Genomic DNA, 55231 nt, shown 5'->3' on the forward strand with positions numbered 1-55231 from the left:
CCCTGTGTGTGGGATGGTGACTGGTTTTGATATCTCCATAGAGTTTCGGCGACCATGGCGAGAGGGAAACACCCGGTAACATTCCGAACCCGGAAGTTAAGCCTCTCAGCGCCGATGGTACTGCCCCCGGGAGGGGGTGGGAGAGTAGGACGTCGCCGGACAACCTTTAGAGCGCGAGGCCGCCCCCACACCAGGGGGACGGCCTCGCAGCCATTTCTGGACCTCTCGAGGTCCAGGCCTCGAGGAGGGGCCCATCCTGAGCGATCAGGACGGGCCCCTCCTCGTCGTTCGGCCAGACGTACGTCCCACGACATCCACAGATCGCAGCCGAGGGGTTGCCTCTCGACTGGCGTTCCGGTGACCATCTGAGGACAGGTGCCGTTCGGGGGAAGGCATGACATGGCTGAGCGGGCGTCCGCGGCGTTGGTCGACAAGGTGCGCCTCGCCGTGCGCGCACAGCGCATCGATCCGGTCGCCGAGTCCCACGAGGTGCAGCGCATCGCTCGCGAGGTGGTGCGTGAGCACGAGCAGCGCAGCCTGACCGGCTCGGTCTCGGCGCTCGCGGAGCCCGAGCTCGAGGTCGAGCGGCTCGTGGCGGACGTCAGTGGTCTGGGCCCGTTGCAGCCGCTGCTGGACGACCCGTCGGTCGAGGAGATCTGGATCAACGACCCGGCTCGCGTGTTCGTCGCGCGAGGCGGCAAGCACGAGCTGACGAGCATCATGCTGACGACCGAGCAGGTCCGTGAGCTGGTCGAGCGGATGCTGTCGACGTCCGGGCGGCGCCTTGACCTGTCCACGCCGTTCGTCGACGCGATGCTCCCGGGCGGACACCGGCTCCACGTCGTCCTCGAGGGCATCAGTCGCGGGTTCGCCGCCGTGAACATCCGCAAGTTCGTGGCGGCCGCTCACACGCTCGACGACCTCGTCTCTCTCGGCACCCTCGACCAGCACGCAGCGGACTTCCTCGGGGCGAGCGTGCGGGCCGGCCTCAACATCGTGGTGTCCGGCGGCACGCAGGCCGGCAAGACCACCCTGCTGAACTGCCTGGCGTCGTCCATCCCCGGCAGTCAGCGACTCATCTCGGTCGAGGAGGTCTACGAGCTGCAGTGCCGGGTGCCCGACTGGGTCAGCCTGCAGACCCGCCAGGCCGGGCTCGAGGGCACGGGCGAGGTGACGCTGCGCGACCTGGTGAAGGAGGCCCTGCGCATGCGCCCGAGCCGACTGATCATCGGCGAGGTGCGTTCCGCCGAGTGCCTGGACCTGCTGCTCGCTCTCAACGCCGGCCTCCCCGGCATGGCCTCGATCCACGCGAGCTCGGCCCGCCAGGCGCTGGTCAAGCTGTGCACGCTGCCGCTGCTGGCCGGCGAGAACATCGGCAGCCGGTTCGTCGTGCCCACGGTCGCCAGCTCGGTCGACCTGGTGGTGCACACCGGCCTGGACCACGACGGGCGCCGTGGGGTCCGCGAGATCGTGGCCGTCACCGGGCGGGTCGAGAACGACACCATCGAGACCGAGCCGGTGTTCGTTCGTCGCGGTGCCCACCTCGAGCGAGCCGGTGGGGTGCCGGCCCGGCGCGACGCCTTCGCCCAGGTCGGCATCGACCTCGACGAGCTGCTGGGGACGGACGCATGGGCAGCCTCGTAGGACTCGCGCTGGGTACCGGTCTCGCCCTTGTCTGGTGGACGTGGGTCGACCCGTCCTGGCGACCGGCCGCGCGCACGGAACGACCGCGCACCTCTCTCCTGGTGCGCGCCGGCATCCCGGACGTCCGTCTGCGGAGCCTGGTCGGGCTGTGCGGAGGCACGTTCGTGCTGGTCTTCCTGGTGGTGGCCGGCATCTCCGGTGTCGCGGTCGTCGGGCTCGCCCTGGCGGTCATGGCCGCGGTGCTCCCCGTCGGCGTGCTGCGAGCCCGGGCGGCGCGACGCACCCGCGAGCTGGCCGCCCTGTGGCCCGACGCTGTCGACAATCTCGCGTCCGCCGTGCGGGCGGGACTATCCCTCCCCGAGGCGCTGCAGCAGCTGGGGGAGCGAGGGCCCGAGGGTCTGCGCGAGCCGTTCGTCGCCTTCGGGCGCGACTACCAGGCGACCGGACGTTTCCACGACAGCCTCGACCGGCTCAAGGACCGCCTGGCGGACCCGGTCGGCGACCGCGTCGTGGAGGCGCTCCGGATCGCGCGGGACGTCGGCGGCGGCGACCTCGGACGGATGCTCCGCTCGCTCTCGGGCTTCCTGCGCGAGGATCTGCGCACCCGCCGTGAGCTGGAGTCGCGACAGTCCTGGACCGTGACCGGCGCAAAGCTCGCCGTCGCAGCACCGTGGATCGTCCTGCTGCTGATGAGCTTCCAGCGCGACGTCGTCGCTCGTTTCGCTGACGGTGCGGGTCCCTTGGTCCTGGGCGTCGGTGCGATCGCGTGCCTGGTGGCCTACCGGCTCATGCTGCTCATCGGACGGCTCCCGGTCGAGCGGAGGATCCTGGCATGACCCCGCTGCTCGGTGGCGCGCTGGGCGCGGCCCTCGCCTGCGGCGTGCTGCTTCTCGCCACGACGTGGGCCGGCGGACGCCGTCCGGCTCTCTACGACCGCGTCGCGCCGTACGTGCGCGACGTCCGGCCGGACGCGTACACCGTCGGCCGACGCGGGACCTGGGGCGGGCTGCTCGCGCCGGCGCTCGCCTGGGCCGGCGATCGGCTCGGCCGGCTGCTCGGCGGGACGTCGAGCGTCGAGCAGCGGCTGGCCCGCCTGGGCAGTGGCCAGACGGTTGCCGGCTTCCGGGTGCAGCAGGTGCTGTGGGGCGTGGCCGGCTTCGCGCTCTGCGCGAGCGTCTCGTTGTGGTGGCTCGTCGGCGCCGGGGCACCGTCACCGGCCCTCCTGGTGCTGTGTCTGGTGGGTGCCACCGTCGGCGTGCTCGCGCGCGACAACGCCCTGACCGCCCAGGTGAACCGACGCGAGCAGCGCATGCGCGAGGAGCTCCCGACAGTCGCCGACCTGCTCGCCCTCGCGGTGGCCGCGGGCGAGGGGCCCACCGCGGGGCTCGAGCGCGTCGTCAAGGTCAGCCACGGCGAGCTCTCGCGGGAGCTGGCCCGCGTGCTGGCCGACATCCGCACCGGGACGACCATGACGCGGGCGCTCGACGAGCTGGCGGCTCGCACCGGGCTGGCGTCGTTGGCTCGCTTCGCCGAGGGCCTGGCCGTCGCGGTCGATCGCGGCACGCCGCTCGTGGACGTGCTGCACGCTCAGGCGGCCGACGTCCGCGAGTCGGGCCGGCGCGAGCTCATGGAGCTCGGTGGGCGGCGCGAGGTGGCCATGATGCTGCCGGTCGTCTTCCTGATCCTGCCGGTCACCGTCGTCTTCGCCTTCTACCCGGGCCTCATCGGGCTGAGCCTCACGTCCGGGACCTGACCAACCGCAAGGGGGAACTGATGAACCGACTGCTGAGCCGGCCGTGGCGCCGGCGTGACGAACGAGGCGACGTGCCGGGCTGGGTGATGGTCACCGTGATGACCGCCGGTCTGGTCGCCGCGCTGACCGCCATCGCGGGCCCGCAGCTGCGCAACATGCTCACCACGGCGCTGTCGTCCGTCGGCGGGTGACGTGCGCCGGGCCCGGGACGAGCGCGGTTCGGCCGTGGTCGACTTCGTGCTCGTCATGCTCGTCCTGGTGCCGCTGGTCCTGGGCGTCATGCAGGTCGCGCTCGTGCTGCACGTGCGCAACACCCTGGAGGCCGCCGCGACGGAGGGCGCCCGGGTCTCCGCCGGCCTGGGGGCGACGCCCGGTGACGGCAGCGAGCGCGCACGTCAGATGATCCGCACCTCGATCGCCGACCGTTTCGCCCGGGACGTCACCGCGTCCCGCACCAGCATCGGTGGCCTGCCGGGCACGGTCGTGCGTGCCCGGGCGTCGGTGCCGCCGCTCGGGCTGTGGGGGCCGGGCGTCGCCGTGGAGGTCGAGGGACGCGCGCTCGCGGAGGTCGAGCCGTGAGCCGTGGCGAGCGGGGCAGCGCGACCATCGAGATGGTCTGGCTGGTGCTGCTGCTCGTCGTGCCGCTGGTCTACCTGCTGCTCTCGGTGCTGGAGGTGCAGCGCGCCGCCTACGCGACGTCCGCCGCGAGCGCCGCGGCGGCGAAGGCGTACGTCCGCGCGCCCGACGTCGCCACGGCGCAGGCCCGGGCACGCCTCGCCGCGGTGGCCACCCTGGAGGGGCGCGGCGTGATGGGGGCGCGGGTGGACGTCGTGTGCCGTCCGAGCCCGGCCGACTGTCTCAAGCCCGGCTCCTCGGTGCGGGTCACGGTGTCCGGCTCGCAACGGCTCCCGTTCGTGCCGGACGTGCTCGGCGGGCCGATCGCGTCGGTCGCCGTCGACAGCGCGCACACCGAGCCCTACGGCTCGTACCGCGCGGAGGCGCCGCGATGAGGCGCGACGACGGGTACGCGAGCGTCATGATCGTCGGGTTCTTCCTCGTGGTCGCGCTCCTGAGCGTCGTCGTGGTCAACGCCACCGACGCCTACCTGGCCCGCCAGGACCTCGGCCACCTCGCCGACGGTGCCGCTCTCGCCGCGGCCGACGGGTTGCGCGAGCAGACGGTCTACACCCAGGGACTCGGGCAGGACGCGCCGCTCGACCCGGTGCAGGCGCGTCGGCTGGTCGCCGAGCACGTGTCGGGCCAGGGGGTGACGGGTATGGAGGTGGTGACCACCGAGGACGGCGTCCAGGTGCGGCTCACCCGGCCCGAGCCGCTCGCGTTCACCGTCCCGGGGATGCCGCGGGTCGCGACCGTCCGTGCCGACGCGCACGCGTCGTTGCGTCTCGACTGAGACCGGGGCCGACCCGGCGCCGTAGTCCGACAGTTGTAGCGTAAATCGTGTACGACCCAGTCCGGGCCGTGGAAGAGAGGTCACCATGAAAGCCGTCGTGTTCGACGCGTACAAGACGTTCCCGCGCCTGCGCGAGATCGACAAGCCCACTCCCGGTCCCGGTGAGGTGCTGCTCAAGGTCGCTGGTGCCGGGGCCTGCCACTCCGACGTCGCGGTGTTCCGCGACTTCGACGCCGACTTCGGCCCCGCCCAGCTGAAGCCGTCGTTCGTCCTCGGCCACGAGAGCTCCGGCTGGGTGGAAGAGGTCGGCGAGGGCGTCACCGGCATCGAGGTCGGCGACGCCTACCTCGTCTACGGCCCCACCGGCTGCGGCCACTGCCGCGCCTGCTCGCGCGGGCAGGACACCTACTGCGAGAACGCCGCCACCATGCCGTACCTGGCCACCGGCCTCGGCCGCGACGGTGGCATGGCCGAGTACGTCGCCGTGCCGGCTCGCAACCTCGTCCCGCTCGGTGACGCCGACCCGGTCGCCGCCGCGCCGCTCTCGGACGCCGGCCTCACGCCCTACCACGCGATCAAGCTCGCCCTGCCCACGCTGGCCGGAGGCGGCAAGCACGCCCTCGTCATCGGCCTGGGCGGGCTCGGCCAGATCGCCGTGCAGATCCTCACTGCGCTCACCGGCGCCACGGTCATCGCCACCGACACCCGCGAGGACGCCATGCAGCGCGCCGCCGCCAACGGCGCCGTCACCGTCGCCGGTGGGGAGGGCCAGGCCGACCGCATCCGCGAGGCCACCGGCGGCAAGGGGGTCGACGCCGTCTTCGACTTCGTCGGCGTCGACCCCACCATCGCGCTCGCCATGTCGGTCGTCGCGCTGCGCGGCCGCGTGACGGTCGTCGGCATCGGCAACGGCACCTTCGCGTGGAACTTCTACGGCGCCCCCTACGAGGTCGAGCTCACCAGCACCTACTGGGGCACGATCGAGGAGCTCCACGAGGTCGTCGACCTGTACCGGGCCGGCCAGATCACGCCCGAGGTCGAGATCTTCTCGATCGACGACGCGCTCGAGGCGTACCGCAAGCTCGAGGCCGGCGAGCTCGCCGGCCGTGCCGTGGTCGCGCCGCACGGCGCCTGACGAGCGACGCTCGGCGGCTAGGGCGTCACGCCCATGCCGGCGAGCAGGCGTCCGGCGAGCTCCTCGTCGCCCTCCACCGTGCGGGCGGCGTCGAGCCCGACCGGACGCCGTCCGCCGGCCGCGAGGATGAACGCCTCGCGGTCGAGCACGAGCGCCGCGCCCGCGTGGTCGGACGCGCCGGGCGTCACCGCGCCGCGTCCGTCGTCACGCACCGCGACGGTCACCGGCTCGTGCCCCTCGACCTGCAGCGCGACCGACGTGCCGGGCGCCTCCTTGAGCCGCTTCGCGAGCACGTAGCCGAGGCTCTCGGTCAGGTAGTCGACGACGTGGGCAGCGGCGGGGGAGTCCAGGCCGCCGGGACGCCCGACAGCCCGACGGACGTCCTGCTCGTGCATCCACACGTCCAGCGGCCGGTTGCGCAGCAGCGTGCGGGTCGACCAGCCGATCGCGCCGAACAGCCCGATCGCCGGGGCGTCCGGATCCATCGGCGGCTCGGCGGCCAGGTGCTCGCGACGCTTCGCCGCGCTCGTGCGGATCTCGTCGACCAGCTCGGCGCCGGTGCGGTCGGTACGCGCCAGCACGCCGGCCTCGGTGAACATGCCCATGTCGCTGCGCACGTGGCCGGGACGCTCGAAGGTCACGTCCTCGTGCCGGCCGCCCGCGGTGAGGTGCTCCAGGTGCGCGGTGTGTGCGGCCACGGCGTGCACGTCCCAGCCGGGCAGGTCGGTGGCGAGGTGCCACTCGTCGTCCGACAGGCCGTCGAGCACGTCGGCGAAGGCGTTCACCGCCTGCCACCAGACGTCGATCTCGTGCTGCAGGGGAGAGGTGTCCGTCATGGGCGTCACCGTAGGGGAGGCGAGGTCCGCGTCCGGGATGAGAGCCGCGTCCGACCTGGCTAGGGTCATCAGCATGCTGGGGGTTCGCGCCACAGGCGCCGTGTTGATGTCCGTGCTGCTGCTCACCGCCTGCTCGGGTGGTGACGACGAGCCGAAGGCCACGCCGACCACGTCTAGCCCGTCCGCCTCGCCGTCGGCGACGCCGTCCTCGAGCGCCACCCCGTCCACGTCGTCCGACGTCCCGGCCAGCTGCGCCGAGCTCGGGCTCGACGCGGGCGCGCGCGTCCCGGGTCGGGGCCTCGGCACGTGCCTGGACGACGCGCTGAAGCAGGCCGGCTCGGGCGTCGAGCAGGTCGTCGGCGAGGACGTCAGCGCCACCATCCGCTTCACCTGGGCCGACGAGGTCTCCTACGCCGGCGAGGTGCAGAGCTCCGACGGCCCGGTCGGCCTCGTCGTCGTGCCGCCGACCACGTGGGTCGACCTCGGCGACGCCTGGGCGAAGTCGGACCCGTCCGGGGACGAGAACGAGGTGCTCGCGGCCGACATCGGCGGCCTCGTCGCCCCGGTCGCCGACCCGAGCACCGTCGTCGACCTGGTCGGCGGCTCGAAGCAGTGGACGGTCGGACGCCGCACCGACAAGCTCGACCAGCCGGACGGCACCACGGTCACGGTCTGGGCCCTGGAGTCCGCCCCGTTCACCGCGGACGGCTCGCAGGTGCGGGACGCCGTGCTGTGGCTGGACGACGACACGCTCGCCCCGGCCGGCATGAAGGCCACCATCACCGCGGACGGCACCACGACGACGGTCACCCGCTACTTCAGCCAGCTCGGCGAGGCGCAGAAGATCACCCCGCCGCAGTGACCGGCAGCGCCCGCGGTCGGCGCGGCTAGGGTGCGAGCATGCGCCGTACCGCCGCCGTCCTGGCTCTCGCCCTGCTGACCCTCGCCGGGTGCACGGGCGGCGAGGACGACGAGCCGGTCACGCTCACCGCCCAGCGTGACGGTGCCTACGCGCAGCCCGCGTCGTGCACCGGTCTCGGCGTCGAGGCGGGCGCCCGGGTGAAGGGCGCCGACCTGGCCACCTGCGTCGACGAGTCGCTCGAGGCCCACGTGACCGGGCGGCAGACGCTGTCGGCCGGGCAGGACGGTGGCGTCGTGAACGTGACCTACAGCCTCGGTGACCCGAAGGGCTACGAGTCCGGCGGATCGCAGGACTTCGTGGTCATCGGTGACCAGGCCTGGCTGCGCGTCGAGGGCGGCTGGGTCGAGAGCGACCCCGACGGCGAGAAGGACCAGCAGCTCGCCGCGCAGCTCGCCGCCGGGCTCACCGGCGACTTCGTGGTGCGGACCGACTCGATGGCCGACTCGGGCACCTGGCGGGTCGGGCGCCCGCGGACGATCGAGCTGCGCCAGGGCGGCACGGTCGAGGACGCCTGGCCGGTCAGCGTCTCCGCGCCCTACGCGGCCGGCGAGACCACGCGCGTGACGCGGCACGTGGTCTGGCTCGACCGCACGCTCAGTCCGGTCAAGGTCGAGCTCGACGCCACCGTGGACGGCTCGGCGGCCCAGAGCGTCGCCGAGATGTACGACCTCGGCGAGAAGATCACCATCACCTCCCCGCAGTGACGGACCTGCGTCCGGGCGACGCGGGCGGGTGCGGGACCATGGGAGTCATGGACGAGCCCCGCGAGGACCGCGCCGAGCGGCCCGGCAGCCGCTCCGGCGGCCTGCTGCGCAACGTGCTGCTGCTCGTGCTGTTCACCTCGTCCGGCCGCGTGCTCTCGCTGCTGCCGCTGGACGCCTTCGCCGACACGCCCACGGCGCGTCTGCTGACCGCCGGTGACACGATCGCCGCCGCGACGTGGCTGGGTCTCGGCCTGCTCGCCGCTGCCCTGGCCGTGTGGGCCGTGCAGCGGGCACGCGACGACGCCTAGCCGGGCAGCCCCAGCTGCTCGCGCAGGCGGGCGCACCAGCGCGGCTCCTCGCCGTAGCGCTGGAACGGGACCAGCCGGCCGTGCCGGCTGTCGTCGAGCAGCGTCTCGAACCGGCTCTCGCGCGTCGCCTCGCGCTTGGCCGAGACCACCCAGTGCGCGCACACCTTGCGGTACGTCGCCGTGGCCCCGTGCCACCAGGCCGAGGCGACCGGGTCGGCCTGGAGCCGGGCCAGCATCTCGGCGGGAAGCTCGTCGTCGTTCTCGTGCGAGTAGACGCCGGTGCGATCGGCCGAGCGCCGCTCGAACGCGGCGAGCCCGGCCGGCGTCATGCGTCCCTCGGCCACGAGCCGCTCGACGTGGGCCACGTTGACCGCGCTCCAGGTACTGGCGCTCTTGCGCGGGGTCCAGCGCTGGCGGCGGACGTCGTCGTCGATGCGCTGGGCGACGCTGTCGATCCAGCCGAAGCACAGTGCCTCGGGCACGGCGTCCTCCCAGGTGAGCCCGCGGTCGGGGACGTGCTTCTTGCGCAGGCCCATCCACAGCTCGGTGGCGGTGCCGTGGTTCGCCTCGAGCCAGGCGCGGAACTCGGCGGCGTCGCGGAAGAACACGCACGGACGCTCGTCGGTGCCGCCTGGGGTGCCGATGCTCATGGCGCCAGCCTGCCACCGACGGGGGACAGGCGGCGCGACCGTGAGCGCCGACGCCCCAGGCTGTAGCCTCGGACCGTGGCGACAGTGGATTTCGGTGAGCAGCTCAAGGCCCTCGACCAGACGATGACGTCGATCGAGAAGGTGCTGGACCTTCCCAAGATCCAGGCCGAGATCGACGAGCTCCAGGAGCAGGTCGGCGCGCCCGACCTGTGGGACGACCAGGCCAACGCCCAGCGCGTGACCGGACGCCTCTCGGTGCTGCAGGCCGAGGTCGAGCGTGTCTCGGGCCTGCGCCAGCGCATCGACGACGTCGGGGTGCTCGTCGAGCTGGCCCAGGACGAGGGCGACCCCGACTCGCTCGCCGAGGCCGAGGCGGAGATCACCCGCCTGCACAAGGCGGTCGAGGCCCTCGAGGTCCGCACGCTGCTGTCGGGCGAGTACGACGAGCGCGAGGCCATCGTCACGATCCGCTCGGGCGCCGGCGGTGACGACGCCACCGACTTCACCGAGATGCTGCAGCGCATGTACCAGCGCTGGGCCGAGCGTCACAAGTACCCGCTGGAGGTCTACGACACCTCCTACGCCGAGGGCGCCGGCATCAAGTCGGTCACCTTCGCGGTCAAGGCGCCCTACGCGTACGGCACCCTGTCGGTCGAGTCCGGCACCCACCGCCTCGTGCGCATCTCGCCGTTCGACAACCAGGGCCGGCGCCAGACGTCCTTCGCGGCGGTCGAGGTCGTGCCGGTGCTCGAGCAGACCGACGAGGTCGACATCCCCGAGGACGAGATCCGCGTGGACGTCTACCGCTCGTCCGGCCCGGGTGGCCAGAGCGTCAACACGACCGACTCGGCCGTGCGCCTGACCCACATCCCGACCGGCACGGTCGTCAGCTGCCAGAACGAGAAGAGCCAGCTGCAGAACAAGGCCTCGGCCATGGTCATCCTCAAGGCCAAGCTGCTCGCTCTGAAGAAGGCCGAGGAGCGGGCCCAGCTCGACGAGCTGCGCGGCGACGTGCAGGCGTCCTGGGGCGACCAGATGCGCAACTACGTGCTCAACCCGTACCAGCTGGTCAAGGACCTGCGCACCGAGCATGAGACCGGCAACACGCAGGCCGTGCTCGACGGCGAGATCGACGACTTCATCGAGGCCGGCATCCGCTGGCGTCGCAGCTCGTCGGCCGCCGCCTGAGCCCGGCCGCCGCCTGAGTCCGCCCGGGTCCGGCGAGCCTGCCTTGAAGCCCTCGGCCGGGTCCATACACTCGACCGAGTGATTCGCTTCGACAAGGTCTCCTTGACCTACCCCGGGCAGAAGCGGCCGGCCCTCGACTCCGTCGACCTCGAGGTCGCGAAGGACGAGTTCGTCTTCCTCGTCGGTGCTTCCGGCTCGGGCAAGTCCAGCTTCCTGCGTCTGGTCCTGCGTGAGGCTCGCCCCTCGCGCGGACGCGTCTTCGTCGCGGGCAAGGAGATCAACAAGCTGTCGAGCTGGAAGGTGCCCAAGCTGCGCCGCCAGGTGGGCACGGTGTTCCAGGACTTCCGCCTGCTGCCGAACAAGACGGTGCACGACAACGTGGCGTTCGCGCTGCGCGTGATCGGCAAGCCGCGCTCGGAGATCAACGCGGTCGTGCCCGAGACGCTCGAGCTGGTCGGCCTGGAGAACAAGGGCCACCGGTTCCCCGACGAGCTGTCCGGCGGCGAGCAGCAGCGCGTCGCGATCGCCCGCGCGTTCGTCAACCGGCCGATGATCCTCATCGCCGACGAGCCGACCGGCAACCTCGACCCCGCGACGTCCGTCGGCATCATGAAGCTGCTGGACCGGATCAACCGCGCCGGCACCACGGTCGTCATGGCCACCCACGACTCCTCGATCGTCGACCAGATGCGCAAGCGGGTCATCCAGCTCGAGAACGGGCAGGTCGTCCGCGACGAGTCCCGCGGCAACTACGGCTACCAGGGGTGATCCGATGAGTGTCCGCACCGCCCTGTCCGACCTGGGTGTCAGCCTCTCGCGCAACAAGTCCATGACGATCTCGCTCGTCGTCACCATGACCGTCTCGCTGCTGCTGGCCGCCCTCGGCCTGCTCATGCAGTCCCAGGCCGACCGCACCGAGCGCTACTACGGCGACCGCCTGCAGGTGCAGGTCAACCTGTGCACCGAGCTCTCGCCGAGCGCGAACTGCGTCGACGGCGCCGCCTCCGACGCCGACCGCGAGGCCGTCGAGGCCGTGCTCGACCAGAACCCCGAGGTCAAGACCTTCGAGATCCGCACGCCTGAGCAGAACTTCGAGAAGGCGAAGGCCGTCTACAACCAGAACGCGACGGGCCGCAAGACGCTCGACTCGCTGACGGTCGAGGCGTTCCCGCAGTCCTACAACGTCACGCTCGTCGACCGCGACGACTCCGACGGCCTGCAGAGCGAGCTCTCGGGCATGAAGGGCGTCGACAGCGTCAGCTCGCTCAAGCAGCTGCTCGGCCCGCTGTTCGAGCTGCTCGACAAGATGCGCTGGGCCGCCCTCGGCACGTCGCTCGTGCTGATCGTCGCCGCCGTGCTGCAGGTCTCGAACACCATCCGGATGACCGCCTACGCCCGGCGCCGCGAGATCGGCATCATGCGCCTGGTGGGTGCGTCCAGCTGGCACATCCAGCTGCCGTTCCTGCTGGAGTCGCTGGTCGCCGCGCTCGCGTCGGCGGCGCTGGCCTGCGCCGGCCTGGCCGCGTTCATGAAGTTCGTGGTCTACGGCTACCTGCGCGACAACCTCGGCACGATCACCACGTGGGTGAGCTGGTCGGAGTCGGCGGTCGTGATGGGCTGGACGGTCGTCCTCGCGCTCGTGCTGGCGCTCGTCCCGACGCTCGTGATGACGCGCAAGTACCTCGACGTCTGACGTCCGCCCGATCTGCGTCGCAGGCTCAGGTTCGGCGACGCGCGGCCGATGCATGAAGCAGTAGTTGAGACTTTTGCGTTATGGTCGGTTCGGTCACAGCAGTCACGTGCGCCCCAGACGGCCGTTCGCGGTCCCTTCCCCCTGAGGTGGGTACATGGTCAAGCTCGCAGTCGGGCGTCGGCGTGCCGCCGTCTCGGCACTCCTGGCGCTCGCGCTGGGCATCGGTGCGATGGCACCGTCCGTCGCCGACGACAAGTCCGACCTCAAGGAGCGCAAGCGCGAGGTCAACGGCAAGATCGAGGACGCCCAGCAGAGCTACGACGAGTCGTCGAAGGCCTACGCCGCTGCGGCCAAGAAGCTGAAGGCCGCGCAGGCCGTGCTCGACAAGGCGCAGGCCCGGCTGAGCGAGACCCGGGCCCAGCTCGCCGAGGCGCAGCGCCGTGACGCCGAGATGCAGCGCAAGCTCGAGCAGACCCAGGCCCGTCTCGAGGCCGCCGAGCGCAGCCTGGAGAAGTCCGAGAAGGAGCTGGCCAAGGCCGAGGTCGGCATCCAGCAGTTCGCGATCGAGACGCTGCAGCAGGGTGACCCGAGCCTGCGCGCGGTGAGCGGTCTGCTGCAGGGCAAGAGCACCTCGGAGTTCTCCGAGCAGATGAGCATCAACAGCTCCATCGCCGACGCCCAGGCAGCCGAGCTGCAGCGCCTGGACGCCCGCAAGGTGATGCTGCAGATCGAGCGCGACGCGGTCGAGAAGCTGCGCGACCAGGTCAAGAAGCAGCGTGAGCAGGCCGCGGCCAACCTCGTCCGCATGCGCGAGCTCGAGGCCGACGCCGAGGTGCAGGCGACCAAGGTGGCCAGCCTGGTCAGCGAGCGCGAGGTGGCCCGCAAGGCCGCCGCCAAGATCCAGGCCGCCGACGCCGCCAAGGTCGCGGCGCTCGAGGCCGAGCGCTCGCGCGTCCAGGCCCGGCTCCAGGCCATCGTCCGGCGCGAGCTGGCCGAGGCGCGCCGTCGCGCCGCCGCCAACAAGGGCGGCAACGGCGACAGCGGCGACTCCAGCGACAGCGGCTCGACCAGCCTCATGCACCCGGTCAGCGGTCCGATCACCAGCCGCTACGGCATGCGCCTGCACCCCGTCACCGGCATCTACAAGCTGCACGACGGCACCGACTTCGGCGTCGGCTGCGGCACGCCGATCCGCGCCGCGGCGTCCGGGCGCATCATCGAGCAGTACTACAACGCCGGCTACGGCAACCGCGTGATCATCAACCACGGGGTCATGCGCGGCAAGAGCGTCATCACGACCTACAACCACCTGTCGGCGTACCGCCGCTCGTCCGGACAGCGCGTGAGCCGCGGCGACGTCATCGGCTACGTCGGCTCCACCGGGTACTCGACCGGCTGCCACCTGCACTTCATGGTGCTCGTGAACGGCTCGACGACCAACCCGATGAACTGGCTGTAGCGGCGGCCGTCGCGCCGGGGTGACTAGACTGGTCCCGTGCCCAAGGAGATCGGTCAGAAGATGATCGCCCAGAACAAGAAGGCGCGTCACGACTACCTCATCGAGGACACGGTCGAGGCGGGCCTCGTCCTCATGGGCACCGAGGTGAAGTCCTTGCGCGAGGGACGGGCCTCGCTCGTCGACGGCTTCGCCGAGATCGACAACCACGGCGAGGCGTGGCTGCTGCAGGTGCACATCCCGCAGTACCTGAACGGCACGTGGACCAACCACGAGACCCGTCGCCGGCGCAAGCTGCTGCTGCACAAGCGCGAGATCGCCAAGCTCGAGCAGCGCGTCGAGACCAAGGGCATGTCGCTCATCCCGCTCGCGCTGTACTTCAAGGACGGCCGCGCCAAGGTCGAGCTGGCCCTGGCCCGCGGCAAGAAGTCCTACGACAAGCGGCACGCGATCGCCGAGCGTCAGGCCACCCGCGACGCCGAGCGCGAGGTCGGACGCCGGCTCAAGGGCCTGTGACCCTGCGCGACGAGGACGTCCCCGGACTCGTCCACGACCTCGGCCTGCCGGGACTGTTCGACGTCCACGTGCACTTCATGCCGCCGAGGATCCTGCAGGCGGTCTGGGCCTACTTCGACGCCGCCGGTCCCAAGCTGGGCCGGCCGTGGCCGATCACCTACCGCGGTACCGACGACGAGCGCGTCGCGCAGCTGCGGGCGCTGGGCGTCTCGCGGTTCTCGGCGCTGTCGTACGCGCACAAGCCGGGCGTCGCGGAGTTCATGAACGACTGGGGCCGCGACTTCGCCGCCGACAAGCCCGACTGCCTGTGGTCGGGCACGTTCTTCCCCGAGCCGTCGGCCGCCGAGTACGTGCCGCGGCTGGTCGAGGACGGTGTCGAGGTGTTCAAGGCCCATGTGCAGGTGGGCGAGTTCGACCCGCGCGACCCGCTGCTCGACCCGGTGTGGGAGACCCTGCAGGCGTCCGGCACCCCGGTCGTGCTCCACGCCGGGTCCGGCCCGATGCCCGGCGAGCACACCGGCCCGCAGCAGGTCGCGGACGTGCTGCGCCGCTACCCGGACCTGACGCTGGTGATCGCGCACCTTGGCATGCCCGAGTCGCACGAGTTCCTGGCGATGGCCGCGGACCACCCGAACGTCCACCTCGACACCACGATGGTGTGGGTCGACTTCTTCGGCACCCCGCACGACCCGACGCTGCTGCCCAAGGTGGTCGAGCTGCAGGACCGGATCCTGCTCGGCACGGACTTCCCGAACATCCCCTACCCGTACGCCCACCAGGTGGAGTCGCTCGTCGGGCTCGACCTCGGACGCGACTGGCTGCGCGACGTGCTGTGGCACAACGGGGCCCGGTTGTTCGGGCTCGAGGGCCCGGCCGGGGAATGAGTGGGAGCCGGACGCTGTTGGAACCGGTACAGTAGGACAGCCGGGCGACCGGCATTGACAACACCACAAGGGGCTGAACGGTTTCGACTTTGGTCGTACGGTTCAGGAGAAGCGGGTAGAGGACCCATGGTCATCTCTTTAACGATCCATGGAAACTCACAAGTGCCGAGAACAAGCGCACTGACTTCGCCCTCGCTGCCTGACAGCGACTGGTGAAGGGCGGACCTGGAGTGTTCCCGATCCAGATCATCCGTCTCATCTAGGGGACTTGCTGGTCACGCCGTGCCACGGGGCGTGACCGGGACTTCTTCGTGGCTGAGCCTGTCGGTGACGCGTTCGTCCGAGCGCCGGGGCTGAGAAAAGCGACAGACGGACTGCACCCGGAGAAGTCCTGATCCTGCGTCAGAGGACCCGGGTTCGATTCCCGGCAGCTCCACGCGCCAGAAGGGCCACCTCGTCCGCGAGGTGGCCCTTCGTCGTTTCCGGACGTCCTACTCGGCCGCGGACGCCTGGAGGCGCAGGCCGGCGAGCAGGAGGTCGAGGCCCGCGGCGAACAGCTCCTCGTCGCGGTGCTGCTCGAACTCCTCGGTGACCTCGGCCAGGAACGGATGGGTCTGGGGGTCGACCGCCCGCCACGTGTCACGGAGCCGGGCCAGGAACGCCTCGCGCTCGTCCTCGGGCATCTCCTCGAGGGTCGCGGGCCCGTTGTCGAGCTCGGCCGAGACGCCGACGACGTAGCCGATCACCGCGGACACCGCGTGGAACCGCTGCCGGGTGCTGAGCGGGAGGCGCTGCAGCTGACGCCCGATGCGGTCGTACAGCGCCATGCCGTGCGGCTGGAACCCGAAGTCCTGCATGAGGTGCGTGCCGAGCCAGCGTCGCTGCGCGATGGCGGTGTAGACGGCCATGGCCAGGGTGCGGATGTTGTCGATGGGGTCGGCGTCGTCGCGCAGCGTGGTGGCCGCCGAGACCTCGCCGAGGACGTGGTCGGCCGCCCGGCCCACCAGCTCGTCCTTGCTGCTGACGTACCAGTAGATGCTGCCGACCCCGCCGCCGAGCCGAGCAGCCAGGGCGCGGAAGGTCAGCGCGTCGGGTCCGGCCTCGTCCAGCAGGGCGATGGCACCATGCACGACGCCGTCGAGCGAGTGCTGCGCCCGCCGGCGCGAGCCGGCGGCGCGGCTGGTGGGGGACGAGTCGGGCGTCGGCATGGGGTCATTCAAGCACGGTCTTGCCGACGACCGAACATCGTTCTATCATCGAACTGCGTTCGATAACCGAACGCTGTTCGAGATTGGAGGACGTCATGTCCGCTCCCACCCTCCAGGCCCGCACCGGGCCGACCACCCTGCGTCAGGCCTGGCTGCCGCTCACGGCCCTGGCCCTCGCCTTCTTCGTCGAGATGGTCGACAACACCGTCCTGACCATCGCCCTGCCGACCATCGCCCGGGACCTCGACGCGGGCCCGCTGGCCCTGCAGTGGGTGACCGGCGTGTACGCCCTGACCTTCGGCGGGCTGCTGCTCACGGCCGGGACGATCGCCGACCGCTTCGGGCGGCGGCGCGTCCTGCTCACCGGCATCGCGGCGTTCGGCGTCGTCAGCGCGTTCGCCATCGTCGTGGAGAGCGCCGGCCAGCTCATCGCGCTGCGGGCCGCCCTCGGCGTCGCCGCGGCCGCGATGGCTCCGGTGACGATGTCCCTGGTCTTCCGCCTGTTCGACTCCGAGGCCCTGCGCATGCGCGCGATCTCGGTCATGGTCGTCGTCGGCATGACCGGGTTCGCGCTGGGACCGATCCTGGCCGGCACCGCCCTGACCCACCTGAGCTGGCACTGGCTGCTGCTGGTCAACGTGCCCATCGCGCTCGTGGCCTGGATCGGGGTGCGGGTCGGCATCGCCGCCGACCGCTCCGAGGACCTGCACGGCGCGCCGCTGGACGTCCCCGCCGCGGTGCTGACGATGGCCGCGCTGGGGCTCGGCGCGTACGTCCTGACGTCGGGCGTCGAGCGGGGCTGGACCTCGCCGGTCACGCTGGCGACGGGCCTGGGCGCGGTCGCCGCGGCCGGTCTCTTCGTCGTCCGGGAACGGCGCGCGGTGTTCCCGATGCTCGACCTGGCGCTCCTGCGCACTCCCGCGCTGCGCGGCGCCGTGCTGGCCCAGCTCGGCAGCAGCGTGGCGATGATGGTCTCGATGTTCGCCCTGACGCTGCACTTCCAGGACGCGTACGGGTGGAGCCCGGTCCGGGCCGGCTTCGCGATCCTGCCGGTCGTGGCCACCATGCTCGCCGCCACCCCTCTGGCCGAGCTCGCCGCCGGACGGCTCGGGCACCGGGTCGGCTGCCTGCTCGCGTCCGGGGTCATGACGGTGGCGATGCTGGGCCTGGCCCTCGCCATCCCGCACGGGTACGTGCCGATCATGGCCGCGATGGTCGTCCTCATCGCCGGGATGCGGGTCATCATGACGGTCTGCGCGATCGCGCTCGTCGACGCGATGCCGGAGAACCGGACGAGCGTGGGCACGGCACTGAACGACACCGCGCAGGAGGTCGGCACCAGCGTCGGCGCCGCGCTGGTCGGCACGGCGCTGGCGGCTGCGGTCGGCTCGACGCCCGCGGGGTCGTGGACCGCGGCGACGGTCGATGCGTTCGTCCGAGGCGAGCAGGTCGCGTTCGTGCTCGCCGCCGTCCTGGTGGGTCTCGTGGCCGGGTACGGCTCGAGCCGGTTGACCGACTCGCGCCGCACCGAGGAGCACTGACCGGGTCGTCCGGCGCTCGGGTCGCGGCCGGGCCCGGAACGGCTAGCGTCGAGCAGGCCGGGTGGTCTCCCGGCCGAGCACCGACGAGGGAGGAGCCTCCATGCAGCAGCGACGCATCGGCGACAGGCAGGTCAGCGCGATCGGACTGGGTGGCATGCCCATGTCGGTCGAGGGGCGCCCCGACCGCGAGCGGTCGATCGCGACCATCCACGCCGCGCTGGACGCCGGGGTGACGCTCATCGACACCGCCGACGCGTACCACCAGGGTGCCGAGGCGGTCGGGCACGACGAGACCGGGCACAACGAGACGTTGATCGCCGAGGCGCTGCGCTCGTGGGGCGGCGACACGAGCGACGTCCTCGTGGCCACGAAGGGCGGTCACCTGCGCCAGCCGGACGGCACGTGGACGCTTGACGGACGTCCCGAGCACATCAAGGCGGCCGCGAAGGCGTCCGCCGAGCGGCTCGGGGTGGACGCCATCGACCTGTACCAGTACCACCGGCCCGATCCGGAGGTCCCGTACGAGGAGACGCTGGGCGCGTTCGCCGAGCTGCTGGAGGAGGGCGTCATCCGGGCGGCGGGCATCTCGAACGCCGACCCCGAGCAGATCCAGCTGGCCCACCGGGTGCTGGGTGACGGGCTCGTGGCGGTGCAGAACCAGTTCTCGCCGGCCTTCCGGTCGAGCCTGCCCGAGCTCGAGCTGTGCGCCGAGCTGGGCCTGGCCTTCCTGCCCTGGAGCCCGCTCGGCGGCATGAAGCAGGCGGCCGAGCTCTCCGAGCGCCACGCCGCGTTCGGCCGCGTCGCCGAGGAGCACGGCGTGAGCCCCTACCAGGTGACGCTGGCCTGGGAGCTCGCGCTGTCGCCCACGGTCGTCCCGATCCCCGGCGCGTCCCGGCCTCAGAGCATCGTCGACTCGGCCAAGGCCGTGCACCTGGAGCTGACGCCCGAGCAGGTCGCCGAGCTCACCGCTTCCGGCGACTGAGGCTCAGCGTGCGTCGTCGGTCGGCGGACGCTGGACCAGGACGCCGAACCAGCCCAGCCCCTCGTAGGTCTCGTACCCGGGGGTGCGGGCATACCCCACGACGTCGCCGTTCGGCCGGGTGAACGAGCCGGCCGCCTCGCCGCCGGTGACGGCCAGGTCGATGCGTTCGGCCAGGACCCCCGCGCCGTCGGACGCGGCCAGGACCCGGTGCCCGGCGTCGACCAGCAGGACGCGGGTGCGGGAGCGGTCCTCCGGGGACAGCCGCACCCCGGTGACGATGGCGTGGGCCTGCGGAGCGAAGTCGAAGAAGACGCCCAGCACACCGATCGGCTCGCCGTGCTCGGCCCCGCCGGCGCGCACAGCGGTCGCGTAGGTGGCCACCGTCGCCCCGCCGAGCTCCGGGTTGGTGCTGACGTCGTCGACGGCGTACTCCGACCCGGTCGCGGTGGTCAGGGCCTTGCGGAACCAGGACGCGCTCGAGACGTCCGAGCCCAGCACGGTGCCGAACCGCTCGGGACGTCCCTGGGCCACGACGCGTCCGTGGACGTCGGCGACCCAGAGGTCGAGGTAGACGGTGTACGACGACAGGATCACCGACAGGCGGCCGGACGCGGTCGCGGCGGCGCGGGCCCGGACGTCCGCCGCGGCATGGAGGTCGTCCGTCACGGCGCACGCGTCCACGACGGCGGGGTCGGTGGCCCACCAGCGGACGTCGCACGACCGCTCGTAGAGGTTGCGATCGATCAGCTCGACGGCGTTGAGCGCCAGGTCGGTCAGCCGGGCGCCGCGCACCTGCTCCACGAGCGAGGTGCCGAGCGTGGACAGCTGGTCGAGCAGCGGCGCGAGCTGCTCGTCGAGCTCGGCGGAGAGGGCGCCCACCGTGTCGGCCACGCCCGCGACCTCCTTGGCCACCACGCCGAAGCCGGCCCCGGACGGCCCCGCGTTGGCCGCCTCGATCGCCGCGTTGACCGCCAGGATCTTCGTGGCGCGGGCGACGCCGGCGATGCGCTGGACGCGCTCACGGGTCAGCGTGGACACCTCGTCGGCGATCCGGACGACGCGCTCGGGCATGGCTCTCCTCTCGGCCGCGCGCCACGTCCGGCGTGCTGGTCGCCGACGGCATCGGCCGACGGCGACTGCGCGTGAGGACCGCCGTGAAAACGTTGTGTTACGTCTGCGCTAGACCCGCTCGTACAGGGCAAGGAAGGCCGCCGCCACGCCGGCGGCCGTGACCAGGCCGGTGGCGAACGTCGTGGCCGAGCGGTGCCACCACGTGACCGTCAGCCACACGAGCACCCCCGCACCGACCTGGCCCCACCAGTACTCGGGGGCGGTGGTGTCGCCGATGACCGTGAGGCCGTAGACGCCCTCGCCGACCAGCACGCCGGCGAGCGCTCCGGCGCCCAGTCCGCCCTGCGTGGCGGTGCCGTACCGCGACCACCATGCGGCGAGGCCGAGCAACGGCCCGGCCACCAGCCCGGCGGCGCCCCAGAACGTCACCAGCCAGGACGACGCAGGGAAGCCGCGGAGCTCGGAGGCGACGACGTAGCCGGCGAGCAGGGCCCACAGCGAGAAGGCACCGCCGACGAGCGCGACCCCGAGGCGCGGGGCGCGCAGGGCGAGGAGGAAGGCGACCAGCGACCAGGAGCCGCTGGAGTTCGCGAACGAGCGGACCTCGTCGGGCAGCAGCTCCTGACCGAACGACGTCAGGACGCCCAGGGCGAACCCCGTGACGAGGACGACGGACAGGGACCGGACAGCGAGACGCACGCCGCGACGGTAGTGCACCCCGTCGTCGGCGCGGCACCCGGTTGACCGGGCCCGGCACGGGGCACTGTGTGCAGCAGGCAACGAGAGGACGAGGATGCCGGTCTGGCTGGAGGCGGGACTGTGGGGCCTGCTCGCGGGTGGGGCACTGGTGATCGGCGCGGCCGTCGCCTGGTTCGTGCCCGTGCCGCAGCGGGTCGTCGCGTCGGTGATGGCGTTCGGCTCGGGCGTGCTGATCTCGGCGCTGTCGTTCGACCTGGTGGACGAGGCCGAGGCGACCGGCGGGCTGGTGCCGACGCTCCTCGGGTTCGGGGCGGGCGCGATCGTCTACGTGGTTGCGAACGTCGCCCTCGCCCGTCGCGGCGCCGCGCACCGCAAGCGCTCGCAGGCGCAGCAGCCGTCCGAGGACGAGCAGGAGGGCAGCGGCGCGGCCATCGCCATCGGCGCGCTCCTGGACGGGGTGCCGGAGTCGGTCGTGCTGGGCGTGTCCCTGCTTGGCGGCGGGGGAGTGGGCGTGTCCGTGCTCGCCGCGGTCTTCATCTCCAACCTGCCGGAGGGCCTGTCCAGCGCGTCCGGCATGAAGGCGAACGGACGCAGTGCGCGGTACGTCTTCGGCGTGTGGGGCGCCATCGCGCTGGCCGGCGGGGTGGCGGGCCTCCTCGGCGCGTTGCTGCTGGACGGGGCGCCGGGGGAGACGATCGCGGTCATCACCGCCGTGGCGGCCGGCGCCATCCTGGCGATGGTGGCCGACACGATGATCCCCGAGGCGTTCGAGCGGGCCCACCTGTACGCCGGCCTGATCACCGCCGCCGGGTTCATGACCGCGTTCGCCATCGGGCGCGCCTAGACGCGACGACGCCCCGGCACCGTCGGGGTGCCGGGGCGTCGTGAGCAGGACTAGCTGAACAGTCGCGTGATCGGGTTGATCGCGAAGTACACGACGAACAGCGCCGCGACGACCCACATGAGCGGGTGCACCTCGCGCAGCTTGCCGAGCGCGACCTTGATGATCACGTAGGCCAGGAAGCCCGCGCCGATGCCCACCGAGATGGAGTAGGTGAAGGGCATGAGCGCGATCGTCAGGAACGCCGGGATCGCGATCTCGACGTCCTTCCAGTCGATGCCGCCGACCTGCTGCATCATCAGGAAGCCGACCAGCACGAGCGCCGGGACCGCCGCCTCGCTGGGGATGATGTTGACGAGCGGGGCCAGGAACATCGACGCCAGGAACAGCAGGCCGGTGACGACGGTGGCGAGGCCGGTGCGCGCGCCCTCGCCCACCCCGGACGCGGACTCGATGTAGGACGTGTTGGACGAGACGCCCGCGGCACCGCCGGCGGCGGCGGCGACCGAGTCGACCACGAGGATGCGGCGGGTGTTCGGCGGCGTGCCGTCGGCCTGCAGCAGGTTGGCCTCGGCGCCGATCGCGGTCATCGTGCCCATGGTGTCGAAGAAGTCGGCGAGCATGAGCGTGAAGATCAGCAGCAGGGCCGTGACGACGCCGGCCGACTCGAACGAGCCGAGCAGGTTGAACTCGCCGAGGGTGCCGAAGTCGGGCAGGTCGACGACCTTGTCCGGCCAGGACGGCACGTTGAGCGCCCAGCCCTTGGCCGAGTCGGCCGACGAGCCGGCGTCAGCGAGCGTCTCCACGACGATGGCCAGGACGGTCGTGCCGATGATCGAGATGAGGATCGCGCCGCGAACCTTGCGGACCCACAGGACGATGACCGCGATGAGGCCGATCGCGAAGACGAGCACGGGCCAGCCGGACAGCTGGCCGGTGGCGCCGAGCTGCACCGGCACGGTGGTCTGCGCGGCGTCCGGGATGCGGCGCACCCAGCCGGCGTCCACGAAGCCGATGAGCGCGATGAACAGGCCGATGCCCACGCTGATCGCGACCTTCAGCTGCGCGGGCACGGCGTGGAAAACCGCCTCGCGGAACCCGGTGAGCACGAGGACGAGGATGACCAGGCCCTCGATCACGACCAGGCCCATCGCGTCGGCCCAGGTCATCTGCGACGCCACGGCCACGGCCAGGAAGGCGTTGAGACCCAGGCCGGTGGCGATGGCCATCGGGTAGTTGGCCACGACGCCCATGAGGATGCTCATGACGCCGGCCACCAGGGACGTGCCGGCGGCGATGGCCGCCAGGTTGGGCTCGGCGCCGCCGCCGAGGAACTGGCCGTCGGTGTCGGTCGCGTAGCCGAGGATCAGCGGGTTCAGCACGATGATGTAGGCCATCGTGAAGAAGGTGACGAATCCGCCGCGCACCTCGGTGCCGATGGTGGACCCGCGCTGGGAGATCTTGAAGAAGCGATCGAGCGGCCCGGCCGTCGCGCTGTCAGGTGTGCTCACGGGGCACAAGTCTGTCAGAGCCCGGCCGGGGCGCGGACGTGATCTTCGTCAGAACGGCAGGCGGCGCAGCGCGACGGCGGTGCGGTCGTCGCCCTGGGTGGGGTCGGTGCCGCGCACGAGCCGGCCGACCCACGCCTCGAGGTCGTCGTCCGGGCCGGTGCCCGCGAGCCCGGCGAGCTGGGCGATGGACGCGTCGATGTCCGCGTCGCGGTTCTCCACCACGCCGTCGCTGTAGAGCAGCAGCGTGTCGCCCGGCTCGAGCGTCAGCGGCGCGCTCAGGCCGCCGACGACGCCGACGCCGAGCAGCGGGCGCTTGGCCACGTCGAGCACCTGCGTGCGTCCGCCGCTGACGAGCAGGGCCGGCGGGTGGCCGGCGCTCGCGACCTCCGTGCGTCCGGACTGGGGGTCGATGGCCACCACGAGCACCGTCGCGGTGTGGCCGTCGAGCAGCCGGACGACGAGGTTGTCGAGCCGGTCCAGGCAGTGGCCGAGCGGGTGGCCCTCCAGCAGGTAGGCGCGCAGCGCGGTGCGGGCCTGCACCATCGCCGCAGCCGCCTTGACGCCGTGGCCCGCGACGTCGCCGGCCACGACGGCGACCCGGCCGTCGGGCAGCTCGAGCGCGTCCCACCAGTCGCCGCCGATCTGGCTGCCTGGCGCCGAGAGGTACAGGGCGCTGAGCTCGATGCCGTCGAAGCGGGGCACCTCGTAGGGCACGACGCTGCGCTGCAGCGACTCCGCGACGCTCACCTGCTCCTGGGTGCGCTGCACCAGCACGTTGGTGATGTGCGCGCGCATCTCGCCGGCGGTCTGTGCGTGCCAGGACTCCCACGGCCGGCTGCGTCCGCTGACGACCTGCTGCCACTTCTCGAACGACTTGCGCGGGCTGAGCCGGACGTCCGGGCCCTCGGCGGCGGCGATCGCCTTGTTCGTGGGGTCGCCGCCCCAGTCGACGACCTGGCGGCGCTCGGGACGCACGAGCAGCATCCAGCGGCCCGTGCCGTTGCCGATGCGCAGCGCGCCGGAGACGAGCGCGCTGTGCTCGGCCAGGGTCGGGTCGAGCTCGGCGACCTGCTGCGTCGTGACGACGCCGTCCTCGTGGCCCGCGGCCAGGGCGTCGGCGATGCGGGTGACGACCGAGTCCGGCGGCAGGTCGCCGACGCGGATGAGCTCGCCGTCGACCCACATCGCGGCGCCCGTCGCCTCGAACAGGGTGAGCAGCGAGGGGTGCGCCATGAGCGCCTGGTGCGGCGTGCGCGGGTCGGAGGCGACCGACGACACGATCTCGGACAGGACCGAGCGGGCGGCCAGGGCCGCGGCGCGCTGGTCGGAGCGCTCGCGGTCGGCGATGAGCGACGACGCGGTCTGGCCCAGGAACTCGGCGGCCGAGCGGGCGTCCAGCGACGGCTGGTGCGGGCCGCTGTAGTGGTGGCAGGCGATGAGGCCCCACAGGACGCCCTCGATGACGATCGAGACCGACATCGACGCGGTGACGCCCATGTTGGTCAGGTACTCGATGTGGATCGGCGAGACGCTGCGCAGCACCGAGTGCGACAGGTCGAGCGGACGTCCGGTGCCCGGGTCGCGCACCGGGTGCAGCGGCACCGGGCGGTAGCCGATGTCGGCGATGAGGCGCGTCCAGTTGGCCGTGTAGAGCCGCCGGGCCTGGGCCGGGATGTCGGAGGCCGGGTAGTGCAGGCCCTTGAACGAGTTGAGCCGGTCGAGCTTCTCCTCGGCGACGACCTCGCCGTTCCACTGCTCGTCGAAGCGGTAGACCATGACCCGGTCGAAGCCGGTGAGCGACCGGATCTCGACGGCGAGGCGGCCGGTGAGGTCCTCGACCGACGCGGCGGCGGTCAGGCGGGTGACGGCCGAGCGCGTCGAGCGGTAGGAGACGTGCTGGCTGCTGGACGAGGCGACGGGCTCGACCTCGACGACGAGGTGGTCGCCGGACCGGTGGGTCAGGACGTCGGCGAGGCGCTGGTGGAGGTCGCCCCGCCCGGTGTCGAGGACGACGCGGGCCGGCTCGCCGGGCTCGGCGCGCTCGACCAGGTCGGCCACGGCCTGGGCGGCGCTCGGGCCCAGGGCCTCGGCGACCGGGCGGCCGATCAGCTCGGGGGCCGGCACGCCGAGGTGGCGGTCGGTGTTGGCGGACGCCGCGGCGACGCGCATCTCGTCGTCCAGCGCGAGCAGCACGCCGTGCGGCTGGATCGCGCCCGGGATGTGGATGGGCTCGCGGTCGCAGGTGGTGAGGTCGGGCGTCTGGTACGCCGGCGTGTGCGCCTCGCGGTCCGGGACGAGTGCCGGATCGGTGTCGGTCATGCGGGGAGGGCCTCGGTCAGGGGCATCGCGGTGCCACGGGACGAGGGGCGCATGGGGCTCCTTGCGACAGACCGGCACGACACGTTCCCCGACAACCTATCCCACGGGGGACAAACCGGCCCCGATCTCGATCCGTGGCTATGTGACATCGGGAGTGTTACATTGCTGCCATGACTGAGCACCTGGACGTCGTCGTGATCGGGGCGGGCCTCTCCGGCATCGACGGGGCGTACCGCATCCTCGAGGCCAACCCGGGCGTCACGTACGCCGTGCTGGAGGGACGTGACTCCCTCGGCGGCACCTGGGACCTGTTCCGGTACCCGGGCGTCCGCTCGGACTCGGACATGTTCACCCTCGCGTACCCGTTCCGGCCGTGGACGGGGGAGAAGTCGCTGTCCGACGGGGCCTCGATCCGCGAGTACATCCGGCAGACGGCCGAGGAGAACGGCATCGCCGACCACATCCGCTACGGGCACCGGGTCACCGGCCTGAGCTGGTCGTCGGCCGACGCGCGCTGGACGGTCACCGCGACCACCGCTGACGGCCCGGTCACGCTGACCGCGTCGATGATCTTCGCCGGCACCGGCTACTACCGCTACGGCGAGGCGTTCGTCCCGGACTTCCCGGGCATGCAGGACTACCGGGGCGAGGTCGTGGTGCCGCAGTTCTGGCCCGAGGACCTCGACTACGCGGGCAAGAAGGTGCTCGTCATCGGCAGCGGCGCCACGGCCGTGACCCTCGTGCCCTCGATGGCCGGCACCGCCGAGCACGTCACCATGCTGCAGCGCTCGCCGTCGTACGTCATGGCGCTGCCGGGGCGCGACAAGGTGGCGGACGCGCTGCGCGGGCGGCTCCCGGCCGGGCTCGCCCACCGGGCGGCCCGCGTCTACAAGGCGGTGACGACGCTGGGCTTCTACCTGTTCTGCCGCGCCTTCCCCAAGGCGTCCCGCCGCATCCTGCAGAAGCTCGCGGCCCGCCAGCTGCCCGAGGGCTACCCGGTCGACGTGCACTTCGCCCCGCGGTACGACCCCTGGGACCAGCGCCTGTGCCTGGTGCCCGACGGCGACTTCTTCGGCGCGCTGCGCCGCGGCGAGGCGTCGATCGTCACCGACCAGGTCGAGCGATTCACCGAGAAGGGCGTCCGGCTCTGCTCCGGCGACGAGATCGAGGCGGACGTCGTCGTGAGCGCCACCGGTCTCCAGGTCGCGGCGTTCGACGGCGTCGAGATCGACGTCGACGGTGAGCCCGTCGCGCTGGGCGACAAGGTGCTGTACCGCGGCGCCATGCTCGAGGGCGTGCCGAACCTGGTCTACGCGCTCGGCTACTCCAACGCGTCGTGGACGCTGCGCGCCGACCTCACTGCCGTCTTCGCCGGACGCTTCCTGCGCCACCTGCGCGAGAGGGGCTACGAGTACGGCACGCCGCGACCCAGCACGGACGTCGGCGAGCTGCGTCCGCCGATGGAGCTGAAGTCGAACTACCTCGCCCGCGCCAACGACCGCCTGCCCAAGCAGGGCAGCCGCGCGCCGTGGCTGGTGCGGCAGAACTGGGTGCTCGACTCACGCGACGCGAAGCGGCTCAGCCTGGACGAGGAGATCGAGTACAGCGTCCGCAAGCCGGTCGGCGTGGCCTGAGCCGACCCGCCGCCGCGAGCCCGTGACCGACCCGGTCGCGGGCTCGCGGCGTCTCAGGTCTGGCAGCGCGGGCACCAGTAGGTGTCGCGCTCGGTGAGCGGGGTGTCGCCCAGCGAGCCCTTGCGGATACGGGTGCCGCAGCGCCGGCACGGCTTGCCCTCGCGGCCGTAGACCCAGCGCTCCTCACCGGGGCGGGTGCTGCCGGTGAAGGCCCGCTCGATGCGCGCCTTGTTGAGGTCGAGCAGCCGGTGCCCGCGCGAGACGACGCGGCGCAGGTCGCCCACCTCGCCGACGGGACGGGTGGGCAGCTGGCCGTGCAGGAAGCAGATCTCGTTGACGTACTCGTTGCCGAAGCCGGCCAGGTTGCGCTGGTCGAGCAGGGCCAGGAAGACCGGGCGCTCCGGGTCGGAGCCGACGCGGCGGACCGCCTCGTCGAGGTCCCAGTCGGGACCGAGCAGGTCGGGACCGAGGTAGGCGAGGGCGTCGGCCTCGGCGTCGCGCTCGAGCACCTCCAGCACGCCGAGCGAGAACCCGACCGCCTGCCACTCGGCGTTGGCCAGCACGGCCCGCGCCGAGTGCGCCGGCCGGCGCCAGCGGGTGTCGAGCCGGTAGACGTGCCAGGCGCCCTCCATCTTCAGGTGCGAGTGGATCGATACCTCCGGCGTGCGCACCACCAGGTGCTTGCCGCGGCTGACCGCGCTCTCGACCACCTGGCCGGTGAGGTCGAGGGTGGCGAACGCCGGGACGCGGAAGTCGCTGACCGTCAGGGGCCGGCCCGCCAGCGCCTCGTGCAGGCGGTGCGCGGTGCGCCAGACGGTGTCGCCCTCAGGCACGCAGCCGCACCCCCTTCGGGGCTCGCTCGAACCCGGCCTCGACCAGCGCCTCGCCGAACGGCGTGGACGTGGTGGGCCCGCCGTCGACCGTCTCGACCGACAGCCGCTCGACCCGGCGTCCGCGCACGGCCGACGCGAGCGCCGCCGCCGCGGAAGCGAGCCGCGTGGCGTCGTCGGTGAACGTCAGCACGGTGCGTCCGCCCCGTTCCAGGTAGGCCACGAGGTGCCCGTCGTGCAGCGCGACGAGCGCACCGGACTTGCGGCCCGGACGGTGCTTGGACTCGGCGTCGGGCCGCTCGGGCCAGCCCAGCGCGGCGCCGTACGGGTTGGCCGGGTCGGTGGCGGCGAGCACCACGGCCGCGTCGGCGGTGGGGGCGTCGTCGTCGCGGTCGTGCGAGCGCAGCCGGTCGATCGTCGCCGAGGCGGCGAACTGCGCCGCGCCGAGCGACTCGACGAAGTAGCCGCGCAGCGCGCGTCCGCCCTGCTCGAGCTCGCGCAGCACGCGGTAGACGCCGGCGAACCCGCCGGGCACCTGCTCGGCCTGCACCGAGCCGCGGGTGACGACGCCGTAGCGGTCGAGCAGCACCTCGGCGCGGGCGAGGGCGGCCTGGGTGGGGTCGAGCCCGGCGTCGGGCAGCACGTACCAACGGCCGCTCACCGTGGGCAGGCCGGCGCGCGCGACCCGGGCCGGGCGGGCGGGGCGTCCGCGGTGGAGCCGCGAGCGCGGCGGCTGGCGGGTGGTGCGGTGGGCGCCGCGGCCGCCGACGTAGGTGCGCAGCGGCGCCAGGGTGTCGTTGCTGACCCGGCCGGCCCACACGAGCTCCCACAGCGCGTCCTCGACCTGCGCGTCGGTGACGGGGTCGTCGCTCAGCACCGTGACGGCGTCGGCCAGCCTGCGGAAGAAGTGGCCGCCGCCGTCGCCGAGCGCCTCGAGGACGTGCTGCTGCAGCGCGTCGGGCTCGTGCGCCGACTCGTGCGGGAGGACGAGGTCGGCCGGGTGGAGGCGGACCCACCCGTCGCGACCGGGCAGGGTGCCGGCCCCGCTCCAGACGACCTCGCCACCGGCGGTGAGCTCGTCGAGCATCGCGGGGGAGTAGTCGGCCACCCGGCTGGGCAGCACGAGTGACTCCCAGGCCGACGCCGGCAGGGGCAGTCCGGCGAGCTGGTCGACGACCGTCATGACGCCGTCGACCCCGCGCAGCGACCGGTCGGCCGACTGCCACGAGACCAGGAACCGGGCGTACGTGGCGGTGTCGACCGGCTCGACCTGCTGGCGGGCGGCGGCCAGGGAGCGCGAGCGCAGCCGGCGCAGCACGTCGGGCGAGACCCACTCGGTGCCGGTGGACGCGGGCCGGAACTCGCCCTCGACCAGGCGTCCGTCGCGGGCCAGCCGGCGCAGCTGGTCGCGGGCCACGGCCTCGCCGAGCCCGAGCCGCGCGGCGACGTCGCGCGCGGTGAACGGGCCGTGGGTACGGGCGTACTGGCCGAGCAGGTCGCCGAGCGGGTCGTCGGCCGGGTCGAGGAACGCCTCGGGCACGCCGACCGGCACGGCGACGCCGAGGCCGTCACGCAGGCGCCCGACCTCCTCGACGGTCGCCCAGCGCTGCTCGCCGGCCACGGACAGCTCGACGACCCGCCGGGCGGTGGCCAGCTCGCCGAGCCACGCGCGGGCTGCGTTGGGGTCGCGCTCGACGGTGCGCTCGGTGACCTCGTCGGCGGTCAGCGGCCCGAGCAGGCGCAGCAGGTCGGCGACGCCCTCGGCGTCCTTGGCCCGGCGCTCGTCGGTGAGCCGCTGCAGCTCGGCCTCGGTCTGGCGCAGCGCCTCGGGGTCGAGCAGCTCGCGCAGGTCGGCCCGGCCCAGCAGCTCCGACAGCAGCGCCGGGTCGAGCGACAGCGCGGACGCCCGTCGCTCGGCCAACGGGGTGTCGCCCTCGTAGAGGAAGGACGCCACGTAGCCGAACAGCAGCGTGTGCGCGAACGGGGACGCCTTCTCCGTGGTGACCTCGGCGATCTCGACCTGGCGCGACGCGATGCGGCGGGCCAGCGCGTCGAGGGCGGGCAGGTCGTAGACGTCCTGCAGGCACTCGCGCGCGGTCTCGAGCAGGATCGGGAAGGTCGGGAACTTGCGGGCCACGTCGAGCAGCTGGGCCGAGCGCTGGCGCTGCTGCCACAGGGGTGACCGCTTGCCCGGGTTGCGCCGCGGCAGCAGCAGGGCGCGGGCCGCGCACTCGCGGAAGCGGGCTGCGAACAGGGCCGACCCGCCCACCTCGTCGGTGACCAGACGGTCGAGCTCGTCAGCATCGAACACGAACAGGTCGGCGCCGGGCGGCTCGGACTCGGTGTCGGGGATGCGCGCCACGATGCCGTCGTCGGAGGCCACCACGGAGCCGTCGATGCCGTGCCGCTCGAGGATGCGGGCGGCCACGGCCAGCGCCCACGGCGCGTGCACCCGGCGTCCGTACGGCGAGTGCAGGACGACGCGCCAGTCGCCCAGCTCGTCGCGGAAGCGCTCGACGACGAGCCGGCGGTCGGTGGGCAGGACGCCGGTGGCGCCGCGCTGCTCCTCCAGGAAGGCCAGCAGGTTGTCGACCGAGAACCGGTCGAGCCCGGCGGCCTCGCCGCGGGCGCGGGCCTGCTTGGTGGTGCCCGACGTGATCTCGCGGACGAACGAGCCCATCGCCTCGCCGAGCTCGGCCGGACGTCCCTCGTTGTCGCCGTGCCAGAAGGGCGGCTTGCCCGGCTGGCCGGGCGCGGGGGTGACGACGACCCGGTCGTGGGTGATCTCCTGGATGCGCCAGCTCGTGGCGCCGAGCGCGAAGACGTCGTTGACGCGTGACTCGTAGACCATCTCCTCGTCGAGCTCGCCGACCTTGCGCGGTCCGCGGGACTGCTCCTCGCCCTCGGGCAGCGTGACGGTGAACAGCCCGCGGTCGGGGATCGTGCCGCCGCTGGTGACCGCGAGCCGCTGCGCACCGGGGCGGCCGGTGAGCGTCGCGCCGTCGCGGTCCCAGACCACGCGCGGGCGCAGCTCGGCGAACTCGTCGGACGGGTAGCGGCCGCTGAGCAGGTCGAGGGTGGCCTCGTACGCGGAGCGGGGGAGCGTGGCGAACGGCGCGCTGCGCCGGACGGTCGCGAACCACTCCTCGGCGTCCAGCGGCTCCAGCGCGCAGGCGGCGACGGTCTGCTGGGCCAGGATGTCGAGCGGGTTGGCCGGCACCGAGATGGCCTCGAGCAGCCCGGCCTGCATGCGCTCGGCGGTGACGGCCGCGCCGAGCAGCTCGTGCCGGGTGCGCGGGTAGACCAGGCCGCGCGAGACCTCGCCGACTTGGTGCCCGGCGCGACCGACGCGCTGCAGCCCGCTCGCCACCGACGGCGGCGAGGCGACCTGCACGACGAGGTCGACCGCGCCCATGTCGATGCCGAGCTCCAGGCTGGACGTGGCCACCACACAGCGCAGCCGCCCGGTCTTGAGGTCGTCCTCGATGATCGCCCGCTGCTCCTTGCTGACCGAGCCGTGGTGCGCGCGGGCGACCAGCGTCTCGTCGGCCCCCTCGCCCTGCCGCTCGGCGTAGAGCTCGTTGAGCCGCGCGGTGAGCCGCTCGGCCAGGCCGCGGGAGTTGACGAACACGATGGTCGAGCGCTGGCCGAGCACCTGGTCGAGCACGTGCTCCTCGACGTGCGGCCAGATGCTGCCGGCCGGCTGGTCGTCGTCGAGCGCCCGGGCGCCGCTGCCCTCCTCGCGCTTCGGGGCGGGGATCGAGGTCATGTCCTCGACCGGCACGACGACGCCCAGCTCGAGCCGCGACGGCGACTCGGGCGCGACGACGCGTACCGGCGCGCGTCCGCCCAGGAACCGCGCCACCTCGTCGTGCGGTCGGACGGTGGCGCTCAGGCCAATGCGCTGGGCCGGACGGCCGAGCAGGTCGTCGAGCCGCTCCAGCGACAGGGCCAGGTGGGCGCCGCGCTTGGTGCCGGCGACGGCGTGGATCTCGTCGACGATGACGGTGTCGACGTCGCGCAGCGTCTCGCGGGCCGCGGACGTCAGCATGAGGTACAGCGACTCCGGCGTGGTGATGAGCACGTCCGGCGGGCTGGTGACGAGCTTGCGTCGCTCGGCCTGCGGGGTGTCGCCGGAGCGGATGCCCACCGTCACCGGGTGCAGCTCCTCGCCGCGGCGCAGCGCGGTCTGGGTGATGCCGACCAGCGGCGAGCGCAGGTTGCGCTCGACGTCGACGGCGAGCGCCTTGAGCGGGGAGACGTAGAGGACGCGGGTGCCGGTGCGCTCGGCGTCGAGCGGCCGGCGCATCAGCCGGTCGATGGACGACAGGAACGCGGCGAGCGTCTTGCCCGACCCGGTGGGCGCCACCACGAGCAGGTGGTCGCCGCGCGCGGCACCGTCCCACGCGCCGAGCTGGGCGGGCGTGGGCGCGGTGAAGGTGCGCTCGAACCACTCGCGGGTGGCCGGCGCGAAGCCCGCCATCGGCCCGGGCGTCGCGTGTCCGTCCGGCCCGGCCTCGGTGCTCGTTCCTCGCTCGCTCATGTGGCCTTCATGGTGGCAGGACGCACCGACACCGCACGACGAGCCGGGTGCCGTGCCCGGGATCCGTGGCTTGTTCGTGCATGCTTGGGCACCATGACGTCACGCACCACCCTGCTCTCCGCCCTGCTCGTCGCCGGCCTCGCGCTCCCGGCCTGCTCGACCGACGAGAAGCCCGGCTCGAAGCCCAGCCCGGACGCCGACGAGCGCGGTGGCGCCACCCTCGTCGCCCGGTCCCCGCTGACGGGCCTGGAGCTGAAGGGCGGCCTGCCCAAGAACCCGCCGTTCGTCGTGAAGATCGAGAACTCCAGCAGCGGCGAGCCGCAGTACGGCGTCCACCACGCCGACCTCGTCGTCGAGGAGATGGTCGAGGGCGGCATCACCCGCCTGGCCGCGATCTACCACGGCAAGGTGCCGTCCAAGATCGGTCACGTCCGTTCCCTGCGCGGCACCGACGCCGGCATCGCCGCGCCGGTCGAGGGCCAGGTCGTGGCCTCCGGCGGCGCGCAGAAGGCGTACGCCGTGCTCGACCGCGCCGACGTGAAGGTCTGGTCCGAGGACAACGGCGCCCCCGGCTTCACCCGTGACCCCGCCAAGCGGGCGCCGTACGACCGGCTGATGGACCTGCGCCAGGTCGCCGCGAAGGCCGGCGAGGACGAGGTCGCGCGCGACTACCTGCCGTGGACGGCGAAGGGCGCGAAGCCCGTCCCCGCGGCCAAGACCGCCTCGCGGGCGAGCGTCCGCTTCTCCAGCAGCCACACCACCGAGTGGGCCCGCAAGGGCGGCACGTGGACCCGGCAGAACGGTCACGCCGCGTCGGGCCAGGAGTTCCGGGCCACGTCGATCCTCGTGCTGTCGGCGGACGTGAAGGACGCCGGCTACCGCGACCCGGGCGGCAACCCGGTGCCGGAGACGGTGTTCAAGGGCCAGGGCCGCGCGACGCTGCTGCGCGCCGACGGCGGCGTCGTCGAGGGCACGTGGAGCAAGCGGACGCTGGGCTCGACGATCTCGCTGAAGACCGCGGACGGCAAGGGCTTCACGGTCGACCCGGGCCGCACCTGGATCGAGCTGGTGCCGAAGTCGACCGGGTCGGTCACGACCCGCTGACCGGCTCCTCCGGCGTCCCGTAGCCGAGCTCGGCGAGCTTCTCGCCGAGCTCGTGCTCGATCGCCTGGCCGAGCTGGCGGCGGAAGATGCCGAGCGTCACCTGGCTGGCCACGGGGATGAGCCGCTCGACGACGGCCACGACGTCGGGCCACTGACCCTCGGGCATGCCGGCGTCGAGGAACGGCTGGACGATCTCGTCGACCGTGCTGGCCACGAACGCGTCGGCGATGCGGCTCAGCGACTCGCGCATGAGCGGGAACAGCGCCATGACGGTGGTCGTCGACAGGCCCAGCGCGACGGCCGCGGCCCCGGCCCGGACGACGGTGGGCGACACCAGACGGACCGTGTTCTCGTCGACGTGCTCCGCCAGCCCGTACTCGACCAGCGCGTCGATGAGGGCGTCGTCGCGGCCGACGCCGGCGAGCGCCGCCAGGGCGTCGCGCGACATCTCCTCGGGCTCCTCCTCGCGTCCGGGGGAGTCGAGCACCTGGAGCAGGTCGAGCGCGTGCGAGCTGGCCGTCGACGGGTTCGAGAGCATCGCCTTCTCCACCGCCGCGAGCGTGTAGCCGCGGTCGAGGAGCTCGCGCACGAGGCGCAGCTTCTGCAGGTGGACCTGGTTGTAGTAGCCGGTGCGGCCCTCCAGGCGGGGCGGCGGGATCAGCCCACGACCCGAGTACGCCCGGACGTTACGCACGGTCATCTCGGCGCGCTGGGCCAGCTCGTCGATCGTGAACTCCTCGGACGCGGGCGCTCCGTGCGACATGTGGGCATCATAGGGGCATGGACTCGATGCGCGGACGCCTCCTGGTGGCGACCCCCTCGGTGGAGAGCGGGCCGTTCCGCCGCAGCGTCGTCTTCCTGCTCGACCACGACGAGGACGGCGCCCTGGGCGTCATCGTCAACCATCCGACGCACGCCGACGTCGACGACGTCCTGCCCTCGTGGTCGGCGCTCGTGGGGGCTCCGGACTGCCTGTTCGAGGGCGGTCCGGTGTCGATGGACTCCGCGCTCGCCGTCGCCGTCGTGCCCGCCGGCTCCAGCCCGGCCGGCTTCCGGCCGATGACCGGACGGTTCGGCCTGGTCGACCTCGACGGCCCGGTGCCGGACGCGACCGAGCTGCTCGGCATGCGGGTCTTCGCCGGGTACGCCGGCTGGAGCGCCGGCCAGCTCGAGGACGAGATCGCCGAGGGCTCGTGGCTGGTCACCGAGGCCCGCGACGAGGACGTCCTCACGCCCCAGCCGGAGAACCTGTGGCGCAGCGTGCTGCGCCGCCAGGAGGGCGACGCGCGCTTCCTGGCCACGTTCCCCGACGACCCCACCGAGAACTGACCCGGCTCGCTCGCGCGCTTCGGTCGGGCGGGGTCGGCGGGTTAGACTCCCGGACGTGACGATCTTCGGCGGCGGCGGCGGCGGCACCCAGACGGTCCATGACGAGCGCACCGACCTGCGTCCCGGCGACGGTGACCACGAGCGGTTCTCGCACTACGTGCCCAAGGGTGAGCTCACCGAGGCCATGGTCATGGGCACGCCGGTGGTGGCGCTGTGCGGCAAGGTGTGGGTCCCCAGCCGCGCTCCCGAGAAGTTCCCGGTGTGCCCCGAGTGCAAGGAAATCTGGCAGTCCCTGAACGACGACGCTCCCCAGGGTGAGTAGCGCCGGGCTCCGCGCCTGGCAGGCCGCCGCCTTCGAGAAGTACCAGCGCACGCAGCCGCGCGACTTCCTCGCGGTGGCGACGCCCGGCGCCGGCAAGACGACCTTCGCGCTGACCCTCGCGGCCGACCTGCTCGCCCGCGGCGTCGTGGAGCGCGTCGTGGTCGTCGCGCCGACCGACCACCTGAAGACGCAGTGGGCCAACGCCGCCCACCGCTTCGGCATCCGGCTCGACCCCTCGCTGGGCGGACGCGGCGTGCTCGGCAAGGAGTTCAACGGCTTCGCCGTCACCTACGCCGGGCTGGCCGCGAACCCCAACGGCTTCCGCGTGCGCATGGAGCGGGCACGGACCGTGGTCATCCTGGACGAGGTGCACCACGCCGGTGACGCGCTGGCCTGGGGCGACGCGGTCGGCGAGGCGTGCGACCCGGCGGTGCGGCGCATCTGCCTGACCGGCACCCCGTTCCGCTCCGACGAGAACCCGATCCCGTTCGTCACCTACGCGCCGCAGGACGACGGCTCGGTCGCGAGCGTCGCCGACTACTCCTACGGCTACGGCGACGCGCTGCGCGACGGCGTCGTCCGTCCCGTGCTGTTCATGGCGTACGCCGGCGAGATGCACTGGCGCACGCGCGCCGGCGACGAGATCTCGGCCAACCTCGGCGAGCCGATGACCCGCGACCTCGCGGCCCAGGCGCTGCGCACCGCGCTCGACCCCAAGGGCGCCTGGATGCCGGCCGTCCTGGACGGCGCGAACCGCCGCCTGGACGAGGTGCGCCGGCACGTGCCGGACGCCGGCGGGCTCGTCATCGCCTCGGACCAGGAGTCCGCGCGCGCCTACGCCAAGCTGCTCAAGGAGATCACCGGCGAGCTGCCCACGATCGTCCTGTCCGACGAGGCCGGCGCGAGCGAGCGCATCGCCGAGTTCGCCGACAGCGACAAGCGCTGGATGGTCGCGGTGCGCATGGTCTCCGAGGGCGTCGACATCCCGCGGCTGGCCGTCGGCGTCTACGCCACGGCCACCTCGACCCCGCTGTTCTTCGCCCAGGCCGTCGGCCGCTTCGTGCGCGCCCGCCGGCGCGGCGAGACCGCGTCCATCTTCGTGCCGAGCGTGCCGCTGCTGCTGTCGTACGCCGGCGGCATGGAGCAGGAGCGCGACCACGTCATCGGACGTCCGGTCAAGGACGAGGACGACCTGTTCGCCGCCGAGGCCGAGATGCTGGCCAAGGCCGAGCAGGACACCAAGGCGTCCGGCGAGCTCGAGCTCGGCACGTTCGCCGCGCTGGGCAGCGACGCCTCGTTCGACCGCGTGCTGTTCGACGGCGGCGAGTACGGCCACGACACGTTCGTCCAGCCCGGCAGCGAGGAGGAGCTGGACTTCATCGGGATCCCCGGCCTGCTCGAGCCCGACCAGGTCGCCGAGCTGCTCAAGTCCGCGCGGTCCAAGCGTGCCCAGCAGAAGAAGGCCGCCGGCGTGGCCGCGCCCGACCCCGAGGCCGACCGCATGGCCGCCCACGAGGAGACCAGCGCGCTGCGCCGCGAGCTGCACGCCCTGGTCGGGGCGTGGCACCACCGCACCGGCGAGCCGCACGGCGTCACCCACAACCGGCTGCGCTCGGCCTGTGGCGGCCCGCCCGCCGCGCAGGCGTCGGTCAAGCAGCTCAAGGAGCGCATCGACACGCTGCGCACCTGGGCGCTCAAGGCGTCGGGCTAGTCCCGTGGACGACGTGGAGCTGGCCATGTTCCCGCTGGGCTCGGTGCTGCTGCCCGGCGCGAACCTGCCGCTGCGCGTCTTCGAGCCGCGCTACCGCCAGATGATGGACGACCTCATGGCGTCCGACCGGCCCGAGCTCGGCGTCGTGCTGATCGAGCGGGGCCACGAGGTCGGCGGCGGCGACATCCGCTTCGGCACGGGGACGCTGGCGCGCATCGACCACGTCGAGGCGATCGACGACGGCGTTGCGATGCTGGTCACCGGCACGCGGCGGCTGGACGTCGTGGAGTGGCTCCCCGACGACCCGTACCCGCGGGCGCGCGTCCGGCTGCGGCCCGAGCTGGTGTGGGACGAGCGCTGGCGCCGGTCCCTGCAGGACGCCGAGCTGGCGGTGCGCGGGTGCGTCGCCCGGCTCGCCACCCTCGTCGAGCTGCCGTGGTCGCCGGACGTCGAGCTGTCGCCGGACCCGGTCACCGCGCTGTGGCAGCTGGCCGCCATCCTGCCGATCGGCGACCTGGACCGGCTGGCGCTGCTGGAGGTCGCGACGCCCGACGCGCTGGCCGCCGAGCTGGTCGCCCGGGCCGCCGACGCCGAGGAGCTCATGCGGGCGCGCTTCGGGCGCTGACACCCGGGTCGGGCACCCTGGGGTCCCATGAGCATGCCCTGGCAGACCCGTCTGTTCGCCGCCGTCCTCGGACGGCTCTCGTCGCCGCAGGAGGCGGTCGACGACGACGCCATGATCCGCACGCGCGCCCGGCGCACCCGCCAGCTGACGATGCGCGGCGCCCAGGTGATCTTCGGCCGGCCGGCCACGGACGTGGACGTGCGCGAGCTCGAGGTCGAGCTGGCCGGTGGCTTCGTCTCCACGGTGCTCGTCCACACGCCGCGCGGCAGCGCCGGCGCGCCCCGCCCGGTGGTGCTGAACCTGCACGGCGGCGGCTGGTGCCAGGGCGAGCCGCGCCAGTCCGCCTGGGTGGCCAGCCACGTCGCGTCGCGCACCGGAGCGGTCGTCGTCTCGCCGAGCTACCGGCTCGCGCCCGAGCACCGCTACCCGGCGGCGTCCGACGACGCGGTCGCCGCGCTGGAGTGGCTGCTGGCCCACGCGTCCGAGCTGGGGGGCGACCCCGCACGCGTCGCGGTCATGGGCGACAGCGCGGGCGGCAACCTCGCCGCGGTCTGCGCGCTGCACGCCCGCGACACCGGCGTCGAGCTGCGCGGGCAGGTGCTCATCTACCCCGCCGTCGAGATCTACGAGCGCTACCCGTCCGAGGACGCCAACGCCCACGCGCCCGTGCTCACCAGCCGCAGCATGCGCACGTTCAGCCGCACGTACCTGGGCGACGCCTACGGGATCGAGGACTGGCAGGCCTCGCCGATCCGTGCCGCGTCCCACACCGGCCTGTGCCCGGCGCTCATCCTCACCGCCGGGCACGACCCGCTGCGCGACCACGGCGAGAAGTACCGCGAGGTGCTGGAGGCCGCGGGCGTGAAGGTGCAGGTGGTCGACTACCCCGAGGCCATCCACGGCTTCATCAGCCTGCCCGGCGTCGTCCCGGCCTCGAAGGACGCTCTGGACGAGATCGTCGCGTTCCTGGGCGTGGTGCTGTGAGACCGCCGGGCCTGCCCGGCAAGCGCCGCTGGCAGCGCCGGCTCGCGTCGCTCGACCCCGAGACCGACTTCGAGGAGATGGCGCGCATCCAGGCGACGCTGGAGTTCCCCTGGGACGTCACCCAGGCGCTCAGCTTCGCGCTCTTCCGGACGTACGCGGTGCCGTCGATCGGACGCCTGCTTCACGAGACCGGACAGTTCACCACCGCGACCCAGAAGCGTCACGACGACACCGTGCTCATCCTCGAGGCGATCAACGTCGACGGCATGGAGTCGGCCTCCGGACGCTCGGCGATCCGCCGGATGAACCAGATGCACGGCCGGTACGGCATCTCGAACGACGACATGCGGTACGTGCTGGCGACGTTCGTCGTCACGCCGGTGCGCTGGATCGAGCGCTACGGCTGGCGCCGCGGCACGGAGGCCGAGCGCACCGCGACCGTCCGCTACTACCAGCGGCTCGGGCGGCTCATGGGCATCCAGGACGTGCCGGCCGACTACGACGCGTTCGCCACGTTCATGGACGACTACGAGGCGGCCCACTTCGCGTACGACTGGCGCTCGCGGGAGGTCGCCGACGCCACGCTGGAGCTGCTGACTACCTTCTACCCGCGTCCGGCGAAGCGGCTCGTGCGGGCGTTCTCGATCGCGCTGCTCGACCCGCCGCTGCGCGACGCGTTCGGCTACCCGCACCCGCCGGCCTGGTTCGAGCACGCCTCGCACGGGGCGGTGCGGCTGCGCGGACGCGTGGTGGCGCTGCTCCCGGCCCGCCGCACGCCGCAGCTCAACCGCGACCTCGAGCGGGTGCGCTCGTACCCGGGCGGCTTCCTGGTCGAGCGGCTGGGCACCTTCGCCCCCGCGGACGAGAAGGTCACCGCCTAGACCCCGTCCCGTTCCCGCTGAGTGTGACGTTCCGGGGGTGGATCCGGCCGATCCACCCCCGGAACGTCACACTCAGCGGGAAAGCGACCCCTGCACTCGGTGAGGTGGGTCAGGCGTCGACGAAGCCGCCGAAGCGCACGCCGCGGAAGTCGGCGAGCCGCTCGGCCTGGTGGGCGAGCAGGGCGGCGTCGACCCGGGTCCACAGCTCGGTCTGCAGCTTCAGCACGCCGCCGGACGTGCGCGGGCGCCAGGTGCCCACGAGCTCGCCGCCGGCCAGCACCGCGCCCGGACGTCCGAGCCGCGGCCACAGCGCATCGCGGTGGCGCTTGTCGGGCACCAGCAGCTCGCGGTCGCGCGACTGCAGGAACAGGTCGAACGGGCCGAGCAGCCGCACGGCCTCGGCCCGCGGCGCCTCGCGCAGCGCGTCGGCGTCGGACGCCAGCACCGAGCGGGACTCGCCGTCGACCTCGACCGTGACGGCGTCGGCCGGCCAGTGGGTGGCGACGTCCTGGATGCGCGAGTCGAGGAAGCCGGCGACCTCGGCCGGCGTGGCCGGGCCCACGAGGTGCAGGTAGGCGCGGATGGGGTCGAGGTGCGGCTTCGCCGGCTGCGGGCCGGACCAGCCGCGGATGCGCTCGAGCACCGGGGGAGAGGTGCGGGGGCGCAGCTCGAGCCCGGCTTGGAGCGCGGAGAGCCGGAACGGCTGCTCGTACAGGTGCGTCGTGGCGCAGGGGCCGCACTCGCGCAGGTAGGGCTCGTCGACCCGCGCGGTCATGGCGGTGGAGACGTCGCCCTTCGGCATGGGGTGGTCGACGACCTCCCGCATGAGCGAGGCCACCTTCGCCAGGGCGTCGGTGACCGGGACGTGCGCGGCCTTGAGCGGCTTGGCCGCGTCGAAGACGCGCTTGGCCGCGTCGCGCTCGCTGAGCGGCGCGGTGGCGCTCGCGACCTGCGCGACCTCGTCGCGCCGGTAGACGGCGGGGGCTCCGCGCAGCGTCCAGACCAGCACGGTGGAGCCGGGCGCGGGCTCGCAGCCGCGGAGGGCGAGGGCCCACGGGGCGCCGTCGGGACCGGTGTCCTGGACGCCGAGGTCGAGCACGGCCGCGTCGTCGTGCACGCCGGTGCGCTCGAGCTGCTGGGCGTGCACGCGGTAGCGCAGCGCCTGGGCCCGGGTGACCTGCATGGAGAAGGTGTACCAGCCCGCGGTGACAGCCGTCACCCGATCACGGTGACCGTGACACGGAAGCAACCGGGCACCGCGTGCGTTGCCCCAGGTATGCGCCTGTCCGTGCTCGACCTCGTGCCCGTCCGCTCCGACCAGACCTCCGCCGACGCCGTCGCGGCGACCGTCCGCCTCGCGCAGACCGCCGACGCCGCCGGTTTCGAGCGGTACTGGGTCGCCGAGCACCACAACATGGCCGCCGTCGCCGCGACGTCCCCGCCGGTGATGATCGGCATCCTCGGCGCCCAGACCGACCGCATCCGGCTCGGCTCCGGCGGCGTCATGCTGCCGAACCACGCGCCGCTCGCCGTCGCCGAGCAGTTCGCGCTGCTCGAGGCCGCCTACCCCGGACGCATCGACCTGGGCATCGGCCGCGCGCCCGGCTCGGACCCGGTGACGTCCATGGCGCTGCGCGGTGCCGCCGGCCGCGACGACACCGACGTCCACCAGTTCCCGCAGTACCTCGACGACGTCGTGGCGCTCATGGGCACCGAGGGGGTCCGCGTGCCGGTGCCGCGCCAGCAGTACGTCCTCAAGGCCACCCCGGCCGCGGCCAGCGAGCCGCGCATGTGGCTGCTCGGGTCGTCGATGTACTCCGCCGAGCTGGCCGCCGAGAAGGGCCTGCCGTACGTCTTCGCGCACCACTTCTCCGGCCAGGGGACGGCCGAGGCCCTCGCCTACTACCGCGAGAACTTCCGGCCCAGCGACCTGTGCGCCGCGCCCACCACGTTCCTGACCGTCAACGCGGTCGTCGCCCCCACCCACGACGAGGCTGAGCTGCTCGCCCTGCCGCAGATGCGCCAGATGGCGCGCCTGCGCACCGGTCAGCCGTTCGGGCCGCTGGAGCTGGTCGAGGACGCCCAGGCCGAGCCGCTGCACCCGCAGCTCATGGAGATGGTGACGTCCGGCATCGGCCGCGCCGTCGTCGGCGAGCCGGGCGAGGCGGCCGACGAGATCCGCGCGCTGGCCGACGGCTTCGGCGTCGACGAGGTCATGCTGCACCCGGTGGCGTCCGCGCACCGCGGCGGCGACGCGCGCGCGTCCGAGGCCCGCGAGCAGACGCTGACGCTGCTGGCCAAGGAGCTGCTGGGCTAGTCGGTCGGGCTCTCGAGCCGAGCGCGCTCGGCCCGCAGGGCGATGGTCGTGCCGGCGATGACCGCCCCGACGACGAGAAGCAGGAAGCCGCAGACCGCGGCGACGGCGCCGAGGGCGAGCAGCGCGACCAGCGCGCCGCCCTCGGCGTTCGTCCATCCCGTCCCGGCGAGCAGGACCGCCACCAGCAGGACGAAGCCGCCGATCGCGAACCACTCGTTGGCCTCGGTGCGGTCGCGGCTCGGGGCGGGGGACGCGGTCGGCTCGCTGGTCATGCGGCGACCCTAGAGCGCGGCGGACGCCGGCGGGGCGGGTTCGCCGCGAAAGGCCCCGGGGGACTGTTCGCCGGACGTTCACCGGTCGGCTCTCGTGCCGGTCGCCGGCGGACCGCCAGCCTGGTCGGGCTCGTCCCCCGACCTAGGAGCAGCATGTCCCGACCCACCCGTCGTGGGCTCGCCGGTCTCGCGACCCTCGCGCTGACCGCGACCCTCGTCCCCGCCCTGGCGTCCGGCGCCCAGGCGACGCCGACCGCGACCCCCTCGCCGTCCGCGTTCCACCGCACCGCGACCTACCCGGTGTTCCAGAACCTGCCCGCCGACGTGCCGGCCAGCAGCGAGACCGTCGCCGAGATCTCCACGGTCTCCGAGGACGGCCGGACGCTGATCTACACCGACGCCCCGGGCAAGCGCATCGGGTTCCTGGACATCACCGACCCCCAGCGTCCCCGCGGCGAGGGCAGCCTGTCGCTGGCCCAGCTCGGCGACGCCGACGACCAGCCGACGTCCGTGGCCGTCCACGGCCAGTACGTGCTCGTGGTGGTCGACACCAGCGGGGGCGACTTCGCGAACCCGTCCGGCCGCCTGGACGTGGTGCGCCTGTCCGACACCAGGCGCGTCGCCAGCATCGACCTGCAGGGCCAGCCCGACTCGATCGCCATCAGCAAGGACGGCGCCTACGCCGCCATCGCGATCGAGAACCAGCGCGACGAGGACGCCACCCCGGCCGGCGGCGCGAAGGGCGACCTGCCCCAGCTTCCCGCCGGCTTCGTCCAGGTCGTGAAGCTGGACGGCGCGCCGTCCGCCTGGACCGCCCAGCGCATCGACCTGACGAACGCGGACGGCTCGCCGCTGCCCGCGCTCGTCGCCGCCGGTCTCGACACCCCGCAGGACCCCGAGCCGGAGTACGTCTCGATCAACGGCGAGAACAAGCTGGCCGTGACGCTGCAGGAGAACAACGGCGTCGTGGTCATCGACCTGAAGACGCGCGCGATCGAGCGCGTGTTCAGCGCCGGCACGGTCACCGCGTCCGGCTTCGACACCAAGAAGGACGGCAGGATCTCGCCGACCGACACCATCACCGGCGTCGTGCGCGAGCCCGACGCGATCGGCTGGGTCGACGACCGCTACCTGGCCACGGCCAACGAGGGTGACTGGAAGGGCGGATCGCGCGGCTGGAGCGTCTTCGACTCCACCACCGGCGACGTCGTCTGGGACGCCGGCAGCTCGTTCGCCGACATCGTCATCAGCCTCGGCCTGCACAACGAGGACCGCGCGGCCAAGAAGGGCCCCGAGCCCGAGGGCCTGACCATCGGCACCTTCGGCGGGAAGCGCTACGCCTTCGTCGGCTCCGAGCGCAGCAACGTCGTCGTCGCGTACGACATGACCGACCCGCGCAACCCGCGGTACGTCCACGCGCTCCCGACCACGAACGGACCCGAGGGACTGCTCGCGATCGAGTCGCGCGACCTGCTCGCCGTCTCCAGCGAGACCGACGACGCCGCCACGGGCGTCCGTGCCTCGGTGCAGCTGTTCGAGCACGGCAAGGGCACGGCCACGTTCCCGTCCATCCGCTCGGCGGACGTCGACGGCAAGCCGGTCGGCTGGACGGCGCTCGGCGCCCTGGCCGCGCACCCGACGGACCCCGGCACGATCTACGCCGCCTCCGACGCGGCGCTGGACGTCGCCCAGCTCTACACCGTCGACGTGCGTCGCACCCCGGCCGTCATCACCGCCGCCCGTCCGGTCACCGTCGGCGGCGTGCCGGCCAAGCTGGACGTCGAGGGCATCGCCGCCCGCGCCGACGGCGGGTTCTGGCTCGCCGTCGAGGGCGCGACCGGCCCGGGCAACAAGGTGCTGCGCACCGATGCGAAGGGCGAGGTGGTCGAGACCGTCGAGCTCCCGGCCGACGTCACGTCGAAGATCGGCAAGTGGGGCCTCGAGGGCGTCACCACCACGAACGACGCGCGCGGCGAGCACGTGTGGGTCGCCGTGCAGCGTCCGCTGTGGACCGACGGCGCCGCGCCGAACGACGCGTTCGAGGGCGAGAGCACGACGCGCCTGGGCCGCTACGACGTCGCCACGAAGCAGTGGCACTGGTACGGCTACGAGCTGCAGACGCCGCGTCGTGACGGGGCCGACTGGATGGGTCTGTCCGAGATCGTCGCCGTCGACGCCGACACCCTCGCGGTCGTCGAGCGCGACAAGCTCAACGGCCCCAAGGCGCGCGTGAAGCGCATCTACACCGTCGACGTCCCGGCCGGCGACCCGAAGGGCGTCCCCGTGCTGCCCAAGAAGCTGGCCCACGACGTCCTGCCCGACCTGCAGGCGACGAACGGCTGGACGCAGGAGAAGCTCGAGGGCCTGACGATCGCGGCCGACGGCCGGGTCTACGCCGTGACCGACAACGACGGGCTCAAGGACGCCACCGGCGAGACGGTGTTCCTGCGCCTCGGTGGGGCCGCGAAGGTCTTCGCCGACAGCCTGCGCACCTCGACGACGGTCAAGGCCCCGGCCAAGGCGGTCCACGGACAGAAGGTGGCCGTGACGGTCGCGGTGAAGGGCGCCTCGGGCGTCACCGCGAACGGCACCGTGACGCTCAAGGACGGCACGCGCACGGTCGGCACCGCGGCGGTCCGCAATGGCGTGGCGACGTTCTCCGTCTCCGGCCTGAAGGTCGGCAGCCGGACGCTCACGGCGTCCTACGCGGGCACCGCCCGCAGCACGTCCAGCGTCGGCACGGCCCGCGTCGTCGTCCAGAAGGCGTCCGCCAGCGTGGCCGTCAAGCGTTCCGCGTCGTCGGTGAAGCAGGGCCGCTCGGTGCGGCTCACGGTCGCGGTGCGCGGCGTAGGCCACGTCCCGACCGGCGCGGTTCGGGTCACGGACGGACGCCGGGTGCTCGGCACGGCCGCGCTGCGCGACGGTCGCCTGGTGCTCAAGGTCAAGCCGTCCGGACGCCGCCTGCACACGCTGAAGGTCACGTACCTCGGCAGCACGCAGACGGCGGGCCGCACCGTGACCGTGAAGGTCCGCGTGCGCTGAGGCTTGCTCGCCTGGCGCCCCCTCCCGCTCCGGCGGGAGGGGGCGTCGTCGTGCTGAGGGCATGGCGCGCTCATTGAGCTTGTCGAAGGGGCCCGGGTGCTCGGTCGCCCGAGGGGCTGATTACGGAGCTGGGTGCTCAGATCGGTCGGCTCGTCGGCGTGCCCGGGCCCCGCTCGCTGAGCTTGTCGAAGCGAGAAAATGCCTGCAATTCTGGGATTTAGCCGTCGTCCCTGTCACCCCGTCGAGGTAGACTAGAACAAACGTTCGACACGGGGGTTCGGGATGATCGGCACGACAGTGACGGCACTGCTGGAGGAGTCCAGCACGCTCGAGCCGTGGCGCCTGACGGGCGACCAGATCCGTTCCGAGCTGCGAGCCGCGGCCGAGGCAGTCGCCGGGCTCCAGGCCCTCACCGTGAAGCTGACGACTGCCGCTGAAGACCTCGGCCTCCCGCGCGAGGACGGCTGCACCTCGCCCACCGTCTGGCTGGCCAGCACCACCAACGTCTCGAAGCGCGAGGCCTCGAAGCTGGTCTCGCTCACGCGGCTCGACCCGACGCGCGGTGCCGTCACCCGCGAGCGGTGGGCGTCCGGCCGGCTCACGACCGAGCAGGCGCACATCATCCTGAAGGCCCTCGACGCCCTGCCCGACTGGTTCGTGGACGAGCAGCACGACGACGCCGAGGCCACCCTCCTGCATCATGCGCGCGAGTTCGGCGCGGACGACCTGCGCCGCCTGGCCAACCGCATCGTCGAGGTCGTCGACCCGGACAGTGCGGACGAGATCATCGGTGCTCAGCTCGAGCGGCAGGAGAAACAGGCGTGGGACGAGACCCACCTGTCGATCACCCGCATGGGCCAGGGACGGTCGAGCATCCGAGGCGTTCTCCCGGACGTGCAGGCCGACATGCTCAAGACCGTGCTGGAGGGTCTGGCCTCACCGCGCCGTGACGGCGCGATCTTCCGGGACGTCGACGGCGACCACTCCGATGCCGAGATCGGGCGCCTCGACCACTCCCGTCGCATGGGCTTGGCCCTGTGCGAGCTGGTCGAGCACCTCCCGCAGGAGGCGTTCCCGCAGGCCGGCGGTGTCGCCGCGACCGTCACGGTGAACATCGACCTCGACGACCTCCGCGACCGCGTCTCGCGGGCGACCCTGTCGAGCGGCTGTGACCTCAGTGCTTCCCAGGCGCGACGGCTCGCCTGCAACGCCAACCTGCTGCCCCTCGTGCTCGACGGAGAGTCCCGCGTCCTCGACGCTGGCACCGAGAAGCGCCTCCACGACCGCTACCAGCGCGCCGTCCTCGCGAAACGGGACAAGGGGTGCTCCTGGAAAGGATGCGACCGGCCACCCGGTTGGTGCGAGGCCCACCACCTCCGACCCTGGAGCCAGGGTGGTGAGACCTCGATCGACAACGGCGCCCTGTTCTGCTTCTTCCACCACCACCTGCTCCACGACTCCGACTGGTCAGCCCGCCTTAGTCAGGACGGCGTCGTCGAAGTCATCCCACCACCACGGATCGACCCACAGCAGCGACCACTGAGACACGCCCGCCACGTCAAGCACCGACCACGAGTCCTCGAACCCGTGTGACCGCCGCCGCCGAGCCGAGCCGATCACCGCGGCCTGAGCCTGTCGAAGGCTCCTTTCGACAAGCTCAAGGAGCGCGCACGCTGCCGACCAGGCCCGCGGCCTGAGCCTGTCGAAGGGAGGATGGCCCCGTGGACGACGCCGCCCTGCTGAGGGCCTATGACGAGCAGCTGCGCACCGACGCCGAGACGCCGAGCGCCGTGTCCGTCGAGCGGCTCGGGCCGCTGCGGCTCGTGACGTTCCGCGGCGGTCGCGGCTTCGTCACCTACCGCGACCTGGGCGGGGCCGACGCCGACGGCGTCCGCCGCCTCGTCGCCGACTCGCTCGGCAGCTTCATGAGCGACCCCACCATCACCCGGCTCGAGTGGAAGACCCGCGGCCACGACCACGCGCCGGGGCTGCACGAGGCGCTGACCGCGCACGGCCTCATCGCGGGGGAGCCGGAGTCGATCATGGTCGGGGCGCTCAGCGGCCTCGTCGTCGACGTCCCGCTGCCCGACGGGGTGACGCTGCGCCGGGTCACCGCCGAGGCGGACGTCCGCGCGATGAGCGCCATGCAGGACGAGGCGTTCGGCGAGCCCGTCTCCGAACGGGAGGCCGACGCGCTGCTCCACCGGCTCTCGCTCGACGACGGCATGGAGCTCTGGGTCGCCGAGGCCGACGGGACGATCGTCAGCGCCGGACGCCTCGAGCCGGTCGCCGGCAGCGACTTCGTCGGCATCTGGGGCGGGGCGACGCTGCCCGCGTGGCGCGGCCGTGGCATCTACCGGGCGCTCACCGCCGCCCGCGCCCGCTCGGCCCTCGCCGGTGGCTGGACGCTCGCGCACAGCGACTCGACCGAGTACTCGCGTCCGATCCTCGAGCGAGCCGGACTGCGCAAGGTGTCGACCACGACGCCCTACGAGTGGCGCCGCTGAGTCACGCCTAGGGAGCGGTGGTGAGCCTGGAGGGAGCGGGGGTGGGCTGGCCGACGACGCTCGACTGCTCGTGCTCGACCAGCGCGAGGCGCGTGCCCAGCGTCGCCGCCGCGACGACGAGGCTCAGCACGCCGGCCGTGAGCAGGATGGCGGCGCCGAGCAGGTAGCCGCCATCCACCACCTCGAGGGCCTCCACGGCGTCGCCGAGCACGAAGCCGCCAATGACGAGCAGGAACGCCGCGAGGACCGTGAAGCCCCAGACGGTGGGGGAGCGGTACGGATTCGGCGACGGCGAGCTCATGCCGCGAACGCTAGCGGCTGAGCCACGAACCCGGAGCTAGAACCAGTGGTCGAGGTACGGCGCGCGGGCCGTCGCCAGGAGCGGGTCCAGCACGCTCACGTCTCCGTCGACCCGGCCGGACGCCTGCAGCATCCGCGCCCGGACACCGCCGAGGTGCAGCGCCGCGAGGGCGTCGATCCCCAGCCGGACGTCGGCCGGCTCGTCGGTGGCCGTGACTTGACCGGCCCCGGACGCGTCCGCCTCGAGCGCGAAACGGCCGCCGGCGATGCCCATCGGGTCGTCGACCTCCAGCACCACGCGGCCGGACGCCTCGTACGTGCGGGCCTCCAGCGCGGAAGGCACGTCGAGGATGCGCGTCCAGAGGTGGTCGAACGTGGTCGTGCGGATCGCGCGCCGGTCGTCGACCATCCAACCCAGCGGCTCGTCCACCGGACGCAGGTGCGCCGTGACCCGGGAGACGAGGTCCATCTCCAGCAGCGCGCTCCAGATCGCGGCGTACGCCTCGTCGGTGGCGGCGACCAGGTGGTGCAGCACCACGGTCGAGCGCGCCATGTCGGTGTCGTCCTCGACCAGGCGGTAGACCGCGAAGCCCTGGGGCGTGCCGTCGGCGTCGTCGTGGCGCAGGTGCCGCCAGGCGGACGTGTGCTTGTCGCCGGCGACCTCGCCGAGCGTGCCCAGCATGCGGCGCAGGAACACCTCGCCCATGACGATGTTGCCCGGCGTCGCCCGTCGCACGCGGTCGATCACCCGCTCGGCACCGGCCCGCAGCGTCGCGGGCTCGACGAGGTGGGTGCGACCCGTCGGTGTCGGCCCCGTCCAGCGGGCGCGCCGCGTGTCGACCTCCAGGTCGGCAGCCATCGCCGACGGCGCGAAGCCGAACCGGCCGTAGATCGTCGCCTCGGAGACGGTCAGCATGGCCAACGACAGCCCGGCGGCCGCGGCGGTGCGCAGCTCCGAGCCGAGCAGGTGGCGGGCGATGCCGCGGCGGCGGTGAGTCGGTGCGACGGTGACGCCGCTGATCGCCCAGGCCGGGACTGCCGCGCCGCCGGGCACCGTCAGGTCCGAGACCCAGCTCTCGATCGTCCCCACCGGCGTCGCGGGCTCGGCGGCGGTCTCGTCCCACACGCCGACGTGCCGGTGGTGACCGCGCAGCTCGTGCCGCGCGCCGAGGGCGTCGGACGAGCCGCGGACGTCCAGGAACCCGCGCCGCACGGCCTGCGCCCAGGCGTCGAGGCCGGCGCGGTCGGACTCGTCGACCACCGCGAGCCGCAGCCCGTTCGCGGCGAGGTCGTCGCGCGAGGCGGCGTCGACCGGCTGGGCGGCGGCGTCGACGCTCATGCGACCACGACGCCCGCGGACGTCCACTCGTCGCGCACGCGGTCCAGGTTCGCCGGGGTGACCGCGGCGGTCAGCCCCTCCAGGACGCGCACGCTGAAGCCCTCGCTCGCCGCGTCGAGCACGGTGGCCCGGACGCAGTGGTCGGTGGCGATGCCGCACACGTCGACCTCGGTCACGTCGTGCTCGCGCAGCCACGCGGCCAGGCCGGTGCCGGACGCGAGACCCTCGAAGCCGGAGTAGGCGGCCTCGTACTCGCCCTTGTCGAAGATCGCCTCGAACAGGTCGTCGGTCAGCGGCGCCTCGAGCTCGGCCCCCGGGGTGCCGACGACGCAGTGCGGCGGCCAGGAGTCGACGAAGTCGGGGGTGTCGCTGAAGTGCGGCCCGGGGTCGACGTGGTGGTCGCGAGTGGCGACGACGTGGTCGTACCCGTGGTCGGACGCGAGCAGCGCACGGACGTCCTCGGCCACCCGGTGGCCGCCGGCGACGGCCAGCGAGCCGCCCTCGCAGAAGTCGACCTGCACGTCGACGACGACCAGTGCCCTCATCGCGTGCCCTCGTAGACGGTGGGCAGGACGGGCTCGCCGCGTGACAGCTGGCACGCCGACGGCGGCAGCTCGGCCAGCGAGTCGTCGAGCCGCTTGCGGGCGTCGTCGAGCGTGGAGTGGTCGACCCGCTCGCCGCCCTGCACGAGCGGGACGAGCAGCGAGCGGTCGTCGCCGTCGTCCTGCGGGGCGACGTCGACGCCGATGACCTCGTGGGTGGCGACGCCGCGGTCGTCACGGCGGCGCAGCGCCTGCTTGCGGCCGCCGGTGGACGCCTTGTCCTTGGACTTCTTGGCGACGGGCACCATCCGTCCGTCGGGGCCCTCGCGGGAGACGAGCTTGTAGACGAAGCCGGACGTCGGCGCGCCCGAGCCGGTGACCAGCGCGGTGCCGACGCCGTAGCCGTCGACCGGTGCCTGGGCGAGGGCGGCGATCGCGAACTCGTCCAGGTCGCTGGTGACGATGATGCGGGTGTCGGTGGCGCCCAGGGAGTCCAGCTGCTGGCGCACCTCGGCGGCGAGCGAGACCAGGTCGCCGGAGTCTAGGCGCACGGCGCCCAGGCCGGTGCCGGCGACGTCGACGGCGGTGCGGACGGCCTCGGCGACGTCGTAGGTGTCGACGAGCACCGTCGTGCCGCGGCCCAGCGACTCCACCTGGCCGACGAACGCGTCGCGCTCGGAGTCGTGCAGCAGCGTGAAGGAGTGGGCGCTCGTGCCGGTGGTCGGCACGCCCCACGTGCGTCCGGCCTCGAGGTTGGAGGTGGCGCCGAACCCGGCCACGTAGGCGGCGCGGGCGGCCGCGACCGCCGACCACTCGTGGGTGCGGCGCGAGCCCATCTCGATGAGCGGGCGTCCGGCCGCGGACGTGCGCATGCGCGCGGCCGCCGAGGCGATGGCCGAGTCGTGGTTGTAGATGCTCAGCAGCACCGTCTCGAGCAGCACGGCCTCGGCGAACGAGCCCTCGACGACGACCACGGGGGAGCCGGGGAAGTAGACCTCGCCCTCGGGGTAGCCCCACACGTCGCCGGTGAAGCGGAAGTCGGCGAGCCAGTCGAGCGTCGGGGTGTCGACGACGTCGTGGGCGCGCAGGAACTCCAGGTCGTCCTCGTCGAAGCGGAAGCGCTCGATCGCGTCCAGCGCGCGGCCGACGCCGGCGACGACGCCGTAGCGGCGCCCGTCCGGCAGGCGGCGGGCGAACAGCTCGAAGACGGACGCGCGTCCGGCCGTGCCGTCGCGCAGGCTCGCCTGGAGCATCGTGAGCTCGTAGTGGTCGGTCAGCAGCCCTGTGGTCACCGGGCCAGGCTAGTGCGGGACCCGCACACGTGCGCCTTGCGGCGTTGGGCGGCGGGACGGCGTCCGCCACAATGGACGGCGTGAGCATGCCGACCCCCGTCCAGATCGACGAGCCCGACGTCGCCGACGACGTCCGGCTCGAGGACCCGTGGGTCACGATCGTGTGGAACGACCCGGTGAACCTGATGTCCTACGTGGCCTACGTCTTCCGCGAGTACTTCGGCTACACCGAGGACAAGGCCACCGAGCTGATGCTCGCCGTGCACCACGACGGCAAGGCGGTCGTGTCCAGCGGCAGCCGCGAGCAGCAGGAGCGTCACGTGCAGGCGATGCACGAGTACGGCCTGTGGGCGACCCTGCAGAGGAGCGGCGTGTGAAGCCCTTCCGCCGTCGTCGGCGCGGACGCGTCCAGGCGACCTTCGAGCCCGCCGAGGCGCACCTGCTGGCCAACCTGTCGGCGCAGGTCGTGGAGCTGCTGCGCGACCGCAGCGGCGAGTCCGAGTCCAGCGCCGACCCGCTCGCGAGCCAGCTCGGCATGGGTGGGCCGGCCCTGCCACCCGAGGACCCGGTGCTGCGCCGCCTGCTCCCCGACGCCTACCGCGACGACGCCGACGACGCCTCGGAGTTCCGCCGCTTCACCGAGCAGTCGCTCGTCACGTCCAAGGTGGCCAACGCCGAGGTGCTCATCGAGTCGCTGCGCGCCGGTGGCCTGGACGACGGCCCGGTCGCCGACGGCGACGACGGCACCGAGGTCGAGGTCGAGCTCGACCCGGCCCAGGTGCAGGCCTGGCTCCGGGCGCTCACCGACGTCCGGCTCGCGCTGGCCGTCCGGCTGGGCATCGAGACCGACGAGGACCTCGAGCGGCTCGAGGCGTCCGAGGACGACGCGGAGATCGCCTTCGGCGACGTGTACGACTGGCTGGGCTTCGTCCAGGAGTCCCTCGTCGTCGCCCTCGACTGACCCTCCACGCAGGCGGGCGGTGAGCCGTCCACCATCGCGGGCCTCCGCGTGGTGGACCACTCACCGCCCCCAGCGGGGTGGACCTCAGCCGTGGCGCGGGCCGACCGCGAAGCGGACGTGCGTGCTGCGGCCGCCGGAGCGGACGGTGACCTTCTTGGTGCCCCAGCGCTGGCCGACGTCGAAGCGGACCGTGTAGGTGCCGCTGCTCGTCGCCCGGGCGGTGACCGCGCTGATCCGCTTGCCCCGGTAGGTCACGCGCACCTTCTGCCCGGGCACCAGCCCGCGGACGGTGACGCGCTGGGCGGTCGAGGCGCGGGCCGCGGCCTTCTTCGCCGTGGCGGTCAGTCGGCCGGTCACGACCGCGAGGCTGTCGCGACCGAGGCGGTTGCTCCGCGAGCCCGTCACCGTGACGAGCTGCCGCGCGGCAGGACGGGTCCGGGGGACGACGACGGCGCGGCGGACGCGTCCCCGCGCGTCGGCGGTGCCGCGGGCGACGGTGCGACCGGCGATGCGGATGGTGTAGCGCTCGCGCGGGGCGAGGCGGCCCACCGAGACGGTGGTCCTGGTGCCTCGGACGACCGGCGTGCCGGTGACGGCCACGTGCAGGCGTGCTGCCGGCAGGGTGGCCACCGGCTTCGGGGGCACGGTGGTCGGGGGCACGGTGGTCGTGGGTGCGGCCGCCACAGCGACGCGGACGGTCGCGATGGTGCCGTTGGCGTGCGTGGCGGTCAGGGTGCGAGGGCCGGCGGAGCCGAGGCGGACGTCCGTGCCGGAGACGGTGTCGGTGCGGTCGCTGCTGCTGACGGTGACGTGGCTGGTCTCGTCGCCGGTCGGGTTGCCGAACCGGTCCGCGCCGGCGGCGCTGACGGACACGGTGTCGCCCGTCTTCGGGCTCGCGGCGGAGACCTTCAGCGTCAGCGCCGCGACGTCGACGGGCGTGACGACGAGCGTGACGGTCGTGGTGAGGGTTCCCAGGTCGGTCGGGATGCTCAGCGTCGCGGTGCGGGTGCCTGCTGTGGTCGACGACAGCGTGACCTCGCCGGTGACGGGGTCGATCGAGGTGGCGACGTCGTCACCCACGACCGTCCAGGTGCTCGGCGCGTCCGGCGTCGCGTCCGTGACGGCGGGGGTGAACGTCGCCGAGCCGCCGGCCTCCATCGTTGCCGTGTCGGCGACGAGCCCGGTGGTCAGGACAGGCGACGTGACGATCGCGAGGTTGTGCGAGCTGCCCGGCCCGTGTGCCGCGACCGCGATGACACGCTTGCCGGCCAGGACGGCCGGAACGGTCGCCGTGCCGGCGTCCTCGGCCACGTCGTTGCCCCAGGCGGTGAGGGCGCCGTCCGCGACGGCCAGGACATGGTGGGCTGCGACTGCGAATTTCGTCACTGTCCTCCCGGACAGGGACGCCGGGACCTCGGGACGCCCGCGGGGGTTGTTGCCCCAGGTGGTGACCGCGCCGTCGTCCGTGAGGACGAGCGAGCCGTAGAGGCTGGCGGCGACGTCGGTGACGGTCTTGCCGGTGAGGGACGACGGGATCGCCGCCTGGCCATGCGGGGCCGACCCCCAGATCGTCACGGTGCCGTCCTCGGTGAGCGCCATGGCGTGGTAGGTCGAGACGGAGATGGCGGTCACCTTCTTGCCGGTGAGGGACGACGGGACGGCGAGCAGTCCCGCTCCCGAGCCCCACCCGACGACGTCGCCGTCCTCGGTCAGGGCGAAGGAGACCGACGTCTCGGCGGTGATGGCGACGACGCGCTCCCCGTCGAGCGACGCGGGGATGTCGAGGCGGCTGCCGCCGGCATAGCCCCACCCCACCACCGTGCCCTCCTCGGTCAGCGCGAGCGCGTGATAGGTGCCGGCCGCGATCGCGGTGACCTTCGTGTCCGCCAAGGTCGCGGGCACGTCGAGCTGCCCGTACGTGTTGTCGCCCCACGCGGTGACCGCACCGTCGTCGCTGAGCGCGAGCGAGAACCGGCCACCGGCCGCGACGGCGACGACGTTCTTCGAGGCCAGGGCCGAAGGGACGGTCGACTGGCCGGAGCCGTTCGGCCCCCAGGCGACGACGGTTCCGCCGGGCGCCGGCGCCGGCGCGGCCTGCGCGGGCGCGGTGACGAGCGTCAGCGGGGCGGCGACGAGCGCCGTCCCGAGCAGGAGGGTGAGCAGGCGGCGGGTGACGCGGTGCATGCGGGGGTCCTTCGGTTCGTGCGGGGAGGGCCCGCACAACGCCCGAGCCGGCGCGGTGCGGCAGCGTCCCGGGGGACGTCCTGCTGCGGCACGAGCGAGCCTAGGTCGCCCCGGCGCGCCGCGTGGCAAAACGATCAACTCGCGACGAGTCTCACGCTGCGAGCGCCGTCCCAGCCCGTGGGACGCGCTGGGTACAGTCGCCAGCGTGCTGCAGATCGAGCGAGAGATCCACGACGCGATCATCGAGCACGCCCGTCGCGACCACCCCGACGAGGCGTGCGGCGTGGTGGCGGGCGCGTACGGCTCGGACCGTCCGACGCGGTTCATCCCGATGCTCAACGCCGCGATGTCGCCGACGTTCTACGAGTTCGACTCCGCCGACCTGCTCGCGCTCTACCGCGAGATGGACGCCCGCGACGAGGAGCCCGTGGTCGTCTACCACTCGCACACCGCGACCGAGGCGTATCCGTCCCGCACCGACGTGAACCTGGCGTCGGAGCCGAACGCGCACTACGTCCTGGTCTCCACCCGCGACGGCGCCCACGAGGCCGGCCCGGTCGACTTCCGCTCCTTCCGCATCGTCGACGGCGAGGTCACGGAGGAAGAAGTGCGCGTGGTCGAGCGTTACGACACCGACGAGTCCCCCCAGAAAGCGAAGTGACATGGCCATCGAGGTCCGCATCCCGACCATCCTGCGCACGTACACCGGCGACCAGCGCGCCGTCGAGGCCGGCGGCAGCACCGTCGCCGAGCTGATCGACGACCTGGAGTCGCGTCACGCCGGCATCAAGGAGCGCCTGGTCGACGGAGGCGACGTCCGCCGCTTCGTGAACGTCTACGTCAACGACGAGGACATCCGCTTCACCGGCGGCCTGCAGGCCCCGGTCTCCGACGGCGACACCGTCGTCATCCTGCCGGCCGTCGCCGGCGGTGCCGTCGACTCGCTCTGATGACCCGGTACGACTCGCTGCTGGCCGGCGTCGGCAACACCCCGCTCGTGGGACTGCCGCGCCTGTCGCCGTCCCCGGACGTGCGGCTGTGGGCCAAGCTCGAGGACCGGAACCCGACCGGCTCGATCAAGGACCGCGCCGCGCTGCGGATGATCGAGGTCGCCGAGGCCGACGGCACGCTGCGTCCGGGCTGCACGATCCTGGAGCCCACCAGCGGCAACACCGGCATCTCGATCGCCATGGCCGCCCGGCTCAAGGGCTACCGCTGCGTGTTCGTCATGCCGGAGAAC

The 55231-nt window shown here is 73.0% G+C and carries 54 protein-coding genes, 1 rRNA gene and 1 other RNA gene (1 of these 56 cut by a window edge); 39 read left to right on the forward strand and 17 right to left on the reverse strand.

The genetic code is table 11. From position 1 onward, the window contains the following. The first annotated feature begins 44 nt into the window (after positions 1-44). The 9 genes from rrf to HGAM_RS12770 all read left to right on the forward strand — a co-directional run bounded on the left by rrf (position 45) and on the right by HGAM_RS12770 (position 5943). Positions 45-161, forward strand: a 5S ribosomal RNA gene (rrf, locus tag HGAM_RS12730). A 238-nt stretch (positions 162-399) separates the two neighbouring features. Beyond that, positions 400-1644: a TadA family conjugal transfer-associated ATPase gene (locus HGAM_RS12735; RefSeq protein WP_019145886.1), complete on the forward strand. Its 1245-nt coding sequence runs from the start codon at positions 400-402 to the stop codon at positions 1642-1644. Then, the gene (locus HGAM_RS12740) at positions 1629-2480 is read left to right on the forward strand and encodes a type II secretion system F family protein (RefSeq protein ID WP_020692186.1); all 852 of its coding nucleotides are present in this window, start codon (positions 1629-1631) and stop codon (positions 2478-2480) included. The genes HGAM_RS12735 and HGAM_RS12740 overlap by 16 nt, the downstream gene beginning before the upstream one ends. Continuing rightward, a complete protein-coding gene (locus HGAM_RS12745) occupies positions 2477-3397 on the forward strand; it encodes a type II secretion system F family protein (protein WP_019145888.1) in 921 nt (306 codons plus the stop codon). The genes HGAM_RS12740 and HGAM_RS12745 overlap by 4 nt, the downstream gene beginning before the upstream one ends. Before the next feature lie 20 nt (positions 3398-3417). Then, the gene (locus HGAM_RS20660) at positions 3418-3588 is read left to right on the forward strand and encodes a hypothetical protein (protein ID WP_019145889.1); all 171 of its coding nucleotides are present in this window, start codon (positions 3418-3420) and stop codon (positions 3586-3588) included. A 34-nt stretch (positions 3589-3622) separates the two neighbouring features. Then, on the forward strand, positions 3623-3976 hold the full coding sequence (locus HGAM_RS12755; RefSeq protein WP_019145890.1) for a TadE/TadG family type IV pilus assembly protein: 354 nt from the start codon (positions 3623-3625) through the stop codon (positions 3974-3976). Then, positions 3973-4407, forward strand: a complete 435-nt coding sequence (locus HGAM_RS12760; protein WP_019145891.1) for a hypothetical protein — start codon at positions 3973-3975, stop codon at positions 4405-4407. The genes HGAM_RS12755 and HGAM_RS12760 overlap by 4 nt, the downstream gene beginning before the upstream one ends. Beyond that, positions 4404-4808, forward strand: a complete 405-nt coding sequence (locus tag HGAM_RS19260; RefSeq protein WP_019145892.1) for a pilus assembly protein TadG-related protein — start codon at positions 4404-4406, stop codon at positions 4806-4808. The genes HGAM_RS12760 and HGAM_RS19260 overlap by 4 nt, the downstream gene beginning before the upstream one ends. A gap of 85 nt (positions 4809-4893) precedes the next feature. Further along, entirely contained in the window at positions 4894-5943 is a 1050-nt protein-coding gene (locus tag HGAM_RS12770; RefSeq protein WP_019145893.1) for an NAD(P)-dependent alcohol dehydrogenase, read from the forward strand. A gap of 17 nt (positions 5944-5960) precedes the next feature. Here the strand turns inward: HGAM_RS12770 and HGAM_RS12775 are convergent, their stop codons facing one another. Then, entirely contained in the window at positions 5961-6779 is an 819-nt protein-coding gene (locus HGAM_RS12775; RefSeq protein ID WP_019145894.1) for a maleylpyruvate isomerase family mycothiol-dependent enzyme, read from the reverse strand. Positions 6780-6885: 106 nt separating this feature from the next. Between HGAM_RS12775 and HGAM_RS12780 the strand changes: the two genes are divergently transcribed. Genes HGAM_RS12780 through HGAM_RS12790 form a run of 3 tightly spaced genes read left to right on the forward strand, consistent with a single transcriptional unit; the run spans position 6886 to position 8713 of the window. After that, positions 6886-7641 carry a hypothetical protein gene (locus tag HGAM_RS12780; RefSeq protein ID WP_019145895.1) on the forward strand — a complete coding sequence of 252 codons (756 nt, stop codon included), beginning with the start codon at positions 6886-6888 and terminating at the stop codon, positions 7639-7641. Positions 7642-7679: 38 nt separating this feature from the next. After that, the gene (locus HGAM_RS12785; protein ID WP_019145896.1) at positions 7680-8405 is read left to right on the forward strand and encodes a hypothetical protein; all 726 of its coding nucleotides are present in this window, start codon (positions 7680-7682) and stop codon (positions 8403-8405) included. A 47-nt stretch (positions 8406-8452) separates the two neighbouring features. Then, positions 8453-8713 carry a hypothetical protein gene (locus HGAM_RS12790; protein ID WP_019145897.1) on the forward strand — a complete coding sequence of 87 codons (261 nt, stop codon included), beginning with the start codon at positions 8453-8455 and terminating at the stop codon, positions 8711-8713. Here the strand turns inward: HGAM_RS12790 and HGAM_RS12795 are convergent. Continuing rightward, a complete protein-coding gene (locus HGAM_RS12795; RefSeq protein WP_019145898.1) occupies positions 8710-9363 on the reverse strand; it encodes a YdeI/OmpD-associated family protein in 654 nt (217 codons plus the stop codon). The genes HGAM_RS12790 and HGAM_RS12795 overlap by 4 nt on opposite strands. A gap of 75 nt (positions 9364-9438) precedes the next feature. Between HGAM_RS12795 and prfB the strand changes: the two genes are divergently transcribed. The 7 genes from prfB (at position 9439) to ssrA (ending at position 15539) form a co-directional block, all read left to right on the forward strand. Beyond that, positions 9439-10551 carry a peptide chain release factor 2 gene (prfB, locus tag HGAM_RS12800; protein ID WP_038951809.1) on the forward strand — a complete coding sequence of 371 codons (1113 nt, stop codon included), beginning with the start codon at positions 9439-9441 and terminating at the stop codon, positions 10549-10551. Between the two features lie 78 nt (positions 10552-10629). Beyond that, on the forward strand, positions 10630-11319 hold the full coding sequence (gene ftsE / locus HGAM_RS12805; protein ID WP_019145900.1) for a cell division ATP-binding protein FtsE: 690 nt from the start codon (positions 10630-10632) through the stop codon (positions 11317-11319). Positions 11320-11323: 4 nt separating this feature from the next. After that, the gene (ftsX, locus tag HGAM_RS12810) at positions 11324-12244 is read left to right on the forward strand and encodes a permease-like cell division protein FtsX (RefSeq protein WP_019145901.1); all 921 of its coding nucleotides are present in this window, start codon (positions 11324-11326) and stop codon (positions 12242-12244) included. Between the two features lie 154 nt (positions 12245-12398). Beyond that, complete coding sequence (locus tag HGAM_RS19265) at positions 12399-13703, forward strand: M23 family metallopeptidase (RefSeq protein ID WP_019145902.1); 1305 nt, start codon at positions 12399-12401, stop codon at positions 13701-13703. A gap of 36 nt (positions 13704-13739) precedes the next feature. Further along, on the forward strand, positions 13740-14216 hold the full coding sequence (gene smpB, locus HGAM_RS12820) for an SsrA-binding protein SmpB (RefSeq protein ID WP_019145903.1): 477 nt from the start codon (positions 13740-13742) through the stop codon (positions 14214-14216). Next, complete coding sequence (locus HGAM_RS12825; RefSeq protein ID WP_019145904.1) at positions 14213-15100, forward strand: amidohydrolase family protein; 888 nt, start codon at positions 14213-14215, stop codon at positions 15098-15100. Before smpB ends, HGAM_RS12825 begins: the two co-directional genes overlap by 4 nt. A gap of 69 nt (positions 15101-15169) precedes the next feature. After that, positions 15170-15539, forward strand: a transfer-messenger RNA (tmRNA) gene (ssrA, locus tag HGAM_RS20150). Between the two features lie 52 nt (positions 15540-15591). Here the strand turns inward: ssrA and HGAM_RS12830 are convergent. Further along, positions 15592-16308, reverse strand: coding sequence for a TetR/AcrR family transcriptional regulator (locus tag HGAM_RS12830; RefSeq protein WP_019145905.1), 717 nt, complete (start codon positions 16306-16308; stop codon positions 15592-15594). Between the two features lie 95 nt (positions 16309-16403). Here HGAM_RS12830 and HGAM_RS12835 point away from each other — a divergent pair, with 95 nt between their 5' ends. Both HGAM_RS12835 and HGAM_RS12840 read left to right on the forward strand, forming a co-directional pair. Next, positions 16404-17849 (forward strand): MFS transporter, encoded by a 1446-nt coding sequence (locus HGAM_RS12835; RefSeq protein WP_020692192.1) that lies wholly within the window; start codon positions 16404-16406, stop codon positions 17847-17849. A 100-nt stretch (positions 17850-17949) separates the two neighbouring features. Then, a complete protein-coding gene (locus HGAM_RS12840; protein ID WP_019145907.1) occupies positions 17950-18831 on the forward strand; it encodes an aldo/keto reductase in 882 nt (293 codons plus the stop codon). Positions 18832-18834: 3 nt separating this feature from the next. On the opposite strand, the gene HGAM_RS21005 is transcribed toward HGAM_RS12840, so the two are convergent. Both HGAM_RS21005 and HGAM_RS19275 read right to left on the reverse strand, forming a co-directional pair. Next, entirely contained in the window at positions 18835-19902 is a 1068-nt protein-coding gene (locus HGAM_RS21005; RefSeq protein WP_019145908.1) for a methyl-accepting chemotaxis protein, read from the reverse strand. 108 nt (positions 19903-20010) lie between these two features. Then, positions 20011-20601, reverse strand: a complete 591-nt coding sequence (locus HGAM_RS19275) for a DUF6518 family protein (protein WP_081591969.1) — start codon at positions 20599-20601, stop codon at positions 20011-20013. Positions 20602-20695: 94 nt separating this feature from the next. On the opposite strand from HGAM_RS19275, the gene HGAM_RS12855 reads away from it, so the two are divergent. Beyond that, complete coding sequence (locus HGAM_RS12855) at positions 20696-21445, forward strand: ZIP family metal transporter (RefSeq protein ID WP_019145910.1); 750 nt, start codon at positions 20696-20698, stop codon at positions 21443-21445. Between the two features lie 50 nt (positions 21446-21495). On the opposite strand, the gene HGAM_RS12860 is transcribed toward HGAM_RS12855, so the two are convergent. Beyond that, positions 21496-22962 (reverse strand): NCS2 family permease, encoded by a 1467-nt coding sequence (locus HGAM_RS12860; RefSeq protein WP_038951811.1) that lies wholly within the window; start codon positions 22960-22962, stop codon positions 21496-21498. Positions 22963-23001: 39 nt separating this feature from the next. Beyond that, positions 23002-25272 (reverse strand): SpoIIE family protein phosphatase, encoded by a 2271-nt coding sequence (locus tag HGAM_RS19280; RefSeq protein WP_019145912.1) that lies wholly within the window; start codon positions 25270-25272, stop codon positions 23002-23004. A gap of 170 nt (positions 25273-25442) precedes the next feature. Between HGAM_RS19280 and HGAM_RS12870 the strand changes: the two genes are divergently transcribed. Next, on the forward strand, positions 25443-26906 hold the full coding sequence (locus HGAM_RS12870; protein ID WP_019145913.1) for a flavin-containing monooxygenase: 1464 nt from the start codon (positions 25443-25445) through the stop codon (positions 26904-26906). 53 nt (positions 26907-26959) lie between these two features. On the opposite strand, the gene HGAM_RS12875 is transcribed toward HGAM_RS12870, so the two are convergent. Beyond that, complete coding sequence (locus HGAM_RS12875) at positions 26960-27739, reverse strand: DNA-formamidopyrimidine glycosylase family protein (RefSeq protein WP_019145914.1); 780 nt, start codon at positions 27737-27739, stop codon at positions 26960-26962. Next, positions 27732-32279, reverse strand: coding sequence for an Lhr family ATP-dependent helicase (locus tag HGAM_RS12880; protein WP_245532130.1), 4548 nt, complete (start codon positions 32277-32279; stop codon positions 27732-27734). The genes HGAM_RS12875 and HGAM_RS12880 overlap by 8 nt, the downstream gene beginning before the upstream one ends. 93 nt (positions 32280-32372) lie before the next feature. Here HGAM_RS12880 and HGAM_RS12885 point away from each other — a divergent pair, with 93 nt between their 5' ends. After that, positions 32373-33383 carry a DUF3048 domain-containing protein gene (locus HGAM_RS12885; protein ID WP_019145916.1) on the forward strand — a complete coding sequence of 337 codons (1011 nt, stop codon included), beginning with the start codon at positions 32373-32375 and terminating at the stop codon, positions 33381-33383. Here HGAM_RS12885 and HGAM_RS19285 read toward each other — a convergent pair. Further along, a complete protein-coding gene (locus HGAM_RS19285) occupies positions 33370-34146 on the reverse strand; it encodes a MerR family transcriptional regulator (RefSeq protein ID WP_019145917.1) in 777 nt (258 codons plus the stop codon). The genes HGAM_RS12885 and HGAM_RS19285 overlap by 14 nt on opposite strands. A gap of 17 nt (positions 34147-34163) precedes the next feature. Between HGAM_RS19285 and HGAM_RS12895 the strand changes: the two genes are divergently transcribed. The 6 genes from HGAM_RS12895 (at position 34164) to HGAM_RS19295 (ending at position 39235) form a co-directional block, all read left to right on the forward strand. Next, positions 34164-34712: a YqgE/AlgH family protein gene (locus tag HGAM_RS12895; protein ID WP_019145918.1), complete on the forward strand. Its 549-nt coding sequence runs from the start codon at positions 34164-34166 to the stop codon at positions 34710-34712. A gap of 115 nt (positions 34713-34827) precedes the next feature. Continuing rightward, positions 34828-35034, forward strand: coding sequence for a DUF3039 domain-containing protein (locus HGAM_RS12900; protein WP_245532139.1), 207 nt, complete (start codon positions 34828-34830; stop codon positions 35032-35034). Beyond that, positions 35027-36745, forward strand: coding sequence for a DEAD/DEAH box helicase (locus HGAM_RS12905; protein ID WP_019145920.1), 1719 nt, complete (start codon positions 35027-35029; stop codon positions 36743-36745). The genes HGAM_RS12900 and HGAM_RS12905 overlap by 8 nt, the downstream gene beginning before the upstream one ends. A gap of 4 nt (positions 36746-36749) precedes the next feature. Then, positions 36750-37370, forward strand: a complete 621-nt coding sequence (locus HGAM_RS19290) for an LON peptidase substrate-binding domain-containing protein (RefSeq protein ID WP_019145921.1) — start codon at positions 36750-36752, stop codon at positions 37368-37370. A gap of 27 nt (positions 37371-37397) precedes the next feature. After that, on the forward strand, positions 37398-38354 hold the full coding sequence (locus HGAM_RS12915; protein ID WP_019145922.1) for an alpha/beta hydrolase: 957 nt from the start codon (positions 37398-37400) through the stop codon (positions 38352-38354). After that, complete coding sequence (locus HGAM_RS19295) at positions 38351-39235, forward strand: oxygenase MpaB family protein (RefSeq protein ID WP_019145923.1); 885 nt, start codon at positions 38351-38353, stop codon at positions 39233-39235. Before HGAM_RS12915 ends, HGAM_RS19295 begins: the two co-directional genes overlap by 4 nt. A 109-nt stretch (positions 39236-39344) precedes the next feature. Here HGAM_RS19295 and HGAM_RS12925 read toward each other — a convergent pair whose 3' ends face one another. Then, positions 39345-40454: a DNA glycosylase AlkZ-like family protein gene (locus tag HGAM_RS12925; RefSeq protein ID WP_019145924.1), complete on the reverse strand. Its 1110-nt coding sequence runs from the start codon at positions 40452-40454 to the stop codon at positions 39345-39347. Between the two features lie 69 nt (positions 40455-40523). On the opposite strand from HGAM_RS12925, the gene HGAM_RS12930 reads away from it, so the two are divergent. Beyond that, the gene (locus HGAM_RS12930) at positions 40524-41552 is read left to right on the forward strand and encodes an LLM class flavin-dependent oxidoreductase (protein ID WP_245532131.1); all 1029 of its coding nucleotides are present in this window, start codon (positions 40524-40526) and stop codon (positions 41550-41552) included. On the opposite strand, the gene HGAM_RS12935 is transcribed toward HGAM_RS12930, so the two are convergent. After that, on the reverse strand, positions 41549-41824 hold the full coding sequence (locus tag HGAM_RS12935) for a hypothetical protein (protein WP_019145926.1): 276 nt from the start codon (positions 41822-41824) through the stop codon (positions 41549-41551). The genes HGAM_RS12930 and HGAM_RS12935 overlap by 4 nt on opposite strands. Before the next feature lie 153 nt (positions 41825-41977). Between HGAM_RS12935 and HGAM_RS19300 the strand changes: the two genes are divergently transcribed. The 3 genes from HGAM_RS19300 to HGAM_RS12950 all read left to right on the forward strand — a co-directional run bounded on the left by HGAM_RS19300 (position 41978) and on the right by HGAM_RS12950 (position 47373). Continuing rightward, positions 41978-44866 (forward strand): esterase-like activity of phytase family protein, encoded by a 2889-nt coding sequence (locus tag HGAM_RS19300; protein WP_019145927.1) that lies wholly within the window; start codon positions 41978-41980, stop codon positions 44864-44866. 282 nt (positions 44867-45148) lie between these two features. Continuing rightward, the gene (locus HGAM_RS12945; protein WP_019145928.1) at positions 45149-46459 is read left to right on the forward strand and encodes an HNH endonuclease signature motif containing protein; all 1311 of its coding nucleotides are present in this window, start codon (positions 45149-45151) and stop codon (positions 46457-46459) included. 128 nt (positions 46460-46587) lie between these two features. Then, the gene (locus tag HGAM_RS12950; protein WP_019145929.1) at positions 46588-47373 is read left to right on the forward strand and encodes a GNAT family N-acetyltransferase; all 786 of its coding nucleotides are present in this window, start codon (positions 46588-46590) and stop codon (positions 47371-47373) included. A 7-nt stretch (positions 47374-47380) separates the two neighbouring features. On the opposite strand, the gene HGAM_RS12955 is transcribed toward HGAM_RS12950, so the two are convergent. The 4 genes from HGAM_RS12955 to HGAM_RS12970 are packed head-to-tail and all read right to left on the reverse strand — an operon-like array spanning position 47381 to position 50846. Next, entirely contained in the window at positions 47381-47674 is a 294-nt protein-coding gene (locus tag HGAM_RS12955; protein WP_019145930.1) for a hypothetical protein, read from the reverse strand. 36 nt (positions 47675-47710) lie between these two features. Then, positions 47711-49012 carry a GNAT family N-acetyltransferase gene (locus HGAM_RS12960; protein WP_019145931.1) on the reverse strand — a complete coding sequence of 434 codons (1302 nt, stop codon included), beginning with the start codon at positions 49010-49012 and terminating at the stop codon, positions 47711-47713. Continuing rightward, on the reverse strand, positions 49009-49557 hold the full coding sequence (locus HGAM_RS12965; protein WP_019145932.1) for an isochorismatase family protein: 549 nt from the start codon (positions 49555-49557) through the stop codon (positions 49009-49011). The genes HGAM_RS12960 and HGAM_RS12965 overlap by 4 nt, the downstream gene beginning before the upstream one ends. Continuing rightward, positions 49554-50846 (reverse strand): nicotinate phosphoribosyltransferase, encoded by a 1293-nt coding sequence (locus tag HGAM_RS12970; protein ID WP_019145933.1) that lies wholly within the window; start codon positions 50844-50846, stop codon positions 49554-49556. Before HGAM_RS12970 ends, HGAM_RS12965 begins: the two co-directional genes overlap by 4 nt. An 86-nt stretch (positions 50847-50932) precedes the next feature. On the opposite strand from HGAM_RS12970, the gene clpS reads away from it, so the two are divergent. After that, positions 50933-51223, forward strand: a complete 291-nt coding sequence (gene clpS / locus HGAM_RS12975) for an ATP-dependent Clp protease adapter ClpS (protein ID WP_207392789.1) — start codon at positions 50933-50935, stop codon at positions 51221-51223. Further along, positions 51220-51807 (forward strand): DUF2017 domain-containing protein, encoded by a 588-nt coding sequence (locus HGAM_RS12980; RefSeq protein WP_019145935.1) that lies wholly within the window; start codon positions 51220-51222, stop codon positions 51805-51807. The genes clpS and HGAM_RS12980 overlap by 4 nt, the downstream gene beginning before the upstream one ends. An 84-nt stretch (positions 51808-51891) precedes the next feature. Here the strand turns inward: HGAM_RS12980 and HGAM_RS21010 are convergent, their stop codons facing one another. Then, positions 51892-53991: an RCC1 domain-containing protein gene (locus HGAM_RS21010; RefSeq protein ID WP_019145936.1), complete on the reverse strand. Its 2100-nt coding sequence runs from the start codon at positions 53989-53991 to the stop codon at positions 51892-51894. 205 nt (positions 53992-54196) lie between these two features. Between HGAM_RS21010 and HGAM_RS12990 the strand changes: the two genes are divergently transcribed. The 3 genes in view from HGAM_RS12990 to HGAM_RS13000 are tightly spaced (at most 1 nt apart) and all read left to right on the forward strand, a layout consistent with a single transcriptional unit that may run on beyond the window. Beyond that, complete coding sequence (locus tag HGAM_RS12990; protein WP_019145937.1) at positions 54197-54652, forward strand: M67 family metallopeptidase; 456 nt, start codon at positions 54197-54199, stop codon at positions 54650-54652. A 1-nt stretch (position 54653) separates the two neighbouring features. Then, positions 54654-54941 carry a MoaD/ThiS family protein gene (locus HGAM_RS12995; protein ID WP_019145938.1) on the forward strand — a complete coding sequence of 96 codons (288 nt, stop codon included), beginning with the start codon at positions 54654-54656 and terminating at the stop codon, positions 54939-54941. Next, a protein-coding gene (locus HGAM_RS13000; RefSeq protein WP_019145939.1) for a PLP-dependent cysteine synthase family protein crosses the window boundary here: on the forward strand, positions 54941-55231 show its start. It continues 660 nt past the right edge of the window; the window shows 291 of its 951 coding nt (coding positions 1-291); it begins with the start codon at positions 54941-54943; the stop codon falls past the right edge of the window. Before HGAM_RS12995 ends, HGAM_RS13000 begins: the two co-directional genes overlap by 1 nt.

Origin of the sequence: Aeromicrobium massiliense JC14, assembly GCF_000312105.1 — a bacterium.
Lineage (GTDB): Bacteria > Actinomycetota > Actinomycetes > Propionibacteriales > Nocardioidaceae > Aeromicrobium > Aeromicrobium massiliense.

Bases quoted from the DNA above. Each gene is read 5' to 3' on its own strand.
- HGAM_RS12965 (WP_019145932.1), bottom strand. From the start codon at position 49,557: ATGAGGGCACTGGTCGTCGTCGACGTGCAGGTCGACTTCTGCGAGGGC.
- HGAM_RS12870 (WP_019145913.1), top strand. From the start codon at position 25,443: ATGACTGAGCACCTGGACGTCGTCGTGATCGGGGCGGGCCTCTCCGGC.
- HGAM_RS12740 (WP_020692186.1), top strand. From the start codon at position 1,629: ATGGGCAGCCTCGTAGGACTCGCGCTGGGTACCGGTCTCGCCCTTGTC.
- HGAM_RS19280 (WP_019145912.1), bottom strand. From the start codon at position 25,272: ATGACCGACACCGATCCGGCACTCGTCCCGGACCGCGAGGCGCACACG.
- HGAM_RS12995 (WP_019145938.1), top strand. From the start codon at position 54,654: ATGGCCATCGAGGTCCGCATCCCGACCATCCTGCGCACGTACACCGGC.
- HGAM_RS12885 (WP_019145916.1), top strand. From the start codon at position 32,373: ATGACGTCACGCACCACCCTGCTCTCCGCCCTGCTCGTCGCCGGCCTC.
- HGAM_RS21010 (WP_019145936.1), bottom strand. From the start codon at position 53,991: ATGCACCGCGTCACCCGCCGCCTGCTCACCCTCCTGCTCGGGACGGCG.
- HGAM_RS12785 (WP_019145896.1), top strand. From the start codon at position 7,680: ATGCGCCGTACCGCCGCCGTCCTGGCTCTCGCCCTGCTGACCCTCGCC.
- HGAM_RS12960 (WP_019145931.1), bottom strand. From the start codon at position 49,012: ATGAGCGTCGACGCCGCCGCCCAGCCGGTCGACGCCGCCTCGCGCGAC.
- HGAM_RS12915 (WP_019145922.1), top strand. From the start codon at position 37,398: ATGAGCATGCCCTGGCAGACCCGTCTGTTCGCCGCCGTCCTCGGACGG.
- HGAM_RS12830 (WP_019145905.1), bottom strand. From the start codon at position 16,308: ATGCCGACGCCCGACTCGTCCCCCACCAGCCGCGCCGCCGGCTCGCGC.
- HGAM_RS12880 (WP_245532130.1), bottom strand. From the start codon at position 32,279: ATGAGCGAGCGAGGAACGAGCACCGAGGCCGGGCCGGACGGACACGCG.
- HGAM_RS12770 (WP_019145893.1), top strand. From the start codon at position 4,894: ATGAAAGCCGTCGTGTTCGACGCGTACAAGACGTTCCCGCGCCTGCGC.
- HGAM_RS21005 (WP_019145908.1), bottom strand. From the start codon at position 19,902: ATGCCCGAGCGCGTCGTCCGGATCGCCGACGAGGTGTCCACGCTGACC.
- HGAM_RS19260 (WP_019145892.1), top strand. From the start codon at position 4,404: ATGAGGCGCGACGACGGGTACGCGAGCGTCATGATCGTCGGGTTCTTC.
- HGAM_RS12945 (WP_019145928.1), top strand. From the start codon at position 45,149: ATGATCGGCACGACAGTGACGGCACTGCTGGAGGAGTCCAGCACGCTC.
- ftsX (WP_019145901.1), top strand. From the start codon at position 11,324: ATGAGTGTCCGCACCGCCCTGTCCGACCTGGGTGTCAGCCTCTCGCGC.
- HGAM_RS19300 (WP_019145927.1), top strand. From the start codon at position 41,978: ATGTCCCGACCCACCCGTCGTGGGCTCGCCGGTCTCGCGACCCTCGCG.
- HGAM_RS12935 (WP_019145926.1), bottom strand. From the start codon at position 41,824: ATGACCAGCGAGCCGACCGCGTCCCCCGCCCCGAGCCGCGACCGCACC.
- clpS (WP_207392789.1), top strand. From the start codon at position 50,933: ATGCCGACCCCCGTCCAGATCGACGAGCCCGACGTCGCCGACGACGTC.
- HGAM_RS20660 (WP_019145889.1), top strand. From the start codon at position 3,418: ATGAACCGACTGCTGAGCCGGCCGTGGCGCCGGCGTGACGAACGAGGC.
- HGAM_RS12775 (WP_019145894.1), bottom strand. From the start codon at position 6,779: ATGACGGACACCTCTCCCCTGCAGCACGAGATCGACGTCTGGTGGCAG.
- HGAM_RS19285 (WP_019145917.1), bottom strand. From the start codon at position 34,146: ATGTCGCACGGAGCGCCCGCGTCCGAGGAGTTCACGATCGACGAGCTG.
- HGAM_RS12895 (WP_019145918.1), top strand. From the start codon at position 34,164: ATGGACTCGATGCGCGGACGCCTCCTGGTGGCGACCCCCTCGGTGGAG.
- HGAM_RS12955 (WP_019145930.1), bottom strand. From the start codon at position 47,674: ATGAGCTCGCCGTCGCCGAATCCGTACCGCTCCCCCACCGTCTGGGGC.
- HGAM_RS12840 (WP_019145907.1), top strand. From the start codon at position 17,950: ATGCAGCAGCGACGCATCGGCGACAGGCAGGTCAGCGCGATCGGACTG.
- HGAM_RS12745 (WP_019145888.1), top strand. From the start codon at position 2,477: ATGACCCCGCTGCTCGGTGGCGCGCTGGGCGCGGCCCTCGCCTGCGGC.
- HGAM_RS12795 (WP_019145898.1), bottom strand. From the start codon at position 9,363: ATGAGCATCGGCACCCCAGGCGGCACCGACGAGCGTCCGTGCGTGTTC.
- HGAM_RS19265 (WP_019145902.1), top strand. From the start codon at position 12,399: ATGGTCAAGCTCGCAGTCGGGCGTCGGCGTGCCGCCGTCTCGGCACTC.
- HGAM_RS12735 (WP_019145886.1), top strand. From the start codon at position 400: ATGGCTGAGCGGGCGTCCGCGGCGTTGGTCGACAAGGTGCGCCTCGCC.
- HGAM_RS12855 (WP_019145910.1), top strand. From the start codon at position 20,696: ATGCCGGTCTGGCTGGAGGCGGGACTGTGGGGCCTGCTCGCGGGTGGG.
- HGAM_RS12835 (WP_020692192.1), top strand. From the start codon at position 16,404: ATGTCCGCTCCCACCCTCCAGGCCCGCACCGGGCCGACCACCCTGCGT.
- HGAM_RS12790 (WP_019145897.1), top strand. From the start codon at position 8,453: ATGGACGAGCCCCGCGAGGACCGCGCCGAGCGGCCCGGCAGCCGCTCC.
- HGAM_RS12780 (WP_019145895.1), top strand. From the start codon at position 6,886: ATGTCCGTGCTGCTGCTCACCGCCTGCTCGGGTGGTGACGACGAGCCG.